This is a genomic window from Nocardioides ginsengisoli (assembly GCF_039537225.1).
GTDB lineage: Bacteria > Actinomycetota > Actinomycetes > Propionibacteriales > Nocardioidaceae > Nocardioides > Nocardioides ginsengisoli.
In genome coordinates this window covers 13,674-64,839 of sequence record NZ_BAABAC010000017.1, presented here as the reverse complement: position 1 = coordinate 64,839, position 51,166 = coordinate 13,674, and the positions used below count along the sequence as shown (strand labels likewise).

Below are 51,166 nucleotides of genomic sequence, written 5' to 3'. Positions count from 1 at the left end.
ACGCGTCACGGACCTCGGCCTCGGCGCGCAACGACGCCAGCATCGTGCTGATGCCGGTGTCGGGAGCGGTCGCCTGAGCCATGACTCCACCTCAACATGTTGAGCCGACCTTGCCAAGGCCATTGCGGCAACGCCTCCCCGAATGCCCCGATTCCTGCCGGATCCGGCAAGCATTTCCGGTGCCACCCGCGCCACCGGCCCCGCGCCACCCCTGCGCGCCCGAACCGCTGTCGGCAGCGCGTCGTAGGCTGGTCGCCGCACCCCCGGTCGCATCTTGAACGGGGGCGATCGTGCTGTCCCTCGACCGAAGGTGTGCCCTGTGAGTCTCGCCGGCCTCGCCGACGCCGTCCTCGCCGACCCGACGCTCTCCGCCGCATTGTCCGCGGCGACGAGCGGCGACCAGCCGACCGGAGAGCTGACCGGGCCGGAGGCGCTGCGTCCGTTCCTGGTGGCCGGGCTGGCCCGTGCCGGGCGGCCGGTGCTCGTGGTCACCGCGACCACACGGGAGGCCGAGCAGCTCGTGGCCGAGCTGGGCGACCTGGTCGACCCGACCGGGGTCGCCTACTACCCGAGCTGGGAGACGCTGCCGCACGAGCGGCTCAGCCCGCGCAGCGACACGGTCGGACGGCGGCTCGCGGTCCTGCGGCGGCTGTGCCACCCGGGCGACGACGCGACGACCGGGCCGGTCCAGGTCGTGGTGGCGCCGGTGCGGAGCATGCTGCAGCCGCAGGTCAAGGGCCTCGGCGACCTGACGCCCGTCGAGCTGACGGTCGGGGCGAGCGCCGAGATCGACGACGTCGTCGCCGGGCTGGTGGGTGCGGCCTACTCGCGCGTCGACCTGGTCGAGAAGCGCGGCGAGTTCGCGGTCCGCGGTGGCATCGTCGACGTGTTCCCGCCGACCGAGGAGCATCCGCTGCGGGTGGAGTTCTTCGGCGACGAGGTCGACGAGATCCGCTTCTTCGCGGTCGCCGACCAGCGCACCATCGAGAAGATCGACCGGCTGTGGGCGCCGCCCTGCCGTGAGCTGCTGCTGACCGACGCCGTCAAGGCCCGCGCCGCCGAGCTCGGTACGACGCACCCGCAGCTCCTCGAGATCACCGACAAGCTCGCGCAGGGCATCGCCGTCGAGGGCATGGAGGCGCTCATCCCGGCGCTCGTCGACGAGCTCGAGCTGCTCGTCGACCTGATGCCCGCCGACACCCAGGTCCTCGTCCTCGACCCCGAGCGCGCACGGGCCCGCGCGCACGACCTGGTCGCCACCAGCGAGGAGTTCCTCGCCGCCTCGTGGGCGACGGCGGCCAGCGGCGGCCAAGCGCCGATCGACCTGCAGGCGGCGTCCTACCACGTGCTCGGCGACGTCCGCTCCCACGCGCGCGAGCTCGGCCAGAGCTGGTGGACGTTCAGCCCGTTCGGCCTCGACGAGGAGACGCCGAGCGCCGCGCAGCCCGCACCGGCCTATCGCGGCGACGTGGCGAAGGCCTTCGCCGACATCGCGCAGTGGCGCGCCGACGGCCACCGGGTCGTCGTCGTCCACGTCGGCCACGGCCCGGCCCAGCGCATGGTCGAGTCGCTCGGCGACAACGACGTACCGGCCCGGCTCGTCGACGACCTGCCGCCCGGCTCCGAGCTCGACCCCGCCGTCGTCACCGTCACCTGCGGCGCGCTCGCCCACGGCCTCGTCGACGCGGCCGCCCAGCTGGTGCTGCTCACCGGCGAGGACATCGTCGGCGCCAAGGCCTCGACGCGCGACAAGGGCGCGATGCCGGTGCGCCGCAAGCGGCAGATCGACCCGCTCGAGCTCAAGGCCGGCGACTACGTCGTCCACGAGCAGCACGGCGTGGGCCGCTTCGTCGAGATGAAGCAGCGCGAGGTCCAGGGTGCGATCCGCGAGTACCTCGTCCTCGAGTACGGCCCGTCCAAGCGCGGCGGCCCGCCCGACCGGCTCTACGTGCCGGCCGACACCCTCGACCAGGTCACCCGCTATGTCGGCGGCGAGCAGCCGAGCCTCGACCGGCTCGGCGGCGGCGACTGGACCAAGCGCAAGAACAAGGCGCGCAAGGCGGTCCGCGAGATCGCCGCCGAGCTGATCAAGCTGTACGCCGCGCGCCAGGCCACTCAGGGCCACGCCTTCGGTCCCGACACCCCGTGGCAGCGCGAGCTCGAGGACGCCTTCCCGTTCCACGAGACCCCCGACCAGCTGACCACGGTCGACGAGGTCAAGGCCGACATGCAGCGCACCGTCCCGATGGACCGGCTGATCTGCGGCGACGTCGGCTACGGCAAGACCGAGATCGCCGTCCGGGCGGCGTTCAAGGCGGTCCAGGACGGCAAGCAGGTCGCCGTCCTGGTGCCGACGACGCTGCTCGTCAACCAGCACCTCTCCACGTTCAGCGAGCGGATGAGCGGCTTCCCGGTCGTGCTCAAGCCGCTGAGCCGGTTCCAGACCGACAAGGAGGCCGCCGAGACGCTCGCCGGCCTCGCCGAGGGCAGTGTCGACGTCGTCGTCGGCACCCACCGGCTGTTCAACGCCGACACCAAGTTCAAGGACCTCGGCCTGATCATCGTCGACGAGGAGCAGCGCTTCGGCGTCGAGCACAAGGAGGCGATGAAGCGGCTGCGCACCTCCGTCGACGTCCTCTCCATGTCCGCCACCCCGATCCCGCGCACGCTCGAGATGGCGATCACCGGCATCCGCGAGATGTCGACGATCACCACGCCGCCCGAGGAGCGGCACCCGGTGCTGACCTACGTCGGCGGCTACGAGGACCGGCAGGTCATCGCCGCGATCCGCCGCGAGCTGCTCCGCGACGGCCAGGTGTTCTACATCCACAACCGGGTCAGCTCGATCGAGAAGGCCGCGGCCAAGCTGCGCGAGCTCGTGCCCGAGGCCCGGGTCGCGACGGCCCACGGCCAGATGGGGGAGCACCAGCTCGAGCAGGTGATGGTCGACTTCTGGGAGAAGCGCTTCGACGTCCTCGTCTGCACCACGATCGTCGAGTCCGGCATCGACGTCTCCAACGCCAACACGATGATCATCGAGCGCTCCGACACGCTCGGCCTCTCCCAGCTGCACCAGCTGCGCGGCCGGGTCGGCCGCTCCCGCGAGCGGGCCTACGCCTACTTCCTCTACCCGACCGAGAAGCCGCTCACCGAGACCGCCCACGAGCGGCTCGCGACCCTGGCCCAGCACTCCGACCTCGGCGGCGGCATGGCGATCGCCATGAAGGACCTCGAGATCCGCGGTGCCGGCAACCTGCTCGGCGGCGAGCAGTCCGGTCACATCGCCGACGTCGGCTTCGACCTCTACGTCCGCCTGGTCGGCGAGGCGGTCCGCGACTTCCGCAGCGACGGGGGAGCGCCCGAGCAGCTCGACGAGGTCCGCATCGAGCTGCCCGTCGAGGCCCACCTGCCGCACGACTACATCCCCAGCGAGCGCCTGCGCCTGGAGATGTACAAGCGCCTCGCCGAGGTCCGCACCGACGCCGACGTCGACGAGATCCAGGCCGAGCTCGACGACCGGTACGGCGAGCCGCCGGCCCAGGTCACCGCTCTCCTCCTGGTCGCGCGCTTCCGCGCCCGGGTCCGCCAGGCCGGCATCCGCGAGATCACCACGGTCGGCAAGAACGTCCGCTTCCACCCGGTGACGCTGCCGGAGTCGCGGACGATCCGGCTCAACCGGCTCTACCCCAAGTCGATCGTCAAGCAGCAGCTCGAGTCGATCCTGGTGCCGCGGCCCGGCACACCGGGCAAGACGGGAACCCCCATCGAGGGCATCGCCCTGCTTGAATGGGCGCGACTCGTGATCGACTCGGTCATCGACCCCGCTGAATGAACAAGGAGTAGGTTCCGTGCGCCGTCGTACCTCGCTCGTCACCGCCGTCGCCGCGACGGCACTGCTGGCTGCGGGCTGCGGCCTCACCGACAACGCGGTGCAGCCCGGTCTCGCGGCGAAGGTCGACGGCGAGTCGCTGTCGCTGCGCAAGGTCGACCGGGCGGTGCAGGACTACTGCGCGCTGCGCGCCGCCAACCCGCAGGCCACGGCGGCGCCGACCGCGCTGGTGCGCGCCCAGTTCGTCACCGGCTGGACCCAGGCCGTCGCGGTCGACCACCTCGCGCCCGAGCACGGCGTGGCGCTGCCGCCCGAGCCGATCGACAAGGCGTCGGTCAAGGCGGCGTGGGGCGAGCTCGGCACGATCGACGACGACAACTACGACTCCTTCGAGTGGCTGACCTGGATCCAGCAGCGGCTCACCTCGCCGGTCGAGCAGCTGGGCGCGCCGGCCACCGGCGACCAGGCGGTCCAGAACGGCATCGACCTGATCACCGGCTGGCTCGACGACCACCACGTCGAGCTCAACCCGGTGTTCGGCGACTTCGACGCCAAGACTGCCGTGTTCGGCGCCGACCCGCTGTCGATCCCGGTCAGCGCCGAGGCGAAGGCCGCGCAGGAGACCACCCGGCTCACCCCCGACCAGATCGCGAAGCTGCCCGCCGACCAGCGCTGCGGCCCGGCCGTGGTGCAGGCGCCGCAGGGCGTTCCGCAGGGCTGATGACCGACGCGGTCGCCGAGTTCGTCGCCGTGATGCGGCGACTGCGCGCGGAGTGCCCCTGGAAGCAGGAGCAGACCCACCGCTCGCTGGTGCGCTACCTGCTCGAGGAGACCTACGAGACGGTCGACGCGATCGACGCCGGCGAGGCCTCGGGTGACTGGTCGCATCTCGCCGAGGAGCTCGGCGACGTGCTGCTGCAGGTGGTCTTCCACGCCGTCATCGCCGAGGAGCGCGGCGACTTCAGTCTCGACGACGTCGCCCGCGGCATCACCGCCAAGATGCGGCGCCGCAACCCGCACGTCTTCTCCGACGAGTCCGACGACGCGCTGACGGCCGAGGAGGTCGACGCCCGCTGGCAGCGGATCAAGGCCGCCGAGAAGGGCACGGCGCCGTCGACCGCCGACCTGCCGTCGGCCCTGCCCGCCCTGCTGTACGCCGACAAGGCGCTCGGCCGCCGCGAGCGGACCGGCGACCCGGTGGTGGTCGACCCCGCCGCCGACGGCCTCGGCGAGCGGCTGCTGGCGCTGGTCGCCGAGGCACGCGCTGCCGGGGTCGACCCGGAGCAGGCGCTGCGCGACGTCGTACGGGGTCTCTAGGACCGCAGCGCCGCGTGGGGGAACGCCGGGGTGCGGTGGCCGTTGCGGCCGACCATCTCGGCGTTGACCACGAGCGCGTTGAGAACCGACTCCTCGACCGCCTCGACGACCGCCGTGTAGAACGGGTCGATGGCGCCCCAGGGGACCATCCGGTGCGCGGCGAGCTCGGTCGGCGTGGGGGACATGGTGGAGCGCAGGCCGGGGGCGTCGGCGGTGGAGAAGGCGAGGAAGATGTCGCCGGAGAAGTGGCCGCCGGCGGTGCCGGTGCGGGCCAGGCCGAGCGGGACCCGCCGGGCCAGCGCCTTGCACTGGTGGGGGAGCAGCGGCGCGTCGGTGGCGACCACGACGATCACGGAGCCGGCGCCGGCGGGCACCAGGTCGCGCTCGAACCAGGGCGTGGTCTCCATCGGGTTGTCGTCGCGCAGCTCGCGGCCCAGCGGCCGCCCGGCGACGACGAGCTCGTCGCGCGAGCCGAAGTTGGCCTGGACCAGGACGCCGACGGTGTAGGACTCGCCACCGAAAGGCACCCGGCGCGAGGAGGTGCCGTTGCCGCCCTTGAAGGCGTAGCAGTTCATGCCGGTGCCGCCGCCGACCGAGCCCTCGGGCACCGGGCCGCCGGTCGCCGCGTCGAGGGCGGCGCGGGCGTGGTGGGGCCGGACGTGGCCGCCGTTGATGTCGTTGAGGTAGCCGTCCCAGGTCTCGCCGCAGACCGGCAGCAGCCAGGCGGCCGCGAGCTCGGGCCGCACCTCGTTGACCCACTCGACGACGCCGGTGTGGCAGGCGCCGACCGCGTGGGTGTTGGAGAGCGTGATCGGCAGGGAGAGCGCGCCGGACTCCTCGATCCAGGTGGTGCCGGTGAGCTCGCCGTTGCCGTTGAGGGAGTACCAGCCGGCCGCGCACGGCTCACCGAGGCCGTCGCGCCCGCGCGGCAGGATCGCGGTCACGCCGGTGCGGACCGCGTCGCCCTCGATCAGCGTCTCGACGCCGACCGTGACGCCCGGGACGTCGGTGATCGCGTTGTGGGGGCCGGGCTCGCCGGGCAGGTCGACGAGGTCGCGGGCGCGGGGGGACTCAGACATGGGGGACCTCTCGATCGGGGACGATGTCGGGACAGCGGGTGGCGAGACGGGCATAGCCGCAGATCAGCTCGACGACGCGGGCGTAGTCGAGGGACCGGACGCCGACGACGATGTGCTCGCCGTAGGCGTCCTCGAGGGCGACCAGGTTCTGCGCCAGGTCGAACGGGGCGTCGGCGAGCTCGAAGTGACCCTGTGCGACGCCGACCTCGAGGATGCCGACGTAGATCGCGACCTGGGTGTCGTAGAGCGCGGTGAACAGCTCGGAGTTGGACTCGCGGAACCGGAGCTGGCCGTCGAGCTGGTAGAGCGCGGCGACCAGGTCGTCGTCGGGGGAGGCGGGCAGGCCGCCGCGGATCGCGGTGACCAGCTTGTCGCGGGCGTCGGGATATTGCGTCAGCAGGGTCAGCCGGTCGTCGTAGAAGCGCTTGCGGGCGCGGGCGTGGACCTCGTTGAGGAGCCCCTGGACGTCGTCGAAGTAGTAGTGGACGGTGCCCGTGGAGACGCCGGCGCGCGCGGCGACGTCGCGGATGCGCAGCGCGCCCGCCTCGGACTCGCGCAGCGCGTGCAGGGCCGCGGCCACGATCTCGTCGCGCCGCCGCTCCTGGTCCTTGAACCGTGCCACCCGTCCTCCAGTCGTTCGACTTTCCTGACGCTTCATCAGGGTTTTGCCATCGTACAAACGTCCCTTGACAGGCGTATCGAAGCAGTTCTTTGATTGTGCGTCAAAGAAAGGTGGGCACATGGCAGAGCTCAACCCGCAGGGCACGCCCCTGGAGAACCTGGTCGACGAGCCGGCCCCGGCCGGCGCGACCGGCCGCTACCAGCAGGAGCTCGCGCGCTCGCTGACGATGCGCGAGAACATCCTGATCACGCTCTCGTCGGTGACGCCCGCGTCGAGCGTGTTCATCATCGTCCCGGCGATCCTGCTCGGGGTCGGCGGCGCGTCGGTGCTCACCCTGGTGCTCGCGGCCATCGCCGCGGTCTTCGTCGGGGTCTGCTACGCCGAGCTCTCGGCGACGTACCCGGTGACGGGCGGCGAGTACACCTGGGCCGCGCGGCTGCTGGGCCGCCCGCTCGGCTTCGCCACCTTCCTGCTCACCCTGGTGAGCGGCATCCTCATCATCTCGGTGATCGCGCTCGGCACCGGCGACTACCTCGGCGCCGCGTGGTCGGGCCTGAGCGGCAGCTGGGTCGGCGTCGGGGTGATCGTGGTGACGACCGTGGTCTCGATCCTCGACATCCGCACCAACGCCTGGGTCACCGGCATCTTCCTGGCCACCGAGCTGCTGGCTCTGGTGGTGCTGACGCTGCTGGGGTTCCTCCACCCCCAGCGCGGCCTCGACAGCTTCTTCTCCGCGCAGGTCGCCGGCCCCGACGGGCTGCACGGGGTCGGTGTCGCGGCCGTCGTGGCGCTGCTGCCCGTCGCGCTCTTCGCGTTCAACGGCTACGGCGCCGCGGTCTACTACGTCGAGGAGACCAAGGACGCCAACCGCACCATCGGCCGGGTCATCCTGATGTCGCTCGTGGTGACCGCCGTCGTCGAGATCGTCCCCCTCGCCGCCGTCGTGATCGGCGCGCCCAGCATGTCGGCGCTCCTCGGCAGCGACGCCCCTATGAACTACTTCCTCGTCGCGCGCGGCGGCCAGGCGCTCAACGTCGTGATCAGCGTCGGCATCGCGCTCGCCATCGTCAACGCGGTGATCGCGATCATCATCCAGATCGCCCGCCTGGTCTACGCGTCGGCGCGCGACCGCTCCTGGCCGGGGCCGGTCGACGACGTCCTCGGCAAGGTGCACCCGCGCTACCGGTCGCCGGCCAACGCGACCCTGCTGGTGGGCGGGCTGTCGGTCCTCGCCGCGGTGTTCATCCCGCTGTCGTGGCTGATCACCGCGACCGGCGCCTCGGTCGCCGTCGTCTACCTCGTCGTCGGCGCGTGCGCGCTGCGGCTGCGCCGTCCCGGTGTCGCGTCCTCACGCGGCTACCGGATGCCCCTGTGGCCGCTGCCGCCGCTGCTGCTCATCGCCGGCATGCTCTACGTCTGCGTGCAGGTCGCCAAGGACACGCCTTCCCAGCTCGCGATCAGCCTCGGCACCATGGCCCTCGGTCTCGTCTACTACCTCGGCTACATCCACCCGCGCCGCGGCGAGCGGTGGACCCTGCCCGACCCGGTCGAGGAGGAGATCGAGGGCTCTCGGCACTGACCGGGCGTCGATTGGCCGGAAACTGCATGGTTTCGCCCGGTTTTCGTGCGGTTCTTACCCAATCGAAACTCGTTCCACCCGGCCCACCGGCCTGGAGGCGGCCGCATAGCGGCGGCGCGGACGAAGTCCGTGCCGACAACCGCGCCGAACAGCCGACCGACCGGGACCCGCAGTCAAGGACGCCGCAGGCGCCGCGCAGCGGGCCGAGCGCAGCGAGGATCCTTGATGGCGGGTGTCGGTCGGCTAAGCGCGGCCGCCACCGCAACCCCACCGATGCTGCCGGGACCGGCTCAGCTGTCGAGCCACTCCCGGATCGTGTCGTTGTGCTGACCCAGCGTCGGCGGCGCGATGTGCTGCTCGCGCCCGCCGGCGTAGGCGTTGTCGTCGAAGCGCAGCGCCGGGCCGGGCAGCTGCACCGCGCCGAGCGTCGGGTGGTCGACGTCGATGAGCAGGCCCTGCGAGAGGGTCTGCTCCCACGCGTAGACGTCGTCGAGCGAGCGCACCTTGCCCGCCGGGACGCCGGCCGCGTCGAGCTTGGCGAGCGCGTCCTCGGCGCTGGTGTCGGCGAGCAGGCCCTCGACCAGCTCGATCACCTGCGGGCGGTTGGTGACCCGGTCGGCGTTGGTGGCCAGGCCCTCGGCGGCCGGGTCGAGGTCGAAGGCGGCGCAGAACGCCTGCCACAGCTTCTCCGAGCCGCAGGCGATCTGCACGGGCGCGGTGGCCGTCGCGAACATGCCGTACGGCGCGATCGACGGGTGGTGGCCGCCGGCGAGGCCGGGGACCTCCTTGGCCACGGTCCACTTGGTGCCCTGGAAGGCGTGGACGCCGACCATCCCGGCCAGCAGCGAGGTGTGGACGACGCGGCCCCTGCCGGTGCGCTCGCGCTCGTAGAGGGCCGAGACCACGCCGTACGCGCCGTTCATGCCGGCGAGCAGGTCGGCGATCGGGACGCCGACCTTGGTCGGCTCGGTGAGGCCGGTCAGCGACATCAGGCCGCCCTCGCCCTGCGCGATCTGGTCGAAGCCGGAGCGCTGCGCCTCGGGGCCGTCGTGGCCGAAGCCGGTGATCTGCAGGACGATCAGCCGCGGGTTGAGCTGGTGCAGCCGCTCGATCGGGAAGCCGAGGCGGTCGAGGACGCCGACCCGGAAGTTCTCCATCAGCACGTCCGCGCGCTCGACCAGGCGGGCCAGCACGTCCTGGTCGGCCGGGTTCTTGAGGTCGAGGGTGATCGACTCCTTGTTGCGGTTGGCCGAGAGGAAGTACGTCGACTCGCGGTCGCCCTCCTCCGGCTGCACGAACGGCGGCCCCCAGCCGCGGGTGTCGTCGCCGGTGGGGCTCTCGACCTTGATCACCCGGGCGCCGAGGTCGCCGAGCATCATCGCGGCGTGCGGGCCGGCGAGGGCGCGGGTCAGGTCGAGGACGAGGACATCGGCGAGCGGGGCAGACATGCACCCGACGCTATCGACAAGCCCCGGGCCCGGCCATGGCAGCATCTGCCAACCGTCCTGCTGCCGGATGTCGGCGGGGGTTGGCACAATGCCGTCATGGAACCCCAGAGCAGCCTCCCCGACGACCTCCTGCGGGCGGCGCCCAAGGTCCTCCTGCACGACCACCTCGACGGCGGGCTGCGTCCTGCGACGATCGTGGAGCTGGCCGCGGAGATCGGGCACCCCCTCCCCGAGACCGACGCCGACGCGCTCGCGACCTGGTTCGCCGAGGCCGCCGACTCGGGCTCGCTCGAGCGCTACCTCGAGACCTTCGCCCACACCGTCGGCGTCATGCAGACCGCGTCGGCGGTGACCCGCGTCGCCCGCGAGTGCGTCGAGGACCTCGCCGCCGACGGCGTCGTCTACGCCGAGATCCGCTATGCGCCCGAGCTGCACGTCGAGTCCGGCCTCGAGCTCGAGGACGTCGTCGCCGCCGTCCAGCAGGGCTTCGAGGAGGGCATGGCCGCGGCCGGCGGGCGGATCGTCGTCCGGCACCTGCTGACCGCGATGCGCCAGGCCGCCAACGCCCGCGAGATCGCCGACCTCGCGATCGCCTGGCGTGACCGCGGCGTCGTCGGCTTCGACATCGCCGGGCCCGAGGCCGGCTACCCGCCCACCCGCTTCCTCGACGCCTTCGAGTACCTCCAGCGCGAGAACTTCCACTTCACGATCCACGCCGGCGAGGGCTTCGGGCTGCCGTCGATCTGGGAGGCGGTGCAGTGGTGCGGCGCCGACCGGCTCGGCCACGGGGTCCGGATCGTCGACGACATCAAGGTCGACGAGGCCGGCGTCGCCCAGCTCGGGCGGCTCGCGTCCTACGTGCGCGACAAGCGCATCCCGCTGGAGATGTGCCCGTCGTCCAACATCCAGACCGGCGCCGCGCCGTCGATCAGCGAGCACCCGATCAAGCTGCTCGCGTCCCTGCGCTTCCGGGTCACCGTCAACACCGACAACCGGCTGATGAGCCGCACGTCGCTGAGCAAGGAGTTCGCGCTGCTCAGTGAGGCGTTCGGCTACGGCTGGGCCGAGATGGAGTGGCTGACGGTCAACGCCATGAAGTCCGCCTTCATCCCCTACGACGAGCGGTTCCGGCTGATCACCCAGACCATCAAGCCCTGGTACGCCGAGCGGATGTCCGGCTAGATCACGAACCAGACGTAGTTCCAGCGCGCCACCCCGACCCGGTGGCCCGTCCAGTTCTCGCGCGGCACGCGGATCAGCCGGCCGTTCGCGGGATCGAAGACCTCGATGCCGTCGCCGACCTCGCGCACCGCGAGCACCACGTGGCGGGGGAGGAGCCGGCTGCCGACGTACACGGCGACGGGGCGGGTGCGGACCTGCTCGCGCAGCACCTCGTAGCCGATCTCGGCACGGGGGCGGGTGAAGACGGTCGCGAGGTGGCGGTGGGTGAGCGCGCGGAGCGCGTTGGCGACCGCCCACGGCGGGGTGCCGAGCGCGCGCGGCCACGGCATCTGGAAGCGGTCGCGCGGGCTGGTCGGGGAGGTGAGCAGCCGATGCTCCTCGGTGATGTCCTGCTCGGGGTCGTCCGGGCGCCACGGCGTCAGGATCGCCCGTGCGGCGAGGACGCTCGCGGCGCCACAGCTGCGGTCGTCGGGCTGGCGCAGGGTCGCCGGGCTCAGGTCAGCGGGCCACTGCATGGTCGCCCTCCGCGGCGCCGTCGGACAGCTCGGCGAACGCCCGGTCGCCGGTCGTCACCCGGCAGCCGACCGCGGCCGCGCGGCGCACGATCTGACGCTGGACGCGGGCGAGGGCGAGGCCGCGCCGTACCAGGACGAGCGGGGGCTTGCGGTGCTCGCGCAGGTCGCGGGTGAGCCGGCGCCCGAAGGTGACGACGGGATGCTGCGTGATGCAGTACGCCGCCGCGAGGATCCCCGCCTGCCGGCACTCCTCGACGATCTCGGCCGCGAAGATCCCCTCCGCGCAGAACCGGGTCGCGCCGTCCAGCTCGACGCGGCGGCTGCCGGTGCGCCGGCTCTCGGCGATGGAGTAGTCGGGCACGTCGGCGGCGCCCGTCGTGCACAGGGACCGGAGGGCGGCGAAGGCGTCCTCGTGGCTCCACGTGCCCGGGTGGTCCCAGTCGACCAGGCCCGCGTTGGCCCCGTCGGCGATGAGCGGGAGGCCGGGGGCGTCGCCGTCGCGGTAGAAGTCGTCGAGCCGCAGCGTCGGCCACCCGAACGCCTTCGCCAGGCGCCCGGCGAGGCGGGACTTGCCCGACCCCGAGGGGCCGGCGAGCACGATCACGCGGGCACGGGCGGTCATGGGGGTCGAGTCTAGGAGGCTCGACGCGGTCAGCCGCGCAGTGCCGCGTCGAGCGCCGACATCAGCGCGGCCTGGCGGCTGCGGCCGATCGGCGCCGGCGGATAGCGGAGCAGTACGGCGACCAGCGCCGGCGTCGCCCGCGCCCGGGCCGCCTCGACCGCGGCGGCGGCCGCGGCCGGATCGTGGTCCGCGGCCAGCTCGGCGATGCGCGCGGCACTGGCGGCAGCGCGCAGGATGTGGCCGACCTGGTGGGCCTTGGCGATCGGGTGCAGGTACGCCGCCGCCGCGGCGTCGCCGGCTGCCTGCGCGGCCAGCCGGGCGGACTCGCTGGGTGCGGTCGCGGCGGCGCGGTGGGCGTCGAGCGCGGTCACCCGCTGGAGCATGGTGCGCGGCGCGCCGTCGACGAAGGTCCGGGCCGCGTCGAGCGCGCGTCGCGGGCGCGGGTCGTCGGGGCAGGCGGCCTCGAAGACGGGCAGTAGCGCTGCCGCGGCGTCGGCGGCGTAGCGCGCGACCACGCGCAGCTCGTCGGGCGTCAGCTCGAAGTCACCAGCGGTCGTGGTCATCGCCGTCCCCGCCGCGCACGCCTCGGTTGGCCAGGATCACCGCGACCGGCGGGATCACCGCCGCGACGACGCTCATCGCGACGGCCAGGGGAGTCGAGAACAGCCGCACCACGTTCCACGCCAGGATGATGAGGACCGCGCAGGTCCCCATCAGCCACAAGTAGAGGCGGCGGCGCCGGCTCAGATCCCGATCGGGTGCCACACCGTCTTCGCCTCGACGAACGCGGTCATCGCCGACAGGGCCGGCTCGGCCGTCCAGTCGGGCTCCTCGTCGGGTGCGCGGCGTACGCGCTTGAGGTTGTCGGCCGCGGCCACCTCGAGCGCGGTGGCGAGCTCGGCGTCGCCGGTGACGCCGCCGAGGTCGATCGCGTTGACGTCCATGTGGGCCGCCAGCCACGGCCCGAGGGTCGCGGCGTCGCCGGTGAGGATGTTGACCACGCCGCCGGGGACGTCGGACGTCGCGAGCACCTCGGAGAAGGTGACCGCCGGCAGCGGCCGCTCGTAGGACGACACGACCACCGCGACATTGCCGGTGACGATGACCGGCGCGACGACCGACACCAGCCCGAGCAGGGACGACGACTGCGGCGCGAGCACGCCGACCACGCCGGTGGGCTCGGGCGCGGTGTGGTTGAAGAAGGGGCCCGCGACAGGGTTGGCGTTGCCGATCACCTGGGCGAGCTTGTCGGCCCAGCCGGCGTACCAGACCAGGCGGTCGACGGCGGCGTCGACCTGGCCGCGCGCGGCGGCCGCGGAGCCGCCCTCGGACTGGCGGACGGCGTCCTCGAACTGCGGGCGGCGGTCCTCCATCACCTCCGCGATCCGGTAGACGATCTGGCCGCGGTTGTAGGCGGTGCGGCCCGACCACGACCCGAAGGCCTTGCGGGCGGCGACGACGGCGTCCCGCACGTCCTTGCGGGAGGCGAGGGCGGCGTTGGCCACGAACTTCCCCTTGCTGTCGGTGACCTCGTAGGAGTGGCCCGACTCCGAGCGGGGGAAGGCCCCGCCGATGTAGAGCTTGTAGGTCTTCCGTACGTCGATGCGCGCCATCAGGCGTCGGCCCCCTTCAGGTAGGCGGCAAGGCCCTGGCGGCCGCCCTCGCGCCCGTAGCCGGACTCCTTGTAGCCGCCGAACGGGCTGGCCGGGTCGAACTTGTTGAACGTGTTGGCCCAGACCACGCCGGCGCGCAGCTGCGAGGCCATGTGCAGGATGCGGGAGCCCTTCTCGGTCCACACGCCCGCCGACAGTCCGTACGGCGTGTTGTTGGCCTTCTCGATCGCCTCGGCCGGCGTGCGGAAGGTCAGCACCGACAGGACCGGGCCGAACACCTCCTCGCGCGCGATCCGGTGGGCCTGGGTGACGCCGGTGAAGATGGTCGGCGGGAACCAGAAGCCGGACGACGGCAGCTCGCACGCGGGCGACCAGCGCTCGGCGCCCTCGGCCTCGCCGATGTCGGACAGCTCGCGGATCCGCTCCAGCTGCTCGCGGGAGTTGATCGCGCCGATGTCGGTGTTCTTGTCGAGCGGGTCGCCGACGCGCAACGTGCCCATCCGGCGCTTGAGCCGGGCCAGCACGTCGTCGGCGACCGACTCCTGCACCAGCAGGCGGGATCCGGCGCAGCAGACGTGGCCCTGGTTGAAGAAGATGCCGCCGACGATGCCCTCGATGGCCTGGTCGATGGGAGCGTCGTCGAACACGATGTTGGCGGCCTTGCCGCCGAGCTCGAGGGTGACCTTCTTGTCGGTGCCGGCGACCGCGCGGGCGATCGCCTTGCCGACCTCGGTGGAGCCCGTGAACGCGACCTTGTCGACGTCGGGGTGGGACACGAGCGCCTGGCCCGTGGCGCCGGCGCCGGTCACGATGTTGACGACACCGGGCGGGAGGTCGGCCTGCTGGCAGATCTCCGCGAACAGCAGCGCCGTCAGCGGCGTGGTCTCGGCGGGCTTGAGGACGACGGTGTTGCCGCAGGCCAGCGCCGGGGCGATCTTCCACGCCAGCATGAGCAGCGGGAAGTTCCACGGGATGACCTGGCCCGCGACGCCGAGGGGCTGCGGGTCGGGGCCGAGGCCCGCGTGGTCGAGCTTGTCGGCCCAGCCGGCGTAGTAGAAGAAGTGGGCGGCGACGATCGGGACGTCGACGTCGCGGCTCTCCTTGATCGGCTTGCCGTTGTCGATCGACTCGAGGACGGCGAGCTCGCGGCCACGCTCCTGGATGATCCGCGCGATCCGGAAGAGGTACTTCGCGCGCTCCTTGCCCGACATCCGCGACCAGCCGCGGAAGGCGCGGCGGGCGGCCTTGACGGCGAGGTCGACGTCGGCCTCGGAGGCCTCGGCGATCTCGGCGAGGGTCTCCTCGGTGGCGGGGTTGACGGTCTTGAACGACGATCCGCGGCCGTCGACGAACTCGCCGTCGATGAACAGGCCGTAGGACGCCTTGATGTCGACGATGCTCCGCGACTCGGGAGCCGGTGCGTACTCGAAAGCCATGAGCCTCAGTCCAGGGTGAAGTAGTCGGGACCGCTGTAGCGGCCGGTGGTCATCTTCGTGCGCTGCATGAGCAGGTCGTTGAGCAGCGTCGAGGCGCCGAACCGGAACCAGTCGGGGTCGAGCCAGTCGTCGCCGGCAATCTCGTTGACCATGACGAGGTACTTGATCGCGTCCTTGGCGGTGCGGATGCCGCCCGCCGGCTTGACGCCGATCTGGACGCCGGTGGCCTCGCGGAAGTCGCGGACCGCCTCGAGCATCACCAGCGTGACCGGCAGGGTCGCCGCCGGCTGCACCTTGCCCGTGGACGTCTTGATGAAGTCGGCGCCGGCGAGCATCGCCAGCCAGGAGGCGCGACGTACGTTGTCGAGGGTCTGGAGCTCGCCGGTCTCGAAGATCACCTTGAGATGCGCGTGCGTGCCGTCGGGGCGCGCGCAGGCCTCGCGGGTCTCGACGATCTCGTCGAACACCTGCAGGTAGTGGCCGGCGAGGAAGGCGCCGCGGTCGATGACCATGTCGATCTCGTCGGCGCCGCCCGCGACCGCGTCGCGCGTGTCGGCGAGCTTGACGTCCATCGAGGCGCGACCGCTCGGGAAGGCGGTGGCGACTGCGGCCACATTGACCTGGTCGCCGACGATCGCCTTCACGTCGCCCACCAGGTCGCCGTAGACGCAGACCGCCGCCACGGACGGGCAGGTCGGGTCGGCCGGGTCGGGGCGCAGTGCCTTGGCGGCGAGCGCGCGGACCTTGCCGGGCGTGTCCTGGCCCTCGAGCGTGGTGAGGTCGACCATCCGGATCGCGAGGTCGAGCGCCCATGCCTTGGCGGACGTCTTGATCGAGCGGGTGCCGAGCCCGGCGGCCCGCGCCTCGGCTCCCACCTGGTCGACGCCGGGCAGGCCGTGCAGGAATCGGCGCAGCGTCGCGTCGCTGGTGGTGACGTCGGCGTACGCCGCGAGTCCCGGAGCGGGACCGGTGGAGGCGGTGGTCGGCATTCCCTCAGCATAGGGTTGGTGACTGTGCGGAGCGAAGGTGTCGAGAAGGTCGAGCGATACAGCTCGGGTGGCAAGGGCCTGGGGATCTTCGGGCTCGTGGTCGTGGCGGCCATCGTGGCCTACGGGGTGATCGACCGAGGGGCCGACTTCCAGCCCTGGTTCATCGCGCTGTGCCTGCTGTTCGGCGCGATCATCTGGGCGTCGCTGGTGCGCCCGGCGCTGGTGCTGCACGAGGACGAGCTCGAGCTGCGCAATATCGTCCACGACCGCTGGGTGCCCTATGCGCGGATCACCGACTTCCGCATCGACCAGGTGACGATCGTGTTCACCGACGAGGGCGAGAAGTACGTCGGCGCCGGCTTCGGCCGCAGCCGTCGGATGATCCGCCGCGACGGCGCGGGCGGCGTCGCCTCGGGCGGCCTGTTCACCTCCCGCTTCGCGTCGATGACCCCCGCCGACGACACCGAGAAGCACTCGCTCGGCTGGCTGATCCAGGACAAGGTCCGCCGCAACGCCGCCGGCGCGGTGGAGAAGGCGGAGCTCTCCCCGGAGATCCCGGTCGCCCCGGCGAGGGGGGCCTGGGCGTGGCCGCAGATCGTCATCCTCGGCGGACTGGCGCTGGTGACCGTCGTCCTGGCGATCGTGGGCTGATGTGCACGACCTGACGTTCCGCTCGGGCGGGCGCGTCTTCGGCGTCGTCGGCATCGTCATCGCCGCCGGCTTCCTGGCCTACGGCCTGCTCGACGGCACCGCCGACTTCCCGCGCTGGCTGCTCGCCGCGACCGTGCTCTTCGCCGTCGTGCTGTGGGCGGTGCTGGTGCGGCCCAGCGTCCTGCTCCGCGACGACATGCTGATCCTGCGCAACATCCTGCGCGACCGGTCGATCCCGTACGCCCGGATCACCGACTTCCGGGTCACCCAGGTCACCCTCGTCGACACGGCCGAGCGGCGCTACGTCGGCGTCGGGTTCGGGCGGGTGCGGACGTCGATCCGCCGCGAGGGCCTGGGCGACGGTCACGGCACCGGCGTCGACGTGCTGGCGCACATGGGCAACGTCCTCGACGCGGGCGACCGCACCCACACCTCGGTGGGCGACCTGGCCCAGGGGCAGGTCGGTCAGCGGGTGTCGCGCGCGCAGGTCTTCGACCGCGACCCGGCGCCGGTACGGACGTCGTACGCGTGGCCGGAGATCGCGGTGCTGGTCGTGCTCGCGGTGGCGACCGTCGCGCTGGCTCTCCTGGGCTGAGGTCTCGGTCTCACCCGGCATTCCTGCTGTGATTTCGCGGAAATCAGGGCAGGAATGCCGGGTGGGATCGAGGGTCAGATCCCCGCAGCGGTCGCGATGTCGGCCCGCAGCGCGGTCAGCCGGGTCGCCGCCTCGGCGCGCGCGAGGGCGACGTCGCCCTCCACCACCGGTACGACGACCTCCAGGTAGCACTTCAGCTTCGGCTCGGTGCCGCTCGGCCGGACGACGACCCTGCTGCCGTCGGCGGTCCGGTAGCGCAGCCCGTCGGTCGGGGGCAGGTCGGGGGAGCCGGTGCTGAGGTCGTCGGCGGCGGTGACGGCCGACCCGCCGAGGGTGGCGGGCGGGGTGTCGCGGAGGCGGTTCATGGCGGCGCCGATCTCGGCGAGGTCGGTGACGCGGACGGAGAGCTGGTCGGTCGCGTGGAGGCCGTGGGTGACGGCGATGTCGTCGAGCAGGTCGAGCAGGGTGCGGCCGGCGGCCTTCGCGGAGGCAGCGACCTCGCACAGCATGAGGGCGGCGGAGACGCCGTCCTTGTCGGCGACGTGGTGCGGGTCGACGCAGTAGCCGAGGGCCTCCTCGTAGCCGAACGCCAGGTCGGGCAGACGGCCGATCCACTTGAAGCCGGTGAGGGTCTCGGCGTACGGCTGGCCGGCGGCGCGCGCCATCGTCCCGAGCAGGGACGACGACACGATCGAGGTCGCGTAGACGCCGTCGCGGCCGAGGCGGAGCAGGTGGTCGGCGAGGAGCGCGCCCACCTCGTCGCCACGCAGCATCCGCCAGCCGTCCACACCCGGGACGGCGACCGCGCACCGGTCGGCGTCCGGGTCGTTGGCGACGACCAGGTCGGCGCCGACCCGCTCGGCGAGGGCGACGGCGCGGTCGATGGCGCCGGGCTCCTCGGGGTTGGGGAAGGCGACGGTGGGGAAGTCGGGGTCGGGCTGCTCCTGCTCGGTCACCACCTGCGGGGCGGTGAAGCCGGCGTTCTCGAGGACGGTCGGCAGCACGCCGCCGCCGACGCCGTGCAGCGGCGTGTAGACGATGCTCAGGTCGCGGGGCCCGTCGCCGGCGACGCTCGCGACCGTGTCGAGGTAGGCGTCGACGATGCTGTCGTCGAGGACCCGTCCGCCGGTCGACTCCAGCGCCGGCATCGGCACCGAGTCGAGGGACCCGACGGCGGCGATGCACGCGGCGATCTCGGAGTCGGCGGGCGGCACGATCTGGCTGCCGTCGCCGAGGTAGACCTTGTAGCCGTTGTCCTGCGGCGGGTTGTGGCTCGCGGTGACCATGATCCCGGCCGCGCAGCCCAGCTCGCGGATCGCGAACGCCAGCAGCGGCGTCGGCAGCGGCCGGGGGAGCAGCAGCGGCTTGAGCCCGGCGCCGGCCATCACCTGCGCGGTGTCGTGCGCGAAGACGTCGGAGTTGTGGCGGGCGTCGTAGCCGATGACGACGGGCGTGCCGGGCGTCGTCCCCTGCGCCAGCAGGTACGCCGCGAGACCGGCCGCCGCGCGGATCACGACCACCCGGTTCATCCGGTTCGAGCCGGCGCCGAGCGCGCCGCGCAGGCCCGCGGTGCCGAACTCGAGGGTGCCGCGGAAGCGGTCGGCCAGGTCGGCCGCCGCCTCCGCGTCGTCGGACTCCGCCGCCTTGATCAGTGCGGCGAGCTCGGCGCGGGTCTGCTCGTCCGGATCCTCGACGAGCCAGCCGCGCGCGCGAGTGAGCAGGACGTCGACGTCAGGCGTGGTCATGCACGCACGTTAGCCCCCTCGGGGGCGCTCAGCCGTTGACGCTGCTCATGTCGCCGTAGCGGTCGCCGGCCACGGCGTCGCGCGGGACCGCCGCGGCGAGCGCCGCGAGGTCGGCCTCCGAGAGCTGTACGTCGACCGCGCCGACGTTCTCCTCCAGGTAGCGGACCCGCTTGGTGCCGGGGATCGGCGCCAGGTCGTCGCCCTGCGCGAGCACCCACGCGAGCGCGAGCTGACCGGGCGTGCAGCCGTGCTGGTCGGCGAGCGCGCGGACCTGGTCGACGAGGCCGAGGTTGGTGGCGAGGTTGTCGCCCTGGAACCGCGGGAAGTACGCCGTGGCGCGGGCGTCGCCCTCGGCCGCCTCTCCCTTGAACACCCCGGTGAGGATGCCGCGCCCGAGCGGGGAGTAGGGGACCAGGCCGATGCCGAGCTCGCGCAGGGTCGGGAGGATCTCGTCCTCCAGGTCGCGGGTGAAGAGCGAGTACTCGGTCTGCAGCGCGGTGATCGGGTGCACGGCGTGCGCCCGGCGGATCGTCTCCGGCGCGGCCTCGGAGAGCCCGAGGTGGCGGACCTTGCCCGCGTCGACGAGCTCCTTCATCGCGCCGACGGTCTCCTCGATGGGGACGTTCGGGTCGACGCGGTGCTGGTAGTAGAGGTCGATGTGGTCGACGCCGAGCCGCGTGAGCGAGGCGTCGCAGGCGCGGCGCACGTAGTCGGGCGTGCCGTTGATGCCGAGCCGGGCGCCGTCGGGGCCGCGCTCCACGCCGAACTTGGTGGCCAGCTGGACGTCGTCGCGGCGGCCCGCGATCGCCTTGCCGACCAGCTGCTCGTTGATGAACGGGCCGTACATGTCGGCCGTGTCGAGGAAGGTGACGCCGAGGTCGAGCGCGCGCTGGATGGTCGCGATGCCGGAGGCCTCGTCGGGGGTGCCGTAGAACTCCGACATGCCCATGCAGCCGAGACCGAGGGCGGAGACGGTGAGCGGGGACGTCGTACCGAGGGTGCGGGTGGGGATCGTCATACCCACCATCGAACTCCTTGGAGCGCGCTCCAGGTCAAGCCTGCCGGAGTCGAGCGGCGTCAGGCCGTGCGCTCCAGCGCGACCAGCTTGTCGAGGTAGAGGTCGATCTTGTACTCGATCGCCCCGAGGTGCGCCTGCACCTCGGCGAGCTGGCGCAGCACCTCCTCGCGGTGCGCCTGCAGGATGGCGAGCCGCTCGGACTCGTTGCCGTCGCCGGCGCGCACCAGATCGGCGTAGCGGCGTACGTCGCGGATCGGCATGCCGGTCGCGCGCAGCCGGGTGACCAGCTCGATCCAGCGCAGGTCGATCTCGTCGTAGCGGCGGTGGCCGCCGGCGGCGCGGGGGACGGGCCGCAGCAGCAGGCCGTCCTTCTCGTAGTAGCGCAGGGTGTCGGTCGTCAGCCCGAGGGTGGCGGCCGCATCGGCGATGGGGAGTCCGGTGCTCGGCATCCCCCCAGTGTGCCCCGTCGCGCCATGATGGACCGATGGCCCGCACCTTCGCGTTCGCCCAGTCGTGGTCGGTCGCCGCCCCGGCGGCTGACGTCGCGGCGGTGCTGGTCGACCTCGAGTGGTACCCGCGCTGGTGGCCGGAGGTCCGCGCGGTCGCCAAGCTCGGCCCCGACACGGCCTGGGTGCGCTGTCGCTCGGTGCTGCCCTACACGCTCGACCTGGTGCTCGACGCGGTGAGCCGGACGCCGCCCGTGGTCGAGGTCGCGATCAGCGGCGACCTCGACGGCTTCGCCCGGTTCACGCTGGTGCCCGAGGACGGCGGCACCCGGCTCGACTTCCGCGAGGAGGTCGAGGTCGGGGGCGCGCTCGCCCTGGCGTCGTACGTCGGCCGGCCGGTGCTCACCTGGAACCACGCCCGGATGATGGCCGGTTGCCGGGCCGGGCTCAGCGCCGAGCTGCGGCGGTCCTCCGCTGCTGGGCGATGAAGCGGGTCGCCATCTTGTTCACGAAGGTGGGGGAGAGCCGCCCCACCCGCCACGCGATCCGCGCCTGTCGCGGCTCGATGACGAGCGGCTTGTCGGCCGCGACCGCAGCGAGCACGCGCGCGGCCAGCAGGTCGGGGTCGACCGGCTCCTTCACGCCCTGGCCCTCGAGGTAGAAGTCGCGGCCCTTGAAGCCGCCGATCTCGCCCTTGTCGAGGATCGGGGTGTCGACGGCCGCCGGGCAGACGACGGTGACGCCGACGCCGTGGCCGGCGGCCTCGGTGCGCAGCGCGAGCGAGAGCCCGACGACCGCGTGCTTGGTCGTGACGTACGACGTCATCAGCCCCGCGGCCATCAGCCCGCCCATCGACGCGGTGTTGACGATGTGCCCGGAGCCCTGGCGGATCATCTGCGGGTACGCCGCGTGGACGCCGTGGACGACGCCCCGGACGTTGACGTCGATGATCGCGTTCCACTGGTGGAGGGTGAGGTCCTCGGTGTTGCCGAGGAAGGTGATGCCGGCGTTGTTGAACATCAGGTCGAGCCGGCCGTGCTCGGCGACGACCGCGTCGACGGCCGCGCGGACGTCGTCGGCCGAGGTGACGTCGACCCGCCGCGCGGTCGCCGTCCCGGGCCCGAGCGCGCCGGCCGCGACCGACGAGGCCGCGTCGAGGTCGACGTCGGCGCAGACGACGTGGGCGCCGTCGCGGACCAGCGCGCGGACCAGCGCGGCGCCGATGCCCGAGCCGCCGCCGGTGACGATCGCGGTCCTCATGCGAACGCCTTCTCGATCAGGCCGACCAGGTCGGGGTAGCGCTTCAGGTGTGCGCCGCCGTTGATGTCGAGCGTCTCGCCGGTGATCCACGACGACGCGTCGGACAGCAGGAAGGCGATCGCGGCGGCGATCTCGGCCGGCTCGCCGGAGCGTCCGAGCGCGGTGTTGGCGAGGTAGTCGTCGCGCACGCCCGGGATGTCCATCGCGGGCGCGGTCAGCGGCGTGACCACCAGACCGGGGGCGACCGCGTTGACGCGGACGCCGCGGGCGCCGAGCTCGAGCGCGGTGACCTCGGTCAGGGCGACCAGGCCGGCCTTCGAGGCGCAGTAGGCCGCCAGGCCGGTGCCCGGCTGCCGCGCGTTGAGCGACGACAGCGAGACCAGTGAGCCGCCGTCCGCGACCCGACGGCCGGCGTGCTTGAGCACGAGGAAGGCGCCGGTGAGGCAGACGTCGACGATCCGCCGCCACTCGGCCGCGTCGTGGTCGACGACCCGCGCGAGCGTGCTCACGCCCGCGCAGTTGACCACGCCGTGGAAGGCGCCGTGCTCGGCGACGACCTGCTCGAAGAGGGCCTCCACGGAGGCCTCGTCGGTGACGTCGACGTGGACGTCCGCCTCGGTCCCGGGGAGGTCGGCGACGACCACCCGATCGCCCTGCTCGGCCAGCAGCCGGGCCGTCGCGGCCCCGATCCCGGACGCGCCTCCGATGACCACGCTCACCCGCATGAAGTTCTCCTGACATTCGTCTGTAGTGATTGACACGTGTCAAATGGCGCGCCTAACGTGACGCCCGTCACCAGGTTTTGTCAAGGGCTCTATGGCGAGCCCGACGGGAAGGAAGACCCGATGAGCAGTCCCACCGTCGCCGTGATCGGCGCCGGCATCAGCGGCCTCACGATGAGCAAGATGCTCGCCGACTACGGCGTGGAGTTCACGACCTTCGAGTCCTCGGACCGGGTCGGCGGCAACTGGGCGTTCGGCAACCCCAACGGGCACAGCAGCGCCTACCGGTCGCTGCACATCGACACCTCGAAGCACCGGCTGTCGTTCAAGGACTTCCCGATGCCCGACGACTACCCGGACTTCCCGCACCACACCCAGGTCAAGGAGTACCTCGACTCCTACACCGACGCCTTCGACCTGCGCCGCCGCATCGAGTTCGAGAACGGCGTCGTCCACGCGCGCCGCCACCCGGACGGCGGCTGGGAGCTCGACACCGAGCGCACCGGCACCCGCCGCTTCGACATCCTGCTCGTCGCCAACGGCCACCACTGGGACCCGCGGTTCGCCGACAAGCCGGGCGAGTTCACCGGGCTGACCATGCACTCGCACGCCTACATCGACCCGCGCACGCCGTACGACCTGACGGGGAAGCGGATCCTCATCATCGGTCTCGGCAACAGCGCCGCCGACATCGCGGTCGAGCTGTCGAGCAAGACGCTCGGCAACGACGTCGTCATCTCGACCCGGTCGAGCGCGTGGATCGTGCCGAAGTACTTCGCCGGCAAGCCGGCCGACAAGTACTACCAGACCTCGCCGCACATCCCGTTCGCGTGGCAGCGGAAGTTCGTGCAGATCATGCAGCCGATGACCGCCGGCCGACCCGAGGACTACGGCCTGCCGACGCCCAACCACAGGTTCTTCGAGGCGCACCCGACCCAGTCGGTCGAGCTGCCGCTGCGGCTCGGGTCCGGCGACCTGCGCGCCAAGGGCGACATCGACCGCTTCGACGGCGAGACGGTGCACTTCGCCGACGGCACGTCGGAGGACTTCGACGTCGTCATCCACGCCACCGGCTACAACATCACCTTCCCGTTCTTCGACGAGGACCTGATCAGCGCCCCGGAGAACCACATCCGCCTCTACAAGCGGATCTTCAAGCCCGGCTGCGACGACGTCGCCTTCATCGGCTTCGCCCAGTCGACGCCGACGCTCTTCCCGTTCGTCGAGTGCCAGACCCGGCTGGTCGCGGCCTGGCTGATCGGCCGCTACGCGCCGCCGGGCGAGGCCGAGATGGAGCGGGTCATCGACGAGGACCAGCAGAAGTACACCGCCCACATGGTGCAGCGGCCGCGGCACACGCAGCAGCTCGACTACTTCCTCTACGAGCACGACCTGCGCACCCGGGAGATCCCGGCCGGCCAGGAGCGCGCGGCGGCGGTGGCCCGATGAGCGACGAGCGGCTCTGGGCCCGCATGGTCGACCGCCGCAGCGTCAACCGCGGCGACCAGCGCCGTACGGCGTTGCTGGAGGCGCTCGACGAGCTGCTCCGCGAGCAGACGCTCGAGGAGATCAACGTCGCCGAGATCTCCCGCCGCGCAGGCGTGACGCGCTCGGCGTTCTACTTCTACTTCGAGAGCAAGGCGACCGCCGTCCTGGCCCTGATGGCCGAGCTGTACGACGACGCGTCCGACGCGACCGACCTGCTGGTGAAGGCCGAGGGCGCGCCGCAGACGCGGATCCGCTCGGTCATCGCCACCCTCTTCGACTCCGTCGACCGCACGCCGCACACCTACCGCGGCCTGCTCGAGGCGCGGGCGACCAGCCCGGCCGTGCGCGAGCTGTGGGAGGCGGGACGTGCCGAGTTCGCGGAGATGACCGCGGAGATGATCGAGCGCGAGCGCGCGGTCGGCCACGCCCAGCCCGGTCCCGACGCGCACGTGCTGGCCGCCGTCCTGCTCGACCTCAACGACCACGCCGTCGAGCGGCACGCGCTGGGGGTCGGGCCCGAGCGCGAGGCGCACATCGACGCCATCACCCACATCTGGATCCAGAGCATCTACGGGAGCACCTCGTGACCACCTTCGACTTCACCTCCGCCGGCGTGCGCTGCGCAGCCACCCACTTCGAGGGGCCGGACGGTGCTCCGGTCGTCGTCCTCGCGCACGGCCTGGCGGGCACCCAGGACGCCGGGATGTTCCCCTTCGCCCAGGCGTTCGCCGCCGCGGGCCTGCACGCGGTGACGTTCGACTACCGCGGCTTCGGCGCTTCCGACGTCGCGTCCGGGGCGTCCCGCCAGGTGGTCTCGCTCGCCGGGCAGGTCGCCGACCTGCACGCCGCGGTCGACGCGGCCAAGCGGCTGCCGGGCGTCGACCCGACGCGCGTCGTGCTCTGGGGCGTCTCGCTCGGCGGCGGCCATGTCGTCTCGGTGGCAGCCGAGCGGACGGACGTCGCGGCCGTGGTGTCCGTCGTCCCGATGGTCGACGGTCTCGCCGCCGCGCAGCTCGCGATGCGTCACCACAGCGCGGGCCAGCTGCTGGCGTCGACCGGTCGCGGCCTCGCGAGCGCCGTACGACGCAAGGCCGGCCGCGGCCCGGCGATGATGCCCGTCGTGGCCCGTCCCGGCGAGGCCGGCGCGCTCACCCTGTCGGGCGCCTACGAGGACTACCTCGCCATCGCCGGCCCGACCTGGCGCAACGAGATCGCGGCCGACGTCGTCCTCGAGCTGGGCACGCGCGCGCCGGCGAAGGCCGCCGCGGGCCTGGAGGTCCCGTGGCTGGTGCAGGTCGCCGACTTCGACCGCAGCGCGCCGCCGCACGCCACCATGAAGGCCGCGTTCGCGGGTCGCGCCGAGGTCCGGCACTACCCGGGCGACCACTTCGACCTGTTCGCCGGCAAGCCGTTCCACGAGCCGGCCGTCGAGCACGCCGTCCACTTCCTCCGGCGTCGCGTCGGCGCCGCCGTGCCGGAGGTCGTCGGTGGCTGACACCGTCCAGGGGCTGCTCCTGCAGCACGCCGAGCGCGACACCCCCGGCCTCAAGTACGGCGACCGCACCTGGTCGTGGCGCGAGGTCGTCGCCGGCGCCGCGGCCCGCGCCCACGTGCTGCGCGCCCTCGCCGACGCCGCGAAGCCGCTGCACGTCGGGGTGCTGCTGCCCAACAGCCCGGAGATGGCGCTCGCGATCTCCGCCGGCGCGATCGGCGGCCACATCACGGTCGGCATCAACGCGACCCGCCGGGGTGCCGCACTGGCCGCGGACATCCGGCGCGCCGACTGCGCGGTGCTGCTCACCGACGCGGCCCATCTGCCGCTGCTCGACGGCCTGGACCTCGGGGATGCGATCGTCGTCGACACCGATGCCGCGTCGTGGCAGGAGCAGGTCGCCGCGGCGCCGACGAGGACCGACGGCTTCCCGGTCGTGACGACCATGGACACGTTCATGCTCATCTTCACCTCGGGCACGAGCGGCGAGCCGAAGGCGGTCCAGGTCGCCAACCTCATGGTGGTGATGGCCGGCACCGTCCTCGTCGACAAGTACGGCCTCGGCCCCGACGACGTCGCCTACTGCTCGATGCCGCTGTTCCACAGCAACGCGATCATGGCCGGCTTCGCGGTCAGCGCCGCGTCCGGTGCGGCCCTGGCGCTGGCGGAGTTCTCGGCGCGCAGCTTCCTCGACGACATCCGGCGCTACGGCGCGACGTACCTCAACTACGTCGGCAAGCCGCTCGCCTACGTCCTCGCCACCCCGGCTCGGCCCGACGACGCCGACAACCCGCTGCGCTTCGCGTTCGGCAACGAGGCGTCCGACCGCGACATCCGCGAGTTCGCGGCGCGCTTCGGCTGCTCGGTGTGGGACGGCTTCGGCTCCACCGAGTCGGCGATCATCATCACCCGCACCGAGGAGACGCCGGCCGGATCGATCGGCGTCCCCTTCGACGGCGTCGCGGTCTACGACCGGGTGACCCGTCAGGAGTGCCCGCGCGCGGTCTACGACGCCGACGGCCGCGTGGCCAACCTCGACGAGGCGGTCGGCGAGCTCGTCAACACCCAGGGCGCGGGCTTCTTCGCGGGCTACTACAACGACGAGCGGGCGACGGCCGAGCGGCTCGACGGCGGGATGTACTGGTCGGGCGACCTGGCCTACCGCGACGCCGACGGCTTCGTCTTCCTCGCCGGCCGCACCGACGACTGGCTGCGCGTCGACGGCGAGAACCTCGCCGCGGCGCCGATCGAGCAGCTGCTGCTGCGGCACGACGCGATCTCGCAGGCAGCGGTCTACGCCGTCGCCGACGAGCGGGTCGGCGACCAGGTGATGTGCGCGCTGGTGCTGCGCGAGGACGCCGCGCTCACGCCGTCCGAGCTCGCGGAGTTCCTGGCCGCGCAGCCGGACCTCTCGCCGAAGGGCTGGCCGCGGCACGTGCGGATCGCCGCCGCGCTGCCGAGCACGGCGACCAACAAGGTGCTCAAGCGCGAGCTGCGCGCCCAGGGGCTGGCCACCGACGACCGGCTCTGGTCGCGGGGCGAGCGAGACCGGATCTACAGCGAGGAGCGGGCATGTACGACGTCATCGTGAGCAACGGCCGCTGGTTCGACGGCACCGGCGCGGCGTCCGCCGTACGACATCTGGGCATCCGGGACGGGCGGGTGGTCGACGTCAGGGCCGAGCCGCTCGACGCGACCGGCTGTCCGCGGGTCATCGACGCGAGCGGCCACTGGGTGATCCCGGGCATGGTCGACATCCACACCCACTACGACGTCGAGGTGCTGGTGCAGCCGGCGCTGCTGGAGTCGCTGCGCCACGGTGTCACCACGACCTTCCTCGGCTCGTGCTCGCTGTCGACCGTGCACGCGAGCCCGTCCGACGCGGGCGATCTCTTCGGCCGGGTCGAGGCGATCCCGCGGCCGTACGTCGTCGGCGCGCTCGAGGACACCAAGACGTGGACGACCGCGGGGGAGTACGTCGCCGCGCTCGAGCAGCTGCCGCTCGGCCCGAATGTCGCCGCCTTCATCGGCCACTCCGACATCCGATCGGCGCGCATGGGGCTGTCGCGATCGACGGACGCCGGCGTGCGGCCGACGCGTGCCGAGCTGGCGCGGATGGAGGCCGACCTGGTCGACGCGCTCGACGAGGGCTTCATCGGGATGTCCTCGCAGGAGCTCATGTTCGACAAGCTCGACGGCGAGGTGTGCCGCTCGCGGATGCTCCCGTCGACGTACGCGAAGGGGCGCGAGCGACGCCGCCTCAACCGCGTCCTGCGTGCCCGCGGCCGTGCGCTCCAGGGCGGCCCCGACGTGGCGAAGCCGCAGAGCCTGGTGCGGATGGCGTTCAGCAGCTGCGGCTGGGGGCGCAAGCCGGCGCTCAAGGTCAGCCTGCTGTCGGCAGCCGACATCAAGGCGATCCCGATGGTGGCGCACCTGTTCCCGCTGATCGCGCGGGTCGTGAACCGGCTCGGCGGCGACTTCCGCTTCCAGCACCTGCCGGTGCCCTTCGAGGTCTACTCCGACGGCATCGACCTGCCGGTCTTCGAGGAGTTCGGCTCGGGCGCGGCCGCGCTGCACCTGTCGAACCAGATCGAGGAGCGGCGGGCGCTGCTGGCCGACGAGGAGTACCGCCGCTGGTTCCGCAAGGACTACGACAAGAAGTTCGGGCCGCGGGTGTGGCACCGCGACCTCTTCGACGCCGAGATCACCGAGTGCCCGGACGCCTCGGTCGTCGGCAAGACCTTCGGCCAGGTCGGCGTCGACCGCGGCGGCGTGCACCCGGTCGACGCCTTCCTCGACCTCGTCGTCGCCCACGGCGACAAGGTGCGCTGGCGCACCACGATCTCCAACCACCGTCCCGCCGTGCTCGACACGCTCACCGCCGACCCCGGCGTCCAGCTCGGCTTCTCCGACGCGGGCGCGCACCTGCGCAATATGGCGTTCTACAACTTCGGGCTGCGGCTGCTGCGCCGGGTCCGCGACGCCGAGCTCGCGGGCACTCCGTTCATGACGATCGAGCACGCCGTGCACCGGATCACCGGCGAGCTCGCGGACTGGTACGGCCTCGACGCCGGCCACCTCCGCCCCGGCGACCGCGCCGACCTGGTCGTCATCGACCCGTCGCGCCTGGACGACGCGCTCGACGCCTACGCCGAGGACCCGGTGCCCGCCTTCGGCAACCTGTCCCGGATGGTCAACCGCAACGACGCGACGGTCGCGGCGGTGCTGGTCGGCGGCGAGGTCGTCGTCGAGCACGGGACGCCGTCCGAGGTGGTCGGGGTGCGGCGGACCGGCAGCTTCCTGCGGGCCGGCTCGCTCAGAGGTCGAGCAGCTCGGTCGGCGTGATCGCCACCGGGAACGGCTCCGTGGCCGTCCAGGTCTCCTGGGCGGCCACGCGGGCCTCCTCGACGTACCGGCCCTCGCGCAGTGTCCAGGCGGTCAGCTCGGGCACCTTGGGGTCGATCGTCCAGTACGACGGACAGCCGGCGGCGGCGAGGATCTCCATCTTCGGGCCGAGGTCGTACGACCTCGTCGACGGCGAGATCATCTCGACGGCGAGCAGCGGAGCGGTGAACAGCCCGCGCCGCTTGACGTCGGATCGCCGGGTCACCAGCAGGTCGGGCTCCAGCACGTTGCGATCGTCGAGATAGACGTCGAAGGGGGCCAGGTAGACCTTCAGCTCGCGCGGGACGGCGGCGCGCATCCGCACGTAGAGCGACCCGACGACGTCCTGGTGCGGAGGAAGCGGTGCCGGCGTCATCAGCAAGAGTCCGTCGAGCAGCTCATGCCGATACCCGTTGTCCGGGATCGCGTCGCGCTCCGCGACCGTGAACGGGCCCTCGCGCACGATCAGGTCGCGGGGCTCGAGCTTCGGCGCGGGCGGCCGGACCAGTGTCATGGCTCCCATGGTGCCTCCTGTTCTCCATGCCAGCCACCCTGCACGGAAACGCCCGCGCCTGCAGGCGTCATCCACAGGCCCCGTCAGAGCTCCGCGAGATCTCCCAGGATCATGACGAGCCAGACCGCTCCGGCCACCGCGAGCACGAGGTCGGCGACGAGTACCGCCCCGGCCGCGATGACGTACGGCGAGCGGCGTGGCAGGTACCCGCTGACCCAGCCGACGGCGAGCGCGAGCGCCAGCAGGCCGAACGCGATGGCCGGGCCGAGCAGGTCGGCGTACCAGCCGAGGTAGGGGACGATCGAGGGCGGCGCGATCATCCAGAGCAGGACGACGGCGTTGGCGGCGAGAACGGTCGCGAGGGCGATGACGCCGCGTCGTCCGGGGGTCGCGCTCGCCGGCATCTGGGTGGGCTGCATCATCAGCCCACCCAGCGCAGCGTCCGTCCGTGCCCGTGCGTCTGCGCCACCATCCGCCCGTCGATCCCGAGCACGAACGTCGGATGCCCGTCCGGGATCGGCGGGCCGGTGCGTGTCACGGACGGCAGCACCTGCTTGCCCTCGTTGCTGACCCAGTGGCACGCGCCGCGGCCGACCAGGTCGCGCATCAGCGCGTCGAACTCGAGCCGGCGCGGCGGCGGAAGGTAGGCGATGACGGCGCTGTGGAACACCACGACCGTGCCGTACGACGACGCGCGCTCGACGAGCGCCGGGAGCTCCGCGACGAGGTCGCCGGTGACGATGGACGGCGGGTCCTGGCGGGCGACGGCGACGGCCTGGCGCAGTCGGTCGCGGCGCTCGTCCTGCTCCGGCCAGACGAGGGTCTCGAGCCACGCCATCTCGTCGGCGTCGGTGACGTCGAGCGGGTGCAGGTCGATGCCGCCGCGCCAGGCGACCTCGGGCAGCCGGTCGGGGAGCGGGGCGGGGCCCTTCACCCGGCACGGCAGGTGGGGCGCCGGGCCGAGCGTCACGTCCCCGGCGTCGGTCGACCAGCGATAGCCCCAGCGGTCGGGATAGAGGCAGAGCCCGGCCGAGGCGCCGACCTCGATCAGCGCCAACGGTCCGTCGGCGCCGAGCGACGCGAAGGCAGGCGCCAGCGTCGCCAGCCGCCCGACCTCGTTGGTCTGCGTGGCCCGCGCCAGGATCGTGGCGCGGATCGAGCCGTCGTCGCCGAGCAGCGCGTCGCGCAGTCCGGCGTACGGCCCCGGCGCCGGTACGCCGTGATGGCGGGCCGCCGCGAAGACCAGGTTCGGCTGCTGCTTGAGGTCCGGCAGCGTCGCGATCCACGCCCGGACGTCCGGGTCGTCGACGACGCCGAGCGCCCACGCGACGAAGGTCGGCGAGTCCTCCGCCTCGGCGGCGAACCCGCGGTACGACTCGACGACCGACGCGTAGGGCTCCATGGCGGACCTCAGATGCGCGGGACCACGCGGCCGAGCAGGTTGCCCATCCGGGTGGCGGCGGCCCGGCCGGCCTCGAGCACCTCGGCGTGGTTGAGCGGCTCGCCGCTCAGGCCGGCGGCGAGGTTGGTGACCAGGCTGATGCCGAGGATCTCCATGCCGGCCTCGCGGGCCGCGATCGCCTCGAGGGTGGTGCTCATGCCGACCAGGTGGCCACCCATGATCCCGGCCATCCGCACCTCGGCCGGGGTTTCGTAGTGCGGCCCGGTGAACTGCACGTAGACGCCCTCGTCGAGCGTCGGCTCGACCTCGCGGCACAGCTCGCGCAGCCGCGCGGAGTACAGGTCCGTCAGGTCGACGAAGTTGGCGCCAACGATGGGGGACTGGCCGGTCAGGTTGATGTGGTCGCTGATCAGCACCGGCGTGCCCGGCGTCCAGGTGGGCTTGAGCCCGCCGCAGCCGTTGGTGAGCACGATCGCGCGACAGCCGGCGGCGGCCGCCGTACGCACGCCGTGGACGACGGCCGGCACGCCGCGACCCTCGTAGTAGTGGGTGCGGCTGAGGAACACCAGCAGGTGGCGGTCGGGCGCGCCGTCCTCGCCCGGGATCCGGATCGAGCGGATCTTGCCCGAGTGCCCGTGCACCGCCGAGGCCGCGAAGCCCGGCAGCGAGGTCACGTCGATCTCGGTGGTGTTCGCGCCGCCCGCACCGTCGAGGGCGTCGGCCGCCGGCAGCCAGCCGGAGCCGAGCACCAGCGCCACGTCGTGACGGGCGACACCGGTGAGCTCGGCGAGGCGGACGGCGGCCTCTTCGGCCAGGGCGTACGGCGAGGGGGACTCAGTCACGGGCCGAGCCTAGGGCATTCACCAGGACGCGATGACGTCCTCGCGCACGTACCCGTGACGCACCCGCTGCGGGTGGTTGCCGACGGCCCGGTAGGCCAGCTCCTCGCCCGTGTTCGTGTCGAGGACGGCCACCGCGTCGCTGCCCGACAGCGAGATCCAGCAGGTGTCGTCGAGCCCCTCGGTCGTCCAGTACGGCTTGAGGTAGCTGTGGCCCGTGGTCTTCTCGTCGAAGATCGTCGCCTCGCCCGACGTCCGGTCGACGAGCGCGGCGTAGTCGTCCATCGTCCCGGCGACGCAGAGGGTGTCGCCGGCGGCGTTGATCGACAGGCCGTGGTGGGCGGAGTCGTTGACGTACTTCTCCCGCGGCATGTTCGGCACCCGGTTGGGCAGCGGGATCACGCGGGTGATGGCGCCGGTGGGCGGCTCGGGCACGCCGCCGAGGGTGTAGTCGACCTTGCCGTCGAGGTCCGGCGCCTGGGTGTCGAACTCGACGAAGCCGTGGAAGAAGGACACCTGGAAGTAGACGAAGCGCTCGTCGGGCGCGACCGCCATCGGCCGGACCGCGCTGCTCATCTGCGGGTAGCCGGCCTCCGCAGCTCGGCGCCGATGCCCCAGCGCTGCTCGATCCCGAAGTCGCCGTTGCGCACGATCTGGAACCAGCGGTCGCCCTTGAGCTTGTCGAGCGCCGGGTCGTCGCCGGGGGTGTAGACCAGGCCGATCGAGGCGTGGAAGATCCGGCTGCCGTCGCGGGTGTAGTTGCTCTCGTGCGGCGTCTCGCCCGAGACGAAGGTGCGCGTGCGGTCGCCCATCTTCACCACGGTGCCGTCGGGCAGCGTCTCGTCGACCATCGAGAACTCGATGACCTGGCGCTCGGTCGAGTCCGACACGAGCAGCCGGCGGCCGTCGGGGGAGAGGGCCATGTGGTCGCTGCGGTGGCCGTCCATCGGCTGCTCGCGGACGATCGAGTCGCGCCGCCCGGCCGTCGCCTTGGCCACGTCGATCCAGACCACGTCGGCGAAGCTCGGTCGCGATACCGCGAGGAAGCGGCCGTCGCGGGTGCTGAACATGTCGTCGACGTACTGGTCGTGGCCCTCGCCCGGCCCCGCCTTGATGAGCAGGTAGAAGAGCAGGTCGAGGGGGCTCTTCGCGATCGCGAGCAGTTCCTCGTTCTTGTCGGGGACCAGGTTCACCCCGCGCTTGAGCACCTCGAAGGTGTGGGCGTCGACGATGCTCGCGGTCCCCGCCCAGTTGTTGCCGACCCACATCACGTCGCGCAGGCCGGTCGGCGCGGAGGGGGCCGCGGCGGCTGCCGTGGCGGTGCTCGGGATCGCGAGCGGGAGGGCGGTGACGCTCGCCGCGGTGGCGGCGGCCGCGAGGCGACGCAGGGTTCGGGAGGGAGTCCGCATAACCTGACAACGAGTCAGGTTCCCCGGGGTGACGCGCCGCTCAGAGCCCGGTCGAGCGGCAGGCCCGCACGCGCAGCGCGGCGACGTAGTCGTCGGGGGCGTCCGCGGCCTCGGCGGCGTCCGCCAGCACCCCGAGGTACGACGCCGAGGGCAGCCCGCCCTCGTAGGCGTCGAGGACGTAGGTCCACGCCACGATCTCGCCCACCATCGTCGACACCCGGACCTTGGTGCGGCGGTAGAGCCCCGAGTCGGCCGACTCCCACTGGTCGAGGCTCGGCTCGTCGTACGGGCTGACGTCGTAGACGGCGACGAAGACCTGCTCGAGCGGATCCTGGACGATCGTCGCGAGCGCGCCGTCCCAGCCGTGCTCCTCGCCGCCGAAGGTCAGCCGCCAGCCGGTCAGCCAGCCGGTGGTCTGCAGCGGGGAGTGGGGGCACCGCTCGCCCATCCGTACGGGATCGAGGTTGGTGCCGTAGGCGGCGTACGACGTCACGGGGGTCAGGCTATAGGCCTTTACGTGGCGCCGTACGCCGCCGCGAGGTCAGGGCCCCGTGTAGAGCAGGTTGTTGTTGGGCGTGGCCGGCGAACAGATGATCAGCAGCACGCAGCTGCGCTCGGTGCCGCTGATCCGGCCCTTCGTGGTCGCGGCCAGGATGGCGCTGCTGACCGCGCTCGGCGACGCCGTCGGGTGCGTCGACAGGTAGAGCGCGGCGGCCCCGGTCACGTGCGGCGTGGCCATCGAGGTGCCGCTGATGGTGTTGGTGCCACCGTTGAGCCAGTCCGAGGTGATGTCGACGCCGGGCGCGAACAGGTCGACGCAGGTGCCGCGGTTGGAGAAGCTCGCCTGCTTGTCGGTGCGGTCGCTGGCCGCGACGGTGAGGGCTTCGGCGACCCGGGCCGGCGACGACTTGCAGGCGTCGGCGTTGTCATTGCCCGCGGCGACCGCCATGGTGACGCCGTCGCTGATGACCCGCTGGACGGCGGCGTCGAGGGCGCTCGACGCGGTGCCGCCCAGGCTCATGTTGGCGGCGGCCGGCGTCCCGGCCTGGTGGTTCGCCGCGACCCAGTCGAGGCCCGCGATCACACCGGACGTGGCGCCGGAGCCCTGGCAGTCGAGCACGCGGACGGCGACCAGTCGGCTGGCCTTCGCCAGGCCGTAGGTGGTGCCGCCGATGGTGCCGGCGACGTGGGTGCCGTGGCCGTTGCAGTCGGTCGCGTCGGCGTCGTTGTCGACCGTGTCGGTGCCGGAGACGGCCCGGCCGCCGAAGTCGGGATGGGTGAGCGAGATGCCGGTGTCGACGACGTAGACGTCGACGCCCGCGCCGGTGCTGCTCGACGTGTAGGTGTTGTCGAGCGGGAGGTTGCGCTGGTCGACCCGGTCGAGACCCCAGCTGGGCGTCGGGGTCTGGGTGCCGGTGGCCTGCACCCGGCTGTCGAGCTCGATCGACTGCACCCGCGCGTCGCCCTTCAGCAGGGTGAGCAGGGCGTCGGTGAGGGTGGCGGAGAAGCCGTTGAGGGCGTGGGAGTAGACGTGGGTGACGTCGCCACCGCGGCGGGTGACGAGGGACGTCGCCGTGGCCGCCGGGTCGGCGGTCGGCTTCAGCGTCACGATGACGTCGAGGAGGCCGGCCGGCTGGGCGTTCGCGGCCGGGAGGGGGACCTGCGCGAGCCCCGTGAGGGCGAGTGCGCAGGCGAGGACGAATCCGAGAGACCGAGACATGGAGCAGCTCCTTGATCGAGGCCGGCGACCCCGTATGTCGCCGTACCGGGGAGTAGCCACACCCTCCCGTGAACGTGATGCACGGCACAAGAGGGGTGCCTACTACGCTGGCGTCCGTGACCCACTTCGATGTCCTCGTCCTTGGTGCCGGCCCCGGTGGATATGTCGCCGCGATCCGCGCCGCTCAGCTCGGCAAGTCCGTTGCCGTGATCGAGAAGAAGTACTGGGGCGGCGTCTGTCTCAACGTCGGCTGCATCCCGTCGAAGGCGCTGCTGAAGAACGCCGAGCTCGCGCACACGCTGACCCACGAGAAGGCCAAGTTCGGCATCGAGGGCGACGCCACGATGGCCTACGGCCCGACGCACGCGCGCTCGCGCACGGTGAGCGCCGGCATCGTCAAGGGCGTCCACTTCCTGATGAAGAAGAACAAGATCACCGAGATCGACGGCTGGGGCACCCTGACCGGTCCCAAGTCGGTCCGGGTCGCGCTCAACGACGGCTCCACCGCCGACTACACCTGCGACGACCTGATCATCGCCGCCGGCGCGACGGTCCGCAGCGTCCCCGGCGTCACCCCGAACGGGCAGAACATCGTCACCTACGAGGAGCAGATCCTCGACGAGAACCTGCCGTCGTCGATCATCATCGGGGGCTCGGGTGCGATCGGTGTCGAGTTCGCCTACGTGATGAAGAACTTCGGGGTCGAGGTGACCATCGTGGAGTTCCTCGACCGGATGGTCCCGACCGAGGACGCCGACGTGTCCAAGGAGCTCGCGCGCCACTACAAGAAGCTCGGCGTGAAGGTCCTGACCTCGACCGCGGTCAAGGGTGTCGAGGACCTTGCTGATTCGGGCGGCTCCGGTGTGAAGGTCCGCATCGCACCGGCCGCGGGTGGCGAGGAGCAGGTGCTGGAGGCCGACAAGTTCCTCGCCGCGTTCGGGTTCGCCCCGCGGGTCGAGGGCTACGGCCTCGAGGCCGCCGGTGTCGCGCTGACCGATCGTGGTGCGATCCAGGTCGACGAGTTCTGCCGCACCAACGTGGCGGGTGTCTACGCGATCGGTGACGTGACCGGCAAGATGATGCTGGCCCACGTGGCCGAGGCGATGGGCATCGTCGCGGCCGAGACGCTGGCGGGTGCCGAGACCATGCCGGTCGAGTACGACTTCATCCCGCGCGCGACCTACTGCCAGCCGCAGATCGGCTCCTTCGGCTACTCGGAGGCGCAGGCCAAGGAGAAGGGCTACGACGTGAAGACGGCGTCGTTCCCGTTCACCGCCAACGGCAAGGCCATGGGCCTGGGCGAGGCGGTCGGCTTCGTGAAGATCGTCGCCGACGCCGAGTTCAACGAGATCCTCGGCGCCCACATGATCGGCCCCGACGTCACCGAGCTCCTCCCGGCGCTGACCCTGGCCCAGAAGTGGGACCTCACCGCCGACGAGGTGGGCCGCAACGTCTTCGCCCACCCGACGCTGTCGGAGGCGGTCAAGGAGGCGATCCACGGGATCGCCGGCCACATGATCAACCTCTGAGCACACCGCTCACGCCGCCGGCCGGTCCCCGTAGGGGGCCGGCCGGTCGTGCTTCTCCGCTCTGTCGGCGAGGCCTGTCAGCATGGTGGGGATGGACCACCCCCGAGACCTGCTCGAGGCCGAGCGACGCGAGGCGCTGCGCCGGCTGGCCGAGCTGACCGGTGACTTCGACGAGGTCGTGGCCGCCTCGCGCGACACGAACGCCGACGACGAGCACGACCCCGAGGGCACGACGATCGCTTTCGAGCGCTCCCAGCTCGCCGCGCTGCTCCGGCAGATCCGGGCGCACCTGGCCGAGGTCGACGCGGCGCTTTCGCGCCTGGAGGCGGGCGACTACGGCCGGTGCGAGGTCTGCGGTCGCGAGATCGCCCCCGAGCGGCTGGCGGTCCGGCCCGCGGCGCGCACCTGCGTCACCTGCTGACGGGGCCCCGGCCGGTCTCAGTCGTCGGCGTGCCCGTGGCCGGTCTGCCACAGCGCCACGAGGACGCCGACCACGGTCAGCCCGCCCGCGGCCACGCCCACCGGCCCGACGTGCGAGTCGGCGTTGACGACCAGCTCGATCACCAGCGCCGTGATCACCTGGCCGGCGATGACGCACAGCCCGAGCACCAGGACGCCGTGCACGCGCACCAGCGCCGCCGACAGCCAGATGAAGCCCATGCCGAGCACGCCGCCGACGTACATCCACCACTGGCCGGGCAGGGGCCTCAGGTCGTGGTCGATCGCCAGCGCGATCAGCCAGACGGCGACCAGGCCGATGAAGCCGATCACGAAGTTGTTGAGGCTCGACACCCACGGCCCGGCGATCGCCGAGACGCGGCCGTTGAACGCCGCCTGTACTGCCATGCCGGCTCCCGCCAGCAGCGGCAGTACGGCGAGCCCGGCGGTCGTCAGCGAGAACGACTCGACCAGGCGCTCACCCGCGGCCAGGGCCACCGCGATCACGGCGAAGGCGGCGGCCACGCCCCGCGGCAGGCTCCACGGGTGATGGCCGCCCGGGCCGAGGCCGGCGTGGTCGACCGCGAGCGAGCTCGAGGACTGGCCCGCGGTCACCGCGACGCTGAACAGCGCGACGCCGATGGTCGCCACGGTCAGTCCCTGCGCGGCGACGAGGAAGGCGCCGCACAGGCCCCCCAAGACGGCGACCCTCGGCACGGTCCCGTCGCGCAATGCCCCGCGCAGCAAGGGGATTCCCGCCCGTCGCGCGGGTGAGGACAGCGTGATCAGGGTGACCAGGACCAGTCCGCTGCCGAACGCCAGCACGGCCGCGGTCAGGCCGGCGGACGTCGTACCGCCGAGGGCGGTCGCGAGGCGTCCGTTGACCTGCGCCTGGACGGCGATCATCGCGCCCGCCACGAACATCGCCGGGATCGACGCGATCCGTACGACGCGGCTCGGCGCCCCCACTACGCGAGCACCCGGCGCAGGAACTCCCGCGTCCGTGCCTCGGTCGGCTCGCCGAGCACCTGCGACGGCGGACCCTCCTCGAGGATCCGGCCGCCGTCGAGGAAGCAGACGTGGGACGCGACGTCGCGCGCGAACGCCATCTCGTGGGTGGCGAGCACCATCGTCGTCCCGGACTCGGCCAGGCTCCGCACGATCTCGAGCACCTCGCCGACCAGCTCGGGGTCGAGCGCGGCGGTGATCTCGTCGAGGAGCAGCAGCGCCGGGTCGGTGCACAGCGCGCGCACCAGCGCGACCCGCTGCTGCTGGCCGCCGGAGAGCTGGTCGGGGTGCTTGGCGACGTGCTCGCCGAGCCCGAACCGCTCCAGCAGTTCGGTCGCCTTCGCCCGCGCGTCCGTCGGAGCCATGCCGTGGACCTTGCGCGGCGCCAGCGTGCAGTTGTCGAGCACGCTCAGGTGCGGGAAGAGGTTGTAGGCCTGGAACACCATGCCGATGTCGCGCCGCACCTCCTGCGGGCGCACCAGGGGGTCCGAGATCTCGCGGCCCCGGAACTCGATGACACCGTCGTCGATCGGCTCGAGCAGGTCGAGGCAGCGCAGCAGCGTCGACTTCCCGGAGCCCGACGACCCGATCAGGCAGACGACGTCGCCGGGGGAGACGCTCAGCGACACGTCGTCCAGGACGACGCGCGGGCCGGCCTCGCCGTGTCGCGGATAGCTCTTGCGGAGGTTGCGCGCCTCGAGCAGCGGATCGGCCATCAGAGAGCTCCTGCCCGCTCGCGCCGCGCCATCCGGCGGGTCAGTGCGTCGCACAGCCGAGCCAGGGGCACGGTCAGCGCGATGAAGAAGGCCGCCGCGACGACATAGGCGGTGAAGTTGAACTTGTAGTTGCCGTAGTCGGCGGCGGCGAACAGCGCCTCGAACACGCCGACCGACGCGGCGAGCGCGGTGTCCTTCTGCAGCGACACGAAGTCGTTGAGCAGCGGCGGCACCACGCGGCGCACGGCCTGCGGGACGACGACGTACCGCATCGTCTGCGCCCGCGACAGCGCCAGCGCCTCGGCGCTCGCCAGCTGCGACGGGTGCACCGACTCGATGCCGGAGCGGAAGACCTCGGCGACATAGGCGGAGTAGGACACGACGAGCGCCACGGTCGCCCAGAAGAAGAGGCTGGTGGGGATCCCGGCCAGCCCCAGCGCCGGCATGCCGAACGCGAACAGGAACACCAGGAGCAGCGTCGGGATGCCGCGCACCACGTCGGTGTAGACCACCGCGAGCCCGCGCACCGGCACCAGCCAGGCCGAGCGGGCCTGGCGGATCAGCGCCAGCGCGAGGCCGGCGACCAGGATCAGCGGCTCCGCGATGAGGAACATCTTGACGTTGATCCAGAAGCCCTTGGCGATCGCCGGCAGGGACTCCTTGGCGTGATGCGGGTCGAGGAAGGTCGCCTGGACCCGCGCCCAACCGGGCGACAGGACGACGGCCGCGACCAGTCCGCCGAGCACGACCACCGTCGCGACGCTCGCGATGAGGACGCGGCGGCGATGCTGCTGCTGGCGGGTACGGCGCCGGGCGAGCTCGCGCGCGCTGGGCTGCCAGCCGGCGCCCGTGGTGGCGCCGGCGTCGGGCGTGGAGGCGCTCACTTGAGCGTGGGCACGCTCACGACGTCGGACAGCCACTTCTGCTCGATGTTCGCGAGCCGGCCGTCCTTCTTCAGCGCGTCGATCGCCCCGTTGACGCAGGGGAGCAGCTTGTTGCCCTGCTCGAACAGCAGGCCGAACTGCTCGGCTGCGCCCTTGTCGTACTGGAACTGGCCCAGCAGCGTGCTGTCCGGGATCTCGACCGAGCTGATGTAGAACGCGGTCGGGAGGTCGGCGACGATCGCGTCGACCTGGCCGTTGAGCATCGCCTGCTTGGCGTTGTTGGTGTTCTGGAAGACCAGCGGGTCGGACTTCGGCTTGATCATGTCGCGCACCGCGGTGAGCGACGTCGTACCGGTCTGGGCGCCGATCTTGAAGCTCGCCAGCTCGGCGAGGTCCTTGATCTTCGCGGCCGGGCTGTTCTTCAGCACGATCACGGCCTGCGCGGCGGAGTAGTAGCCCTCGGAGAAGTCGACGGCCTTCTCGCGGTCGGCGTCGATCGAGATCTGGTTGATGTCGAAGTCGAAGTCCTTCGGGCCCGGCTTGTAGGAGTTGTTGAAGGGGACGGTCACCCACGTGACCTGGTCCTTGGCGAAGCCGAGCTGCTCGGCCACGGCGTACGCCACGGCCGACTCGAAGCCCTTGCCGTTCGTCGGGTCGTTGTCGTTGAACCACGGGTCGTAGGCCGGCGAGTCGGTGCCGATCGTCAGCACGCCCTTCTTCACCAGCGGCAGGTCGGCGACCTTGCACTCGCCGGCCGACGCGGTCTTGCCGCTCTGCTCGGCCTTGTCCTCGGCGGGCGCGCAGGCGGCGACGGCCACGGCGAGAACGGCGGCGGTCAGCGGGGTGACGACTCGGGCGATACGCATGGCGGGATCGTACTGGTGAGAATTCACCGAGCGCGTCTGCGGTCCGGGAGGGTCAGCGAGCTGCCGGACACGCACCGCCCACCGCGCTGCCGGCGATGGTGACACCGCTGCAAGAATGGCGGCATGGCGCGCGTGGTGATCGTCGGAGGGGGACCGGGCGGCTACGAGTCGGCCCTGGTGGCGGCTCAGCTCGGGGCGGAGGTCGTCGTCATCGACTCCGACGGAGTCGGCGGCTCGGCGGTCCTGACCGACTGCGTCCCGAGCAAGACGCTGATCGCGACGGCGGAGGTGATGTCCGACCTCGGGAGCGCGAACGAGCTCGGGATCCTCGTCGACCCGCCGCGCGTCGACCTGGCCAGGGTCAACCAGCGCGTCAAGGCGCTGGCGCTGGCGCAGTCCGCCGACATCGAGGGCCGGCTGGCTCGCGAGGGCGTGACCGTCGTCCACGGGCGCGGCCGGCTCGACGGCCCCGGCCGGGTGGTCGCGACGACCGCAGACGGCGAGACGACGTACGACGCCGACGCGGTGCTGATCGCCACCGGCGCCGCCCCGCGCACCCTCGCGTCCGCGCAGCCCGACGGCGAGCGGATCCTGACCTGGGAGCAGGTCTACGACCTCGACGCGATGCCCGAGCACCTGATCGTCGTCGGCTCCGGCGTCACCGGCGCCGAGTTCGCCAGTGCCTACCAGGCGCTCGGCGTCCGCGTCACCCTCGTCTCCTCGCGCGAGCGGGTCCTCCCCGGCGAGGACCCCGACGCCGCGCAGGTCCTCGAGGACGTCTCGACCCGTCGCGGCATGACCGTCCTCGGACAGTCCCGGATGGCATCGGTCACCCGCGACGGCGACGTCGTCACCGTCGCCCTCCAGGACGGGCGCACGGTCACCGGCTCCCACTGCATCCTCGCCCTCGGCTCGGTGCCGAACACGACGGGCATCGGGCTCGAGGCGGCCGGCGTCCGGCTCGACGACGGCGGCTTCGTCGTCGTCGACAAGGTCTCCCGGACCTCCGTCCCGGGCGTCTACGCCGCCGGCGACTGCACCGGCGTCTTCATGCTCGCCTCCGTCGCCGCCATGCAGGGCCGGATCGCGATGGCCCACGTCCTCGGCGACGCCGTCCAGCCGCTCGACCTGACCGTCGTCTCGTCCAACGTCTTCACCGCCCCCGAGATCGCCACCGTCGGCGTCACCCAGAAGCAGGTCGACGCCGGCGAGGTCCTCGCCGAGGTGGTCATGCAGCCGCTCGCCACCAACCCCCGCGCCAAGATGCAGGGCATCGTCGACGGCTTCGTGAAGCTCTTCGTCGCGCCCGGCTCGCGCAGCCTGCTCGGCGGGGTCGTCGTCGGCCCCCGCGCGTCGGAGCTGATCCACCCGGTGTCGCTCGCCGTGACCGAGCGGCTGACCGCCGACCAGTTCGCCCAGGCGTTCACCGTCTACCCGTCGATCAGCGGCTCGATCGCCGAAGCCGCCCGCCGTCTGCATCAAGCCTGAGGGGGCGAGCGGGCTTCGCATGCCGCGTCGCCACCTGCGAGAATCGCCCCCATGCGCGTCCACCTCGGCTGCGACCACGCCGGTCTCGAGCTCAAGTCCCACCTGACCAACTGGCTCACCGAGCACGGCTACGAGCCGGTCGACCACGGCCCGTTCGTCTACGACGCGCTCGACGACTACCCGGTCTTCTGCCTGCGCGCCGCGGAGGGCGTCCGCGCCGACCGTGAGGCCGGCCTCGACAGCCTGGGCGTCGTCATCGGCGGCTCCGGCAACGGCGAGCAGATCGCGGCCAACAAGGTGCAGGGCATCCGTGCGGCGCTGGCCTGGTCCGAGCAGACCGCCGCCCTCGCGCGCGAGCACAACGACGCTTGGGTCGTCGCCGTCGGCGGCCGGATGCACAGCCTCGACGAGATGACCCGCCTGGTCGAGGTGTTCCTGACCACGCCGTTCACCGACGAGGAGCGCCACGTGCGCCGGATCGGCCAGCTGGCGTCGTACGAGACCACCGGCGAGCTGCCCCCGCTGCCCGAGTCCGCCCTGGGTCACGAGGCCTGAGGGGTGCCCGAGGGGCACACCCTCCACCGCCTCGCCGGTGAGCTCACCACCGTCTTCGGCGACCGGCAGGTCCGGGTCGGCAGCCCCCAGGGCCGCTTCGCCGAGTCGGCCGCCCAGCTCGACGGAGCCCGGCTGATCGACGCCGAGGCGTGGGGCAAGCACCTCTTCATCAGGTTCGCCGAGTCGGGGGTCTGGGGGCGGAGCCCCCAGCGGGGGTTCCCGGGGGCGGAGCCCCCAGGAGTGCGCTTCATCCACGTCCACCTCGGCCTGTACGGCGTGTTCGCCGTCCATCCCGACGCTCCCGAGCTGCCGCTCCCGGTCGGGCAGGTGCGCCTGCGCCTGGCCCGCCCCGGCGCGTACGCCGACCTGCGCGGCGCCACCACCTGCGCCCTGGTGACCGCGGCCGAGCGCGCCGCGGTGGTCGCCAAGGCCGGTCCCGACCCGCTGCGCGCCGACGGCGACCCCGACCGCGCATGGCACCGGATCGGGCGCAGCACCGCTCCGATCGGCACCCTGCTGATGGACCAGACGGTCCTCGCCGGCGTCGGCAACGTCTATCGCGCCGAGGTCCTCTTCCGGCACCGGATCCACCCGCTGCGCCCCGGGAAGACGCTTCGGGCCTCGCAGTGGCGGGCGATCTGGGACGATCTGGTGGTGCTCATGACCGAAGGCGTGCGAACCGGGCGGATCGACACCGTCCGGCCCGAGCACACGCCGGAGGCGATGGGCCGCCCGCCGCGCGTCGACGACCACGGTGGCGAGGTCTACGTCTACCGGCGCGCCGGCCAGGCCTGCCACGTCTGCGGCGCCCAGGTCCGCACCGAGGTGCTGGGCGGCCGCAACCTGTTCTGGTGCGCGCGCTGCCAGCCGGTGTTCCGGTCGCGGGCGGCGCGATGAGGGCCGGACGCCGCTGGGTGCGCACCGACCGCGGGATCGCCGCCGTCCTCACCCTGGTGGTGGCGGGGGTCCTGGTCGCGATCGGGGCGAAGCCGGACGACGTCCCGGTCAACCTGATCTTCCTGCCGCTCGTGCTCGGCATCCTCTTCCTCAGCAACCGGATCCTGCCGCTGTTCGCCTGCCTGATCCTGGGGGCGCTCGGCCTCGCGGCGTACCTGCAGGAGACCTACCCCGCACGCAACGTCATCGCGATGATCGTCATGGGCGGCCTCTCGCTGCTCGTCCTCTACCTCTCCCTGCGCCGCGGCCAGACCGGCGTCGGGCCGCTGCGCGGGCAGTCGATGCTCGTCGACCTGCGCGACCGGATCCTCGCCCAGGGCCAGATCCCCGCGCTGCCCGACTCGTGGCTGGTGCAGTCGGCGCTCTCGTCGGCGGGCGGGTCGCCCTTCGCGGGCGACTTCTTCGTCGCCACCACCAGCGACAAGGGCAACCGGATCGAGCTCGTCGTCGTCGACGTCTCCGGCAAGGGCGAGGCCGCCGGCACCCGCGCGCTGCAGCTGTCCGGCGCGATGGGCGGGCTGATGGGCGCCCTCCCGCCCGACCGCTTCCTGCCCGCCGCCAACGACTACCTCCTCCAGCGCGCCTGGGACGAGGGCTTCGCGACCGCCGTCCACGTCTCGATCGACCTCGCCACCGGCGACTACGAGCTGCGCTCGGCCGGCCACCCGCCCGCCCTCCAGCGCCACGCCGGGTCGGGCCGCTGGAAGCTGCTCGTCGCCGAGGGCCCGGTGCTCGGCATCGTCGAGGACGTCGAGTACGAGTGCGAGAAGGGCCGGCTCGCGCCCGGCGACAGCCTGCTGCTCTACACCGACGGGATGGTCGAGGAGCCGCGCCGCGACATCGAGCTCGGCATCGACCACATGATGGGCGCGGCCGAGTCGCTGCTGCGCCACTCGTGGACCGGACTGGCCGACCGGCTGGTCGCCGCGGTCGGCTCCCCGGACGACGACCGGGCACTGCTGATCGTCCACCGGCGCCCCTGAGTTGGGGCGGGCAGCCTGCCGTGTGGCACGATTGCCCGTGCTCGTGGGCGAAGCCCGAGGGACGCCTTCGGGGGTCCCCGGGGGCGGAGCCCCCGTGAGTGGGGATGTAGCTCAATGGTAGAGCCTCAGTCTTCCAAACTGATTACGCGGGTTCGATTCCCGTCATCCCCTCGAAGTGCGGCTCACCCGGGCCGTTTCGCGGGGCGTAGCGTAGTGGCTAGCGCGCCTGCTTTGGGAGCAGGAGACCGCAGGTTCGAGTCCTGTCGCCCCGACAGATCGCCCCGATCGGCGGGCCTCCGTGGCCCGTGCACCATCCCCAGACCAGTAGGAGAACACCTGTGAAGAGCGCCGTCGAGACCTTGAGCCCGACCCGGGCCAAGCTGACCGTCGAGGTGCCCTTCGAGGAGCTCAAGCCGAGCCTCGACGCGGCGTACCAGAAGATCGCGAAGCAGATCAACGTCCCCGGCTTCCGCCGCGGCAAGGTTCCGCCGCAGGTGATCGACCGCCAGGTCGGCCGCGGCGTCGTCCTCGACGAGGCCGTCAACGAGGTGCTGCCGAAGGCCTACGTCGAGGCGCTGCAGGAGAACAACCTGACCCCGCTGGCGCAGCCGGAGATCGAGGTCACGAAGTTCGAGGACAACGAGTCCCTCGAGTTCACCGCCGAGGTCGACATCAAGCCCGAGATCGAGCTGCCGGCCTACGACGGCCTCGAGGCCAGCGTCGACGACCTCGCCGTCACCGACGAGGACGTCGCCACCCAGGTCGACGCCCTGCGGGAGCGCTTCGGCACCCTCATCGACGTCGAGCGCCCCGCCCAGGACGGCGACTTCGTGGTCATCGACCTGGTCGCGACCAAGGACGGCGAGACCGTCGAGGGTGCCGAGATCGCCGGCTTCTCCTACAAGGTCGGCAACGGCGGCATGATCGACGGCCTCGACGAGGTCCTGGTCGGCACCGCCGCCGGCGAGGACAAGACCTTCACCACCCAGCTCGTCAGCGGCGACCTGGTGGGCCAGGACGTCGAGGTGGCCGTCAAGGTCACCCAGGTCCAGGAGCAGGAGCTCCCCGAGCTCGACGACGAGTTCGCCCAGGAGGCCTCGGAGTTCGACACCCTCGACGAGCTGCGCGCCGACGTCCGCGAGCGCCTCACCCGCGGCAAGCGCCTCGAGCAGGCCGCGGCCGCCCGTGACGCCGTCCTCGAGGCCCTGCTCGAGAAGGTCGAGATCCCGCTCCCCGAGTCGATGGTCACCGAGGAGCTCAACGCTCGTCGCGCCAACCTCGAGCAGCAGCTGCAGTTCGCCGGCATGACCCTCGAGAAGTACCTCGAGGACGAGAAGCAGACCCAGGAGGAGTTCGAGGCCGACCTCGAGCGCCGGGTCCGCGACGCCGTCGCCGCGCAGTTCCTCCTCGACGAGATCGCCGACAAGGAGGAGATGGGCGTCGACCAGGGCGAGCTGACCCAGCACATGATCCGCCGCGCCCAGCAGTCCGGCCAGGACCCGCAGGAGTTCGTCAACCACATGTTCGAGCACAACCACGTGCCCGAGCTGGTCCAGGAGATCCGCCGCGGCAAGGCGCTGCAACTCCTCGTCGAGGGCGCGACCGTCAAGGACGCCGCCGGCAACGTCATCGAGCTGAAGAACCTCCAGGCCGACGGCTCGATCGGCGAGCCCGCCGACGAGACCGCCGTCGAGACCGCCGACGAGGTCGCCGACGAGGCCGAGGCTGCCGAGGAGACCGAGGCTCCGGCCGAGGCCTGATCCTCACCGCTTGCCGTCTCACCCGGCATTCCGGTCCCGTTTCTCACCGATTCGGGACAGGAATGCCGGGTGAGACGCATTTCGGGGGAACAGCAGTGAGTGAACACCTGTACACTCACTGCCCATGACGCAGAGCCCCACCCTCGTCGAGGCCCTCGCCCTGGCGAGCACGGCCGTCGACGACCTGGTCGTGACCACGGCCCGCGACACCCATGCCGCGATCGCGCGCCGCGCCCACGACGTCGTACGGCGGGGTGTGGGGCCGGCCGGAGCGCCGGCCGAGGCGCTGCACCGCGGCATCGCCGCGGTGGTCTACGGCGCGGTCGGGCTGTCGCTGCGTGGCGCGAGCGCCGGGCTGTCCCGCCTCGGCGAGGCCGGCGTCGGCCCGGGGCTCGACGACGGGCCGCAGGGACGCTTCGTGCGCTCGGCCGTCAACGGGCTGATCGGCGAGGAGCTGCGCCGCGACCATCCGAGGCTCGCGATCGAGATGGCGGTGCGCGACGCCGGGAGCGACGTCCCGCTGACCTCCGCGGGCGTCGCGGCCGCCTTCCCGGCGGCCACGCCGCGGCTCGTCGTCTTCCTGCACGGGCTGTGCGAGAACGAGGCCTACTGGCATCGCCACCGTGACCGCGTCGGCTCGACGTACGGCGAGAGCCTGGCCGCCCGCGGCTGGACCCCGGTCTACCTCCGCGCCAACACCGGCCTCGGCGTCCGCGAGAACGGCGTGGCGCTCTCAGCCCTGCTCCAGCGGCTGGTCGAGCTGTGGCCCACCGACGTCGCGCGGATCGCGCTCGTGGGCCACTCGATGGGCGGCCTGGTGGTGCGCACGGCGACCGCCGTCCACGCCGAGCCGGCCGCCGGCCACGCGCGCTGGACCGACCGGGTCACCGACATCGTCACCCTCGGCACGCCCCACCTCGGCGCCCCGCTCGCCAGGACCGCCCACCACGGCACCGCGCTGCTCAACCGGATGCCCGAGTCGCGCGGCTTCGGCGCGATCCTCGACCGGCGCTCGCTCGGGATCCGTGATCTCAGGGAGGGCGTCGCGGCCGAGGTGCCGTGCCTCCCGCACGCGCGCTACCGCCTGGTGTCGGCGTCCCTCTCCGCCTCGCCGCGTCACCCGGTCGCCCAGGTCGTCGGCGACCTGCTCGTGACGCCGCGCTCCGCGGTCGGTCGCGACCGCCGCGGCACCGAGCTGTTCCCCGGTGCCGAGACCCTCCACGTCGGCCGCACCGGCCACTTCGGCCTGCTCAACCACCCCGAGGTCCACGCGGCGCTGTCGCGCTGGCTGGGTTGAGCCCGGATACTCACCCGCCCGGGGGAGCGGCACGAGAGGGTCGGACCGTGACTCTCCCCCCACCGTCCGCCGCCGCGCCCGTCCCCGCCTCCGACCGCACCCGGACCGTCGCCCGGGTCCTGGGTCTCGTCGCCGGCCTCCTCGGCCTGGTCGAGTCCGGTCTCGGCGTCGTGGCCTGGGTCGACACCGCGCACTACACGGGGGAGTCGTCGACCGCGTCGATCGGCTTCCTCTTCGCGCTCGTCATCGGGTTGCCCGGTGCTCTCGCCCTCGTCCTCGGCGTGCTGGGGTGGCTCCTCGCCCGGCGGGTGGCGGGCCCGATGCTGTCGATCCTGGGGCTGATGTTCGCGCTGTCGCCGCTGCTGCTGTTCGGGTCGTTCTGGCTCGGGTGGTGAGCCGACCGCTCCGCGGACGCCCTGGCCGGCGCCCGTGGAAGTTGCCACGATGTGCGCCATGACGACGCACGCCGCCCGCGAGCTCCGCGCCGAGACCGTGGTCGAGGCTCCCGTCGCCCACGTGTGGGCCCTGCTCACCGACCTCGACCAGATGGCCGAGTGGAGCCCGGAGACGGTCCGGATGATCCCGCTCAAGCCCGGCGGGCTGCGGGTGGGCCAGTGGTACCTCGGCATCAACCGGCGCCGGGCCGTGGTCTGGCCGACCCGGTCCGTCGTCGCCGACGTGACGCCCGAGCGGCGGCTGGTCTGGGACACGCCGTCCAGCGGCGCCCAGTGGGTCTGGGAGCTGGCGCCCGACGCCGACGACCCGCGGCACACCCGGGTCGTCCACCGGCGACCGGTCCCCGGCGCGCTCAGCCTCGGCAGCCGGATCGTCGCGCCGCTGCTCCTGGGCGGCACCGAGTCCCACGCCGACGAGCTCGAGGCGGGCATGGCCGCCACCGTGGCCGGGCTCAAGGCCGCGGCCGAGGGCTGAGCCCGACCGGTCGTACGCCGACGGCGAACGCCCGCGGGCCGCGACCCGGCTCAAATCCGCTGTCGGCGAACAGCGGCGGTTATCGCGTGGTTCTGTCACCGGAGGCGGCTAGTGTCACCCGCGTGACTCACAAGTTTTCCGCCGGCCCCGAGCGTGGGCCTGAGATGAACGGTGGAGCCGGTCTCAACCTGCTCGACGACAACATCTACAGCCGGCTGCTCCGCGAGCGGATCGTGTTCCTCGGCTCCGAGGTCCGCGACCAGAACGCCAACGCGATCTGCGCCCAGCTGCTGCTGCTGTCGGCGGAGGACCCCGAGGCCGACATCTTCCTCCACATCAACAGCCCCGGTGGCTCCGTCGACGCCGGCATGGCGATCTACGACACCATGAACTACATCCCCAACGACGTCGCGACGGTGGGCATGGGCCTCGCCGCCTCGATGGGGCAGTTCCTGCTCTGCGCCGGCGCGCCGGGCAAGCGCTACGCGCTGCCGCACGCGCGGATCATGATGCACCAGCCGTCGTCCGGCATGGGCGGCTCGGCCTCCGACATCAAGATCCAGGCCCAGCAGTCGCTGCACATCAAGAAGGTCCTCCTCGACCTGATCGCCGAGCACACCGGCCAGAGCGTCGAGCAGGTCACCGAGGACGCCGACCGCGACCGCTGGTTCACCGCCCAGGAGGCGCTGGAGTACGGCCTCGTCGACCAGGTCATCAAGAGCGCCAAGGAAGCCGCCGCCGAGGGCCGGCCGGCCCACAAGAAGGACTGAGCATGAACTACTACATCCCGCAGTGGGAGGAGCGGACGTCCTACGGCTTCCGCCGCATCGACCCCTACGCCAAGCTGTTCGAGGACCGCATCATCTACCTCGGCACGCCGATCTCCGACGACGTCGCCAACGCCGTCATCGCCCAGCTGCTGTGCCTGCAGTCGATGAACCCCGACCAGGACATCAGCATCTACATCAACAGCCCCGGTGGCTCGTTCACGGCGCTGACCGCGATCTACGACACGATCCAGTTCATCAAGCCCGACGTGCAGACCGTGTGCATCGGGCAGGCGGCCTCGGCGGCGGCGATCCTGCTCGCCGCGGGCGCCAAGGGCAAGCGCCTGGCGCTGCCCAACAGCCGGATCCTGATCCACCAGCCCTACACCGAGGGCACCTTCGGCCAGACCTCCGACATCGAGATCCAGGCCAACGAGATCCTCCGCATGCGCGAGCTGCTCGAGAAGATGATCAGCGATCACTCGGGCAAGCCGATCGACGAGGTCAGCCGCGACATCGAGCGCGACAAGATCCTCACCGCCCAGGGCGCGATCGAGTACGGCCTGATCGACTCGGTGCTCGAGTCCCTGAAGACCCCCGCGCTCGTCTGAGCGTCCCTGTTACCCCTGTTACCCCTGTTACCCCTGTTACGACGTACAGCCCGATGGACTCCCGACGTACCCCTCGTGTCCCGCCCCACGCGGGGCGCGGCAGGGGGTACCGTCGGGGAGTTCACATGTGAGGAGGACCCGTGGCACGCATCGGTGACGGTGGCGACCTGCTGAAGTGCTCGTTCTGCGGCAAGAGCCAGAAGCAGGTCAAGAAGCTCATCGCTGGTCCGGGTGTCTACATCTGCGACGAGTGCATCGATCTCTGCAACGAGATCATCGAGGAGGAGCTCGCCGAGGGCTCCGACGTCGAGCTCGCCGATCTGCCCAAGCCCAAGGAGATCTTCGAGTTCCTCAACTCCTATGTCATCGGACAGGAGCAGGCGAAGAAGTCCCTGGCGGTCGCGGTCTACAACCACTACAAGCGCGTCCAGGCCGGCGTGCAGCCCGTCTCGGGCAAGCACAGCAAGGACGAGGTGGTCGAGGTCGCCAAGTCCAACATCCTGGTGATCGGCCCGACCGGCTGCGGCAAGACCTACCTGGCGCAGACCCTGGCCCGGATGCTCAACGTCCCCTTCGCGATCGCCGACGCCACGGCGCTGACCGAGGCCGGCTACGTCGGCGAGGACGTCGAGAACATCCTGCTCAAGCTGATCCAGGCCGCCGACTACGACGTCAAGAAGGCCGAGACCGGCATCATCTACATCGACGAGATCGACAAGGTGGCCCGCAAGGCCGAGAACCCGTCGATCACGCGCGACGTGTCAGGCGAGGGCGTTCAGCAGGCGCTGCTGAAGATCATCGAGGGCACCACCGCCTCGGTGCCGCCGCAGGGCGGGCGCAAGCACCCGCACCAGGAGTTCATCCAGATCGACACCACGAACATCCTGTTCGTGGTGGGCGGCGCCTTCGCCGGCCTCGAGCACATCATCGAGCAGCGCGTCGGCAAGAAGTCCCTCGGCTTCACCGCCGAGCCGCGCGGCGAGGCCGAGCGCGCTGCCGACGACCTGCTCGCCCAGGTGCGCCCCGAGGACCTGACCAAGTTCGGCCTGATCCCCGAGTTCATCGGCCGCCTGCCGCTCATCGCGAGCGTCAGCCCGCTCGACCAGGACGCGCTGGTGCAGATCCTCACCGAGCCGCGCAACGCCCTGGTCAAGCAGTACAAGAAGCTCTTCGACCTCGACGGCGTCGAGCTCGAGTTCACCGACGACGCCGTCGCCGCGATCGCCGACAAGGCGCTCGAGCGCGGCACCGGCGCCCGTGGCCTGCGCGCGATCATCGAGGAGGTCCTCCTCCACGTGATGTACGACGTGCCCAGCCGCGGTGACGTCGAGAAGGTCGTGGTGACCGGCGAGGTGGTCATCGACGACGTGGCGCCGACGCTCGTGCTGCGCGAGACCAAGCCGAAGAAGAAGTCGGCCTGACCGACTCACCGACGCCGACCGGCCGCCACCCCGCGGGGTG

53 protein-coding genes and 2 tRNA genes are annotated in these 51,166 nt (G+C 72.0%); 28 read left to right on the top strand and 27 right to left on the bottom strand.

Features of this window, described 5'->3' with window-relative positions:
• The first annotated feature begins 319 nt into the window (after window positions 1-319).
• Genes mfd through AB4880_RS09385 form a run of 3 tightly spaced genes read left to right on the top strand, consistent with a single transcriptional unit; the run spans window position 320 to window position 5,146 of the window.
• Complete coding sequence (mfd, locus tag AB4880_RS09395; RefSeq protein WP_367918958.1) at window positions 320-3,832, top strand: transcription-repair coupling factor; 3,513 nt, start codon at window positions 320-322, stop codon at window positions 3,830-3,832.
• Window positions 3,833-3,848: 16 nt separating this feature from the next.
• Window positions 3,849-4,550 carry a hypothetical protein gene (locus tag AB4880_RS09390; protein ID WP_367918957.1) on the top strand — a complete coding sequence of 234 codons (702 nt, stop codon included), beginning with the start codon at window positions 3,849-3,851 and terminating at the stop codon, window positions 4,548-4,550.
• Window positions 4,550-5,146, top strand: a complete 597-nt coding sequence (locus AB4880_RS09385) for a MazG nucleotide pyrophosphohydrolase domain-containing protein (RefSeq protein WP_367918956.1) — start codon at window positions 4,550-4,552, stop codon at window positions 5,144-5,146. Before AB4880_RS09390 ends, AB4880_RS09385 begins: the two co-directional genes overlap by 1 nt.
• On the opposite strand, the gene AB4880_RS09380 is transcribed toward AB4880_RS09385, so the two are convergent.
• Entirely contained in the window at window positions 5,143-6,225 is a 1,083-nt protein-coding gene (locus tag AB4880_RS09380) for a DmpA family aminopeptidase (RefSeq protein ID WP_367918955.1), read from the bottom strand. The two genes, AB4880_RS09385 and AB4880_RS09380, sit on opposite strands and share 4 nt — an antisense overlap.
• Window positions 6,218-6,847: a TetR/AcrR family transcriptional regulator gene (locus tag AB4880_RS09375; RefSeq protein WP_367918954.1), complete on the bottom strand. Its 630-nt coding sequence runs from the start codon at window positions 6,845-6,847 to the stop codon at window positions 6,218-6,220. The genes AB4880_RS09380 and AB4880_RS09375 overlap by 8 nt, the downstream gene beginning before the upstream one ends.
• Window positions 6,848-6,965: 118 nt before the next feature.
• On the opposite strand from AB4880_RS09375, the gene AB4880_RS09370 reads away from it, so the two are divergent.
• Entirely contained in the window at window positions 6,966-8,426 is a 1,461-nt protein-coding gene (locus AB4880_RS09370) for an APC family permease (RefSeq protein ID WP_367918953.1), read from the top strand.
• Window positions 8,427-8,716: 290 nt separating this feature from the next.
• Here the strand turns inward: AB4880_RS09370 and AB4880_RS09365 are convergent, their stop codons facing one another.
• A complete protein-coding gene (locus AB4880_RS09365) occupies window positions 8,717-9,874 on the bottom strand; it encodes a CaiB/BaiF CoA transferase family protein (protein WP_367918952.1) in 1,158 nt (385 codons plus the stop codon).
• Between the two features lie 96 nt (window positions 9,875-9,970).
• On the opposite strand from AB4880_RS09365, the gene AB4880_RS09360 reads away from it, so the two are divergent.
• Entirely contained in the window at window positions 9,971-11,056 is a 1,086-nt protein-coding gene (locus tag AB4880_RS09360) for an adenosine deaminase (RefSeq protein WP_367918951.1), read from the top strand.
• On the opposite strand, the gene AB4880_RS09355 is transcribed toward AB4880_RS09360, so the two are convergent.
• Genes AB4880_RS09355 through deoC form a run of 7 tightly spaced genes read right to left on the bottom strand, consistent with a single transcriptional unit; the run spans window position 11,053 to window position 16,231 of the window.
• Window positions 11,053-11,571: a hypothetical protein gene (locus tag AB4880_RS09355; RefSeq protein ID WP_367918950.1), complete on the bottom strand. Its 519-nt coding sequence runs from the start codon at window positions 11,569-11,571 to the stop codon at window positions 11,053-11,055. The genes AB4880_RS09360 and AB4880_RS09355 overlap by 4 nt on opposite strands.
• Entirely contained in the window at window positions 11,555-12,193 is a 639-nt protein-coding gene (locus tag AB4880_RS09350; protein ID WP_367918949.1) for an ATP-binding protein, read from the bottom strand. The genes AB4880_RS09355 and AB4880_RS09350 overlap by 17 nt, the downstream gene beginning before the upstream one ends.
• Window positions 12,194-12,222: 29 nt before the next feature.
• The gene (locus tag AB4880_RS09345; protein WP_367918948.1) at window positions 12,223-12,756 is read right to left on the bottom strand and encodes a putative immunity protein; all 534 of its coding nucleotides are present in this window, start codon (window positions 12,754-12,756) and stop codon (window positions 12,223-12,225) included.
• Window positions 12,737-12,907: a hypothetical protein gene (locus AB4880_RS09340; protein ID WP_367918947.1), complete on the bottom strand. Its 171-nt coding sequence runs from the start codon at window positions 12,905-12,907 to the stop codon at window positions 12,737-12,739. The genes AB4880_RS09345 and AB4880_RS09340 overlap by 20 nt, the downstream gene beginning before the upstream one ends.
• A gap of 29 nt (window positions 12,908-12,936) precedes the next feature.
• On the bottom strand, window positions 12,937-13,806 hold the full coding sequence (locus tag AB4880_RS09335) for an aldehyde dehydrogenase family protein (protein ID WP_367918946.1): 870 nt from the start codon (window positions 13,804-13,806) through the stop codon (window positions 12,937-12,939).
• Window positions 13,806-15,242: an aldehyde dehydrogenase family protein gene (locus AB4880_RS09330; protein WP_367918945.1), complete on the bottom strand. Its 1,437-nt coding sequence runs from the start codon at window positions 15,240-15,242 to the stop codon at window positions 13,806-13,808. Before AB4880_RS09330 ends, AB4880_RS09335 begins: the two co-directional genes overlap by 1 nt.
• A gap of 5 nt (window positions 15,243-15,247) precedes the next feature.
• The gene (deoC, locus tag AB4880_RS09325; RefSeq protein WP_367918944.1) at window positions 15,248-16,231 is read right to left on the bottom strand and encodes a deoxyribose-phosphate aldolase; all 984 of its coding nucleotides are present in this window, start codon (window positions 16,229-16,231) and stop codon (window positions 15,248-15,250) included.
• 18 nt (window positions 16,232-16,249) lie between these two features.
• Between deoC and AB4880_RS09320 the strand changes: the two genes are divergently transcribed.
• Window positions 16,250-16,882 (top strand): hypothetical protein, encoded by a 633-nt coding sequence (locus AB4880_RS09320; protein WP_367918943.1) that lies wholly within the window; start codon window positions 16,250-16,252, stop codon window positions 16,880-16,882.
• A 1-nt stretch (window position 16,883) separates the two neighbouring features.
• Window positions 16,884-17,477: a hypothetical protein gene (locus AB4880_RS09315; protein ID WP_367918942.1), complete on the top strand. Its 594-nt coding sequence runs from the start codon at window positions 16,884-16,886 to the stop codon at window positions 17,475-17,477.
• A gap of 74 nt (window positions 17,478-17,551) precedes the next feature.
• Here AB4880_RS09315 and AB4880_RS09310 read toward each other — a convergent pair whose 3' ends face one another.
• The 3 genes from AB4880_RS09310 to AB4880_RS09300 are packed head-to-tail and all read right to left on the bottom strand — an operon-like array spanning window position 17,552 to window position 20,689.
• A complete protein-coding gene (locus AB4880_RS09310; RefSeq protein WP_367918941.1) occupies window positions 17,552-19,222 on the bottom strand; it encodes a phospho-sugar mutase in 1,671 nt (556 codons plus the stop codon).
• A gap of 28 nt (window positions 19,223-19,250) precedes the next feature.
• The gene (locus tag AB4880_RS09305) at window positions 19,251-20,240 is read right to left on the bottom strand and encodes an aldo/keto reductase (RefSeq protein ID WP_367918940.1); all 990 of its coding nucleotides are present in this window, start codon (window positions 20,238-20,240) and stop codon (window positions 19,251-19,253) included.
• Between the two features lie 59 nt (window positions 20,241-20,299).
• Entirely contained in the window at window positions 20,300-20,689 is a 390-nt protein-coding gene (locus AB4880_RS09300; protein ID WP_367918939.1) for a MerR family transcriptional regulator, read from the bottom strand.
• 35 nt (window positions 20,690-20,724) lie between these two features.
• On the opposite strand from AB4880_RS09300, the gene AB4880_RS09295 reads away from it, so the two are divergent.
• A complete protein-coding gene (locus tag AB4880_RS09295) occupies window positions 20,725-21,174 on the top strand; it encodes an SRPBCC family protein (RefSeq protein WP_367918938.1) in 450 nt (149 codons plus the stop codon).
• On the opposite strand, the gene AB4880_RS09290 is transcribed toward AB4880_RS09295, so the two are convergent.
• Complete coding sequence (locus tag AB4880_RS09290; protein WP_367918937.1) at window positions 21,134-21,946, bottom strand: SDR family NAD(P)-dependent oxidoreductase; 813 nt, start codon at window positions 21,944-21,946, stop codon at window positions 21,134-21,136. The two genes, AB4880_RS09295 and AB4880_RS09290, sit on opposite strands and share 41 nt — an antisense overlap.
• On the bottom strand, window positions 21,943-22,671 hold the full coding sequence (locus AB4880_RS09285; protein WP_367918936.1) for an SDR family NAD(P)-dependent oxidoreductase: 729 nt from the start codon (window positions 22,669-22,671) through the stop codon (window positions 21,943-21,945). The genes AB4880_RS09290 and AB4880_RS09285 overlap by 4 nt, the downstream gene beginning before the upstream one ends.
• Before the next feature lie 120 nt (window positions 22,672-22,791).
• Between AB4880_RS09285 and AB4880_RS09280 the strand changes: the two genes are divergently transcribed.
• Genes AB4880_RS09280 through AB4880_RS09260 form a run of 5 tightly spaced genes read left to right on the top strand, consistent with a single transcriptional unit; the run spans window position 22,792 to window position 28,993 of the window.
• Window positions 22,792-24,117 carry a flavin-containing monooxygenase gene (locus tag AB4880_RS09280; RefSeq protein ID WP_367918935.1) on the top strand — a complete coding sequence of 442 codons (1,326 nt, stop codon included), beginning with the start codon at window positions 22,792-22,794 and terminating at the stop codon, window positions 24,115-24,117.
• Window positions 24,114-24,743 carry a TetR/AcrR family transcriptional regulator gene (locus AB4880_RS09275; protein ID WP_367918934.1) on the top strand — a complete coding sequence of 210 codons (630 nt, stop codon included), beginning with the start codon at window positions 24,114-24,116 and terminating at the stop codon, window positions 24,741-24,743. The genes AB4880_RS09280 and AB4880_RS09275 overlap by 4 nt, the downstream gene beginning before the upstream one ends.
• Window positions 24,740-25,651 carry an alpha/beta hydrolase gene (locus AB4880_RS09270; RefSeq protein WP_367918933.1) on the top strand — a complete coding sequence of 304 codons (912 nt, stop codon included), beginning with the start codon at window positions 24,740-24,742 and terminating at the stop codon, window positions 25,649-25,651. The genes AB4880_RS09275 and AB4880_RS09270 overlap by 4 nt, the downstream gene beginning before the upstream one ends.
• Window positions 25,644-27,239, top strand: coding sequence for a fatty-acid--CoA ligase FadD1 (gene fadD1 / locus AB4880_RS09265; RefSeq protein ID WP_367918932.1), 1,596 nt, complete (start codon window positions 25,644-25,646; stop codon window positions 27,237-27,239). The genes AB4880_RS09270 and fadD1 overlap by 8 nt, the downstream gene beginning before the upstream one ends.
• Window positions 27,221-28,993 (top strand): N-acyl-D-amino-acid deacylase family protein, encoded by a 1,773-nt coding sequence (locus AB4880_RS09260; protein ID WP_367918931.1) that lies wholly within the window; start codon window positions 27,221-27,223, stop codon window positions 28,991-28,993. The genes fadD1 and AB4880_RS09260 overlap by 19 nt, the downstream gene beginning before the upstream one ends.
• Here AB4880_RS09260 and AB4880_RS09255 read toward each other — a convergent pair.
• The 8 genes from AB4880_RS09255 to AB4880_RS09220 form a co-directional block, all read right to left on the bottom strand.
• Complete coding sequence (locus AB4880_RS09255; protein WP_367918930.1) at window positions 28,965-29,555, bottom strand: Uma2 family endonuclease; 591 nt, start codon at window positions 29,553-29,555, stop codon at window positions 28,965-28,967. The two genes, AB4880_RS09260 and AB4880_RS09255, sit on opposite strands and share 29 nt — an antisense overlap.
• Window positions 29,556-29,629: 74 nt before the next feature.
• The gene (locus tag AB4880_RS09250; RefSeq protein ID WP_367918929.1) at window positions 29,630-29,968 is read right to left on the bottom strand and encodes a hypothetical protein; all 339 of its coding nucleotides are present in this window, start codon (window positions 29,966-29,968) and stop codon (window positions 29,630-29,632) included.
• Window positions 29,968-30,948 carry a DUF2332 domain-containing protein gene (locus tag AB4880_RS09245; RefSeq protein WP_367918928.1) on the bottom strand — a complete coding sequence of 327 codons (981 nt, stop codon included), beginning with the start codon at window positions 30,946-30,948 and terminating at the stop codon, window positions 29,968-29,970. The genes AB4880_RS09250 and AB4880_RS09245 overlap by 1 nt, the downstream gene beginning before the upstream one ends.
• Before the next feature lie 8 nt (window positions 30,949-30,956).
• Window positions 30,957-31,790, bottom strand: a complete 834-nt coding sequence (locus AB4880_RS09240) for a purine-nucleoside phosphorylase (RefSeq protein ID WP_367918927.1) — start codon at window positions 31,788-31,790, stop codon at window positions 30,957-30,959.
• 18 nt (window positions 31,791-31,808) lie between these two features.
• The gene (locus AB4880_RS09235; RefSeq protein WP_367918926.1) at window positions 31,809-32,363 is read right to left on the bottom strand and encodes an NHL repeat-containing protein; all 555 of its coding nucleotides are present in this window, start codon (window positions 32,361-32,363) and stop codon (window positions 31,809-31,811) included.
• Window positions 32,360-33,196: a YncE family protein gene (locus AB4880_RS09230; RefSeq protein WP_367918925.1), complete on the bottom strand. Its 837-nt coding sequence runs from the start codon at window positions 33,194-33,196 to the stop codon at window positions 32,360-32,362. The genes AB4880_RS09235 and AB4880_RS09230 overlap by 4 nt, the downstream gene beginning before the upstream one ends.
• A 40-nt stretch (window positions 33,197-33,236) precedes the next feature.
• Window positions 33,237-33,689, bottom strand: a complete 453-nt coding sequence (locus tag AB4880_RS09225) for a gamma-glutamylcyclotransferase family protein (protein WP_367918924.1) — start codon at window positions 33,687-33,689, stop codon at window positions 33,237-33,239.
• A 48-nt stretch (window positions 33,690-33,737) separates the two neighbouring features.
• Window positions 33,738-34,916, bottom strand: a complete 1,179-nt coding sequence (locus AB4880_RS09220; protein ID WP_367918923.1) for a S8 family peptidase — start codon at window positions 34,914-34,916, stop codon at window positions 33,738-33,740.
• Between the two features lie 116 nt (window positions 34,917-35,032).
• On the opposite strand from AB4880_RS09220, the gene lpdA reads away from it, so the two are divergent.
• A complete protein-coding gene (lpdA, locus tag AB4880_RS09215) occupies window positions 35,033-36,445 on the top strand; it encodes a dihydrolipoyl dehydrogenase (protein WP_367918922.1) in 1,413 nt (470 codons plus the stop codon).
• A gap of 91 nt (window positions 36,446-36,536) precedes the next feature.
• The gene (locus AB4880_RS09210) at window positions 36,537-36,866 is read left to right on the top strand and encodes a TraR/DksA family transcriptional regulator (protein ID WP_367918921.1); all 330 of its coding nucleotides are present in this window, start codon (window positions 36,537-36,539) and stop codon (window positions 36,864-36,866) included.
• Window positions 36,867-36,883: 17 nt separating this feature from the next.
• Here the strand turns inward: AB4880_RS09210 and AB4880_RS09205 are convergent, their stop codons facing one another.
• Genes AB4880_RS09205 through AB4880_RS09190 form a run of 4 tightly spaced genes read right to left on the bottom strand, consistent with a single transcriptional unit; the run spans window position 36,884 to window position 40,357 of the window.
• Entirely contained in the window at window positions 36,884-37,852 is a 969-nt protein-coding gene (locus tag AB4880_RS09205; RefSeq protein ID WP_367918920.1) for a DMT family transporter, read from the bottom strand.
• Window positions 37,852-38,607, bottom strand: coding sequence for an amino acid ABC transporter ATP-binding protein (locus AB4880_RS09200; protein ID WP_367918919.1), 756 nt, complete (start codon window positions 38,605-38,607; stop codon window positions 37,852-37,854). Before AB4880_RS09200 ends, AB4880_RS09205 begins: the two co-directional genes overlap by 1 nt.
• Window positions 38,607-39,491, bottom strand: coding sequence for an amino acid ABC transporter permease (locus AB4880_RS09195; protein WP_367918918.1), 885 nt, complete (start codon window positions 39,489-39,491; stop codon window positions 38,607-38,609). Before AB4880_RS09195 ends, AB4880_RS09200 begins: the two co-directional genes overlap by 1 nt.
• A complete protein-coding gene (locus AB4880_RS09190) occupies window positions 39,488-40,357 on the bottom strand; it encodes an ABC transporter substrate-binding protein (RefSeq protein WP_367918917.1) in 870 nt (289 codons plus the stop codon). Before AB4880_RS09190 ends, AB4880_RS09195 begins: the two co-directional genes overlap by 4 nt.
• A 123-nt stretch (window positions 40,358-40,480) precedes the next feature.
• Here AB4880_RS09190 and AB4880_RS09185 point away from each other — a divergent pair, with 123 nt between their 5' ends.
• The 13 genes from AB4880_RS09185 to clpX all read left to right on the top strand — a co-directional run bounded on the left by AB4880_RS09185 (window position 40,481) and on the right by clpX (window position 51,126).
• Window positions 40,481-41,845 (top strand): NAD(P)H-quinone dehydrogenase, encoded by a 1,365-nt coding sequence (locus AB4880_RS09185; protein WP_367918916.1) that lies wholly within the window; start codon window positions 40,481-40,483, stop codon window positions 41,843-41,845.
• Between the two features lie 51 nt (window positions 41,846-41,896).
• Window positions 41,897-42,400 carry a ribose-5-phosphate isomerase gene (locus AB4880_RS09180; RefSeq protein ID WP_367918915.1) on the top strand — a complete coding sequence of 168 codons (504 nt, stop codon included), beginning with the start codon at window positions 41,897-41,899 and terminating at the stop codon, window positions 42,398-42,400.
• Between the two features lie 3 nt (window positions 42,401-42,403).
• Window positions 42,404-43,297, top strand: a complete 894-nt coding sequence (locus AB4880_RS09175; RefSeq protein ID WP_367918914.1) for an Fpg/Nei family DNA glycosylase — start codon at window positions 42,404-42,406, stop codon at window positions 43,295-43,297.
• Window positions 43,252-44,340, top strand: a complete 1,089-nt coding sequence (locus tag AB4880_RS09170) for a PP2C family protein-serine/threonine phosphatase (RefSeq protein ID WP_367918913.1) — start codon at window positions 43,252-43,254, stop codon at window positions 44,338-44,340. Before AB4880_RS09175 ends, AB4880_RS09170 begins: the two co-directional genes overlap by 46 nt.
• A gap of 100 nt (window positions 44,341-44,440) precedes the next feature.
• Window positions 44,441-44,511: transfer RNA gene (locus AB4880_RS09165), tRNA-Gly, on the top strand.
• 28 nt (window positions 44,512-44,539) lie between these two features.
• Window positions 44,540-44,612: transfer RNA gene (locus tag AB4880_RS09160), tRNA-Pro, on the top strand.
• Window positions 44,613-44,678: 66 nt separating this feature from the next.
• On the top strand, window positions 44,679-46,100 hold the full coding sequence (tig, locus tag AB4880_RS09155; RefSeq protein WP_367918912.1) for a trigger factor: 1,422 nt from the start codon (window positions 44,679-44,681) through the stop codon (window positions 46,098-46,100).
• A gap of 124 nt (window positions 46,101-46,224) precedes the next feature.
• A complete protein-coding gene (locus tag AB4880_RS09150) occupies window positions 46,225-47,397 on the top strand; it encodes an alpha/beta hydrolase (RefSeq protein ID WP_367918911.1) in 1,173 nt (390 codons plus the stop codon).
• Window positions 47,398-47,444: 47 nt separating this feature from the next.
• Entirely contained in the window at window positions 47,445-47,792 is a 348-nt protein-coding gene (locus tag AB4880_RS09145) for a hypothetical protein (RefSeq protein ID WP_367918910.1), read from the top strand.
• A gap of 58 nt (window positions 47,793-47,850) precedes the next feature.
• Window positions 47,851-48,327, top strand: a complete 477-nt coding sequence (locus AB4880_RS09140) for an SRPBCC family protein (protein ID WP_367918909.1) — start codon at window positions 47,851-47,853, stop codon at window positions 48,325-48,327.
• Window positions 48,328-48,491: 164 nt separating this feature from the next.
• Window positions 48,492-49,097: an ATP-dependent Clp protease proteolytic subunit gene (locus AB4880_RS09135; protein ID WP_367918959.1), complete on the top strand. Its 606-nt coding sequence runs from the start codon at window positions 48,492-48,494 to the stop codon at window positions 49,095-49,097.
• 2 nt (window positions 49,098-49,099) lie between these two features.
• Window positions 49,100-49,705 carry an ATP-dependent Clp protease proteolytic subunit gene (locus AB4880_RS09130; protein ID WP_367918908.1) on the top strand — a complete coding sequence of 202 codons (606 nt, stop codon included), beginning with the start codon at window positions 49,100-49,102 and terminating at the stop codon, window positions 49,703-49,705.
• A gap of 140 nt (window positions 49,706-49,845) precedes the next feature.
• Window positions 49,846-51,126 (top strand): ATP-dependent Clp protease ATP-binding subunit ClpX, encoded by a 1,281-nt coding sequence (gene clpX, locus AB4880_RS09125; protein WP_367918907.1) that lies wholly within the window; start codon window positions 49,846-49,848, stop codon window positions 51,124-51,126.
• Window positions 51,127-51,166: the final 40 nt, after the last annotated feature.

Coding starts and splice junctions, on each gene's coding strand:
- AB4880_RS09345 (WP_367918948.1), bottom strand. CDS start 12,756: ATGACCACGACCGCTGGTGACTTCGAGCTGACGCCCGACGAGCTGCGC.
- AB4880_RS09360 (WP_367918951.1), top strand. CDS start 9,971: ATGGAACCCCAGAGCAGCCTCCCCGACGACCTCCTGCGGGCGGCGCCC.
- AB4880_RS09365 (WP_367918952.1), bottom strand. CDS start 9,874: ATGTCTGCCCCGCTCGCCGATGTCCTCGTCCTCGACCTGACCCGCGCC.
- AB4880_RS09185 (WP_367918916.1), top strand. CDS start 40,481: ATGGCGCGCGTGGTGATCGTCGGAGGGGGACCGGGCGGCTACGAGTCG.
- AB4880_RS09140 (WP_367918909.1), top strand. CDS start 47,851: ATGACGACGCACGCCGCCCGCGAGCTCCGCGCCGAGACCGTGGTCGAG.
- AB4880_RS09310 (WP_367918941.1), bottom strand. CDS start 19,222: ATGACCACGCCTGACGTCGACGTCCTGCTCACTCGCGCGCGCGGCTGG.
- AB4880_RS09150 (WP_367918911.1), top strand. CDS start 46,225: ATGACGCAGAGCCCCACCCTCGTCGAGGCCCTCGCCCTGGCGAGCACG.
- AB4880_RS09235 (WP_367918926.1), bottom strand. CDS start 32,363: ATGAGCAGCGCGGTCCGGCCGATGGCGGTCGCGCCCGACGAGCGCTTC.
- AB4880_RS09190 (WP_367918917.1), bottom strand. CDS start 40,357: ATGCGTATCGCCCGAGTCGTCACCCCGCTGACCGCCGCCGTTCTCGCC.
- AB4880_RS09200 (WP_367918919.1), bottom strand. CDS start 38,607: ATGGCCGATCCGCTGCTCGAGGCGCGCAACCTCCGCAAGAGCTATCCG.
- AB4880_RS09385 (WP_367918956.1), top strand. CDS start 4,550: ATGACCGACGCGGTCGCCGAGTTCGTCGCCGTGATGCGGCGACTGCGC.
- AB4880_RS09245 (WP_367918928.1), bottom strand. CDS start 30,948: ATGGAGCCCTACGCGTCGGTCGTCGAGTCGTACCGCGGGTTCGCCGCC.
- AB4880_RS09290 (WP_367918937.1), bottom strand. CDS start 21,946: ATGAGGACCGCGATCGTCACCGGCGGCGGCTCGGGCATCGGCGCCGCG.
- AB4880_RS09370 (WP_367918953.1), top strand. CDS start 6,966: ATGGCAGAGCTCAACCCGCAGGGCACGCCCCTGGAGAACCTGGTCGAC.
- deoC (WP_367918944.1), bottom strand. CDS start 16,231: ATGCCGACCACCGCCTCCACCGGTCCCGCTCCGGGACTCGCGGCGTAC.
- AB4880_RS09230 (WP_367918925.1), bottom strand. CDS start 33,196: ATGCGGACTCCCTCCCGAACCCTGCGTCGCCTCGCGGCCGCCGCCACC.
- AB4880_RS09210 (WP_367918921.1), top strand. CDS start 36,537: ATGGACCACCCCCGAGACCTGCTCGAGGCCGAGCGACGCGAGGCGCTG.
- AB4880_RS09260 (WP_367918931.1), top strand. CDS start 27,221: ATGTACGACGTCATCGTGAGCAACGGCCGCTGGTTCGACGGCACCGGC.
- AB4880_RS09180 (WP_367918915.1), top strand. CDS start 41,897: ATGCGCGTCCACCTCGGCTGCGACCACGCCGGTCTCGAGCTCAAGTCC.
- AB4880_RS09340 (WP_367918947.1), bottom strand. CDS start 12,907: ATGGGGACCTGCGCGGTCCTCATCATCCTGGCGTGGAACGTGGTGCGG.
- AB4880_RS09305 (WP_367918940.1), bottom strand. CDS start 20,240: ATGACGATCCCCACCCGCACCCTCGGTACGACGTCCCCGCTCACCGTC.
- AB4880_RS09135 (WP_367918959.1), top strand. CDS start 48,492: ATGAACGGTGGAGCCGGTCTCAACCTGCTCGACGACAACATCTACAGC.
- AB4880_RS09250 (WP_367918929.1), bottom strand. CDS start 29,968: ATGATGCAGCCCACCCAGATGCCGGCGAGCGCGACCCCCGGACGACGC.
- AB4880_RS09280 (WP_367918935.1), top strand. CDS start 22,792: ATGAGCAGTCCCACCGTCGCCGTGATCGGCGCCGGCATCAGCGGCCTC.
- AB4880_RS09220 (WP_367918923.1), bottom strand. CDS start 34,916: ATGTCTCGGTCTCTCGGATTCGTCCTCGCCTGCGCACTCGCCCTCACG.
- AB4880_RS09275 (WP_367918934.1), top strand. CDS start 24,114: ATGAGCGACGAGCGGCTCTGGGCCCGCATGGTCGACCGCCGCAGCGTC.
- AB4880_RS09255 (WP_367918930.1), bottom strand. CDS start 29,555: ATGGGAGCCATGACACTGGTCCGGCCGCCCGCGCCGAAGCTCGAGCCC.
- AB4880_RS09300 (WP_367918939.1), bottom strand. CDS start 20,689: ATGCCGAGCACCGGACTCCCCATCGCCGATGCGGCCGCCACCCTCGGG.
- AB4880_RS09130 (WP_367918908.1), top strand. CDS start 49,100: ATGAACTACTACATCCCGCAGTGGGAGGAGCGGACGTCCTACGGCTTC.
- AB4880_RS09330 (WP_367918945.1), bottom strand. CDS start 15,242: ATGGCTTTCGAGTACGCACCGGCTCCCGAGTCGCGGAGCATCGTCGAC.
- AB4880_RS09355 (WP_367918950.1), bottom strand. CDS start 11,571: ATGCAGTGGCCCGCTGACCTGAGCCCGGCGACCCTGCGCCAGCCCGAC.
- AB4880_RS09295 (WP_367918938.1), top strand. CDS start 20,725: ATGGCCCGCACCTTCGCGTTCGCCCAGTCGTGGTCGGTCGCCGCCCCG.
- AB4880_RS09350 (WP_367918949.1), bottom strand. CDS start 12,193: ATGACCGCCCGTGCCCGCGTGATCGTGCTCGCCGGCCCCTCGGGGTCG.
- AB4880_RS09380 (WP_367918955.1), bottom strand. CDS start 6,225: ATGTCTGAGTCCCCCCGCGCCCGCGACCTCGTCGACCTGCCCGGCGAG.
- AB4880_RS09285 (WP_367918936.1), bottom strand. CDS start 22,671: ATGCGGGTGAGCGTGGTCATCGGAGGCGCGTCCGGGATCGGGGCCGCG.
- AB4880_RS09335 (WP_367918946.1), bottom strand. CDS start 13,806: ATGGCGCGCATCGACGTACGGAAGACCTACAAGCTCTACATCGGCGGG.